Genomic DNA, 54745 nt, shown 5'->3' with positions numbered 1-54745 from the left:
TCACCGCTTGTCGGCCACCTGGATCTTGCCCTCGATGATCTGGGCCTTGAAGGCTTCCAGGATGCCCTGCAGCTTCGCGTCCACCTTGCGGCCCGCCAGCTCGTCGGCCCGGGCGAGGTCACCGCGCGCCCGGTGCACGGAAGCCAGGTCCCGCTCGGTCCGCGCCCGCCACAACGGCACCCGCAGCTCGTCCCACAGCGCGACGGCGGCCAGCAAAGCGGTCTCCGCCTCCGCCAACCGACCCCGGGCCAGGTGGACCTCGCCGATCGTCCGCAACGTGGCCGCCTCACCCCACCGGTCGCCCATCGACCGGCACACCGACAGGCACCACTGCAACCGCGGGTCCTCCACCTCCCGCCCCAGCCGCGCCTCGGCCTTGACCAGCGACCGCACGGCGTAGGACTCCATCAACCGGTCGCCGAGCCCCCGGAACACCCCGGCGGCCTCGGCGCACACCGCCACCGAGTCCAGGTAGGCCCCGACCGCCCGGTGGTAGAGCCCGATGGTGCGCAGCACCAACGCCTCACCGCGCAGGCTGCCCACCTCCCGGTAGGCCGCCAGCGCCTCGACCAGGTCGTCCCACGCCCGGTCCGGCTCGCCGCGCTCCAGCCGCACCGACCCGGACAACCGGGCCACGTACGCCATCCCGGACCGGTCGCCGAGCCGCCGCACCAGCGCCCGGGCCGCGTCGAGGTGCTCCAGCGCCTCGGCCAGCCGGCCCGCCTCCCGGCACGTGGTGCCCAGCCCGGCCAGCACCACCGCCTCGCACGCCGGGTCGTCCAACTCCCGGAACACGGCCAACGCCTCGGTGTGCAGCCGCAGCGACTCGGGGAACTCGTCCTGCAGGTAGCGCAGCTGCCCGAGTTCGGTCAGCATCATCGCCTCGCCCCGGCGGTCGCCCGCGCGGCGGGTCGCCTCCAGCGCGGCGGCGTTGATCCGCTCCCGCGCCTCGAACCGGTCGACCCCGAACAGCGACGGCCCCAGCCGGGTGGCGGCGAACCGGCGGACCAGGTCGTACAGCGCCAACGCCGCCCCGCGCTCCACCCCGACCACGATGGCGGGCTGCTCGGTGTCGAACCACGTCTGCGGGTCGGTGACCACCAGCGGCGACACCGGGGCCGGCACGGCGGTGCGCGGCCACTGCATCTCCTCCGGCGGCGACACGCCCGCCACCTGGTCCACCACCGACAGCCAGCCGCCCAGCACCCGGGCGACGGCCGCGACCAGGTCCGCCTCGGGTTCGGCGGACTCCGCCTCCTCGCGCCCGTGGATGCGCACCAGGTCGTGCAGCCGGTAGCGCATGAACCCCTGGTCGTCCACCCGCGAGAAGTCCACCAGGTGCGCGTCGACCAGCCGCTCGATCACGTTCTCCGCGGCGCGGGTGTCCACGTCGAGCAGCCACGCGACCACCCACGGCGCGAACTCCGGCACACCCAGGAACCCCAGGCGCCCCAACGTCCTGCGCTCGTCGGGGGCCAGCGAGCGGTAGCTGAGCCGGAAGCTCGCGCGCACCTCCAGGTCGGCCACGGACAGCTCGTCCAGCCGACGGCGCTCGTCGGCCAGCCGGTCGGCGAGCAGTTGCAGCGGCCACCGCTGGCGGGTGGTCAGCCGGGCGCCGGCGACCCGGATGGCCAGCGGCATCCGGCCGCACCGCTCCACGATGTCGGCCACGGCCTGCGGTTCGGCGTCGGCGCGCGCCGGCCCGACGATCCGGGTCAGCAGCTCGACCGCCTCGTCGTCGCCGAGCACCTCCAGCTCCACCCGCGACGCTCCCGGCAACCCGGCGAGCCGGTCGCGCGAGGTGACCAGCACCGCGCACCGGCCGCCGCCGGGCACCAGCGGCAGCACCTGGCGGGAGGACGCGGCGTCGTCGAGCACCACGAGCACCGTGCGGTCGGCCACCAGCCGCCGGTAGGTCTCGACCCGCTCGTCCAGCGTCTCGGGGATCGCGTCCGGCGCGCAGCCCAGCGCCTTGAGGAACCGGCTGAGCACCTCGGCGGGGTCGGCGGGCGCGTCGGTCATGCCGCGCAGCTCGGCGTGCAGCTGCCCGTCGGGGAAGGCCGCCGCCAGCTCGGTCGCCACCCGCGCGGCGAGTGCGGACTTGCCGCTGCCGCCCTTGCCGGACAGCACGCGGATGGGCGGCGACCACGACCCGTCGCGGGGCGCGAGCTCCCGCACCAGGGCCGCGATCTCCCGCGAGCGGCCGGTGAAGTCGGCGGGCACCAGCGGCAACTGGGTCGGCACCGGCGGTCGCGGCGCCGGCACGGGCGTCCGCTCGGACCCGGCGCGGGGCGACGGGTCGGGGTCGCCGCGCAGGACCGCCTCGTGCGCCGCCGTCAGCTCCGGTCCCGGGTCCAGGCCCAGCTCCTCGGCCAACGCCGCGCGCGCCTCCCGGAACGACGCCAGCGCCTCGGACCGCCGGCCGAGCCGGTGCAGGGCGGTCATGTGCCGCGCCCGCAGGCCCTCGTGGGTGGGGAACCGGCGCAGCAGCGCGGTCACCTCGGGCAGCGCGACCTCGTAGCGGCCCGCCGCCAGGTCGGCGCTGACCAGCTCCTCGGTGGCCGCCAGCCGCAGCTCCTCCAGCCGCGCCGCCTCGCCGGCGAGCAGGGAGGCGCCCACCCCGGCCAACGCCGGCCCGCGCCACAGCGCCAGCGCCGACCGCAGGACCGCCGCCGTGTCGTCGGCGGACCCGGCGGCCCGGCCGCGCGCGAGCAGCCGTTCGAACTCCACCAGGTCCAGCGCGCCCGCCGGGACCCGCGCGAGGTAACCGGGCGGGCTGGTGACGATCAGGTCGGTCACGCCGTGCCGGGCCAGGGACTGCCGCAGCGTCTTGACGTAGGTCTGGATGACCGCCCGCGCGGTGTCCGGCGGGTCCTCCGGCCAGATGACGTCGATGAGCCGGTCGGTGGGCACGACCCGGCCGTGCTCCAGCAGCAGCGCCGCCAGCAGCACCCTGGGCTTCGCGCCGCCCAACGGCGCCGCGACCCCGTCCACCACCACCTCGACCGGCCCCAACAGCCGGCACTCGACCCGTCCCGCCACGCACGCCACCCCCGCCAGGGCCCGAAGCGGAGGAGAGCGTACTCGATCACCGGACCGCGCACGGCCGTTCCGGCGCAAGCCATCCTGATGGACGCACGCCGTCCTGTGGTTCGTTCGGCGTGACGCCGAGTTCGGCGCGGGCATGAGCCCGGTGGGCGGCGTCGTGGTCGGACAGGACTCGCTCGTCGGTGATGTCGGTGGACCGGGCGGCGGCTGGCTGCGGGACTGCGATCGGGGTGGCGGCTTTCTCGTCGGCGTGGATCGCGGCGCGGGCCGGCGGCCGACGCGAGCCGCGCACGGCCGTTCCGGCGCAAGCCATCCTGATGGACGTATGCCGTCCTACGCCTTTCCGATCCGCTCGTACACGGCGGCGAGCGCGCGGGTGACGTCGGTCGTCACGCGGCTGGTCAGGTCGGCCGGGTCGGTGGTGGCGGAGGCGATGTCGAGTGACAGCGACACGACCACGCGGCCGACCCGGTAGGTGTGGCGGGCGAAGTTGGCGTTGGAGTCCTGCGCCCCGCCGCCGGTGTCGGCCTTGAGCTGGTAGAGCACGTAGGCCTCGAAGCCGTTGGTGCCCAGGCCCGGACCAGTGATCTCGGCGACCGCGACGGAGAACCTCGGGTCGGCGGTGCGCTGCCCCCGCTCGATCTCGGCGCGCCGGCACTCGACGTAGGCGGCGGACTTGCGGACCTCGACCCACTTCACCGCCGTGGCCTCGTCGGGGAACACCGCGGCGGCCGAGTACACGAACCACCGGGCCTCGCGGGTCTTGAACTGGCCGCCGGACCAGCGGGCGCCGGTCGGGAGGTCGGCCAGCACGGTGCCGGCGGCGCAGTCGTCGTCGGCCACCGGTTCGCCCTCGCGGCCCTCGGCGTGCAGCATCCAGGATTCGCCCAGGTCGGTCAGGGTGATGGTGGCCCGGGACGCCAGGTCGGTGGTCGCCGCGTCGGCCCGAGGCCGGGTGGTGGTGGTCGTCGTGGTCGGCTCGGAGGTGGTGGTGGACGCCGGCGGCACGGGACTCGCGCCGCAGCCCGCCACGCCGAACACCGCCGCCACGACGAGGAACCGCTGTCTGAACCCTGCGGGCATCACGCACCTCCGCGCATCCGGTACCGGAGTATCGGCCGAATGGGCTAGCGCGTAACCGGCGAAGGGGCCCGGCCCGTGAAGGCCGAGCCCCGTCCGCAGCCCGGGTCAGCTGGTCGGGAAGTTGTCCGCCGTGCTGACGCGGCTCTTGATGAACGCGCCGGACTCGGTGAGCACGCCGCTGCCGGTGTACGTGCCGCCGTCGCACGTGCCCGGCCGCAGGGCGGCGCTGCTCTCGTTCGCGTCGGAGTACGTCCAGTTCGCGTACCCGATCTTGAGCTGGTCCAGCAGGTCCAGCCACGCCGTGCTGCTCGCGCGGTCGAACGCCCCGCCGCCGGTGGCGCTGACCGTGCCGAACTCGCTGACGAACAGCGGCAGGCGCGACGCCGCCCGGCTCACCGTGGACCGGTAGTTGTCCTTGTGCGAGGCGGCGTAGAAGTGGAACGTGTACATGATGTTGGTCGCGTTGACCGGGTTGTTGACGATCTCGCTCTCGTTCGAGCCCTCCGAGACGCCCAACGACGACCACGCGCGCGTGCCGACGAGCACGACCGCGTCCGGGTCGGCGGCGCGGATCACCGGGATGACCTGCTCCGCGTAGCTCTTGATCGCCGCCCAGCCGACGCCGTTGGGCTCGTTGGCGATCTCGTAGATGACGTTCTTCTTGGCGGCGTTGCGCGACGCGACCTGGGCGAAGAACGTCTTGGCGCGGTCGATGTTGTAGTTCGGGTCGCCGGGCGTGAGGGTGTGGAAGTCGATGATCGCGTACATCCCGCGCGCCTCGGCCATGTCCACCAGGGTGTTGACCCGGTTGGTGAACCAGCTCGGGTTGGTCTCGTAGCCCTGCTCCTGCACGTACATCGCGATGCGGAACAGGTCGGACTTCCACTCGTTGGCCAGCGCGTCCAGCGAGGCGTTGTTGTAGCACTTGTCGAACCACTGGATGCCGTGCGTGCTCATGCCGCGCAGTTGGACCGGCCGGTTGTACTGGTTGCACAGGTTCACGCCGCAGACCCGCAACTGGCCGTTGATCTCCACCGGCGTGCGGCCGACGGGCGGGTTGCCCGTGGTCGTCGTGGTGGTGGTCGTGGTCGTGACGACGGGGGAGCCGGTGCACGCGACCCCGTTGAGCGTGAACGCCGTGGGCGCGGGGTTGGCCCCGGTGAACGTCCCGGTGAAGCCGATGTCGGCCGTCCCGCCGGTGCCCAGCGACCGGTTCCAGTCGACGTTCGTGGCGGTGACCGCGGTCCCGGACTGGCTCCAGCCGGCGTTCCAGCCCTGGGTGACCTTCTGCCCGCCGTCGGGGAAGGTGAACCCGAGCGACCACCCGCTCACCGGGTCGCCCACGTTGGTGATCTTCACACTCGCCTGGAAACCGCCCTGCCACTGGCCGGCGACGGTGTAGTCGACGCGACAGCCCGCCGCCGCGGCGACCGCGTGCGGGAACAGGGCCGCCGCGGAGCCGGCGGCCAGCAGGAAGGCCGCGGCGACGACCGTGGAGCGCTTCATCGAACTCCTCCTCGACGCAGTTCGGCGCACAGGACCACCAGTGCCGCCGTGAACAAGACCAGGTTCTTGACGACGAATTCGCCGGTGAGGGTGAGCAGCAGCGGGTTACCGGCCCGGAAGGCCACCGCCGGCTGCACCACCAGGGTCAGGAACGTGCCGCCCAGGTGCGCCATCACCAGGACGGCGGCCACCCGCAGGAACCGCCCGGCGACCAGCGCGAGGCCGAGCAGCACCTCCAGCACGCCGAGCCCCGCGACCAGCAGCCCCGGCGCCAGCCACGGCACCGTGCTCGCCACCAGGTCGGCGACCGGCGTCGCGCCCGACACCTTCAACGCCCCGAACCACACGAACACCACGCCGAGCGACCCGCGCAGCAGCGGCACGCTCAGCGCGTCGAGCACGCGCATGCCCTCGACCAGGGCACCGGGGCGGGGGAATCCCTCCACCATCCACACCACATCCTCCATTGGACGCAACGGACTGGGAGCGCTCCCAGAACTGTAACGTGAAAGACACCGACTGTGAATGCCCGAGCAACCTCCGGTCATCAGAAGGCCTCTGACCTGCGCGTCTTCCGCCCGGTTTTGTGGGTCGAACGACCGGCAGCGGCCCGGCCGAGCCGTCTTAAGGTCGTCCGGTGGCGATCCAGCACCCGGCCCGCGCGGCCGGTCCCGTCCGAACGGCCGTCAGCCCGCTGCCGCGCCGCGTTGACCCGATCGCGCCCCTGCCCGGGGCGGTGCACCTCGACTTCACGGGCGGGGCGGGCGCGCAGGTGATCCGGGTCCGGGGCCCGGTGGACCGCACGTCCGCCGCGTTCCTGGTCGCCCAGATCGGGTGCGTGCTGGCGGAGCGCCCGCGCCCGGTGCTGGTCGACCTGAGCGGCACGACGGTGGCGGACCCGGCCACGGCCGCGGTCCTGTGGCGGCTGCGCCAGTCGCTCCGGGCGCGCGGCTCGCGGTGCGCCGTCGTCGGCCCCGCGATGCCCGCCCCGCGCGCCGACGACCGCGCCGGGTAGCCGGTTCGGCTGGCCGCCGGCGTCCGCACGCGCGATGCTGGGTCGCGATGGCTACCCAGCGGGATCCGAGTCGTTCCGCACTGGCCGACCTGGTCGCCCGTCAGCGTGACGAGATCGACCGGTTGCGGGCCGCCGCGCGCCGCCAGGCCGTGGTCGAGCAGGCCAAGGGGGTGCTCGCCGAGCGGTTGTCGTGCCGGCCCGACGAGGCGTTCGACGACCTGGTCCGGCTGGCCCAGGCCACCGGCACGGACCTGGTGAGCGTCGCCGCCGGCGTGCTCGGCGTCCCGCCGCCGCCCGGACCGGCCGCGCCGCCGGTCGAGGAGCGCTTCGACCCGACCCGGTACGTGCGGCCGGTGTCCGGGCTGCCGCCCGCGCCGCGCCCGGTGGCCCTGGCCGCGGTGGGGTCCGCGACCGACTCCGAGGAGCTGGCCGAACTGGTCCGCGAGCACGCCGGGTGCGACGCGGTGCTGGTCTACCTGGTCGAACCCGACGGCGGGGTGCGCCTGGAGGCCGCGGCGAACGTGCCGGCGCGGGTGCGGCTGGAGTGGGAGCGGGTGCCGCTGCGCCTGGAGACCGGGGTCCTGGCCTCGGTGCGCAGCGGCCTGCCGCAGTGGTTGCCCGACCTGGCGGCGGCGCGGCGGCGGTTCACCCTGATCGGCGACCCGGAGACGGTGTGGCGGTCCCGGGCCTGGGTGCCGTTCCGGGATCGGACGCGGACGGCCGGCGTCGTCGGTCTGCTGTGGACCGAGCACCACGACTTCACCACCGGGGAGCAGTGGGACCTGGAGCTGGTGGTGCGCTCCGCCGGGTCCACGCTGCTCTCGCTGCTCGGCCCGGGCGGTGGCGCGCACGGCCGCAACTGGACGCTGTGGGCCCAGCACTTCCTGGACGTGCTGCCCGGCTCGGTGGCCCTGCTCGGCGCGGTGCACGCGTCCGACGGCGAGGTCGTGGACTTCCGGTTCGAGGCCGCGAGCCCCGACGCGGTCGACTTCTCCGGCCGCCGCTACCGGCAGCTGGTCGGGCGCAGCATCCTGGAGAGCTACCCGACCGTGGAGGGCACCGAGCTGTGGGCGGCCTACCACCGGGTGCTGCGCACCGGCGTGCGCGAGGTGGTCGGCACGTTCGACTACGAGGAGAACAGCCCCGGCCTGCCCCAGCACGGCCGGTACACGCTGACCATCGGCAAGTTCGGCGACGGGCTCGTGCTGGCCTGGCGCGAGCACGAGGACCCGTTGCAGCTGGAACGGCTGCGCAGCGTGCAGCGCCTGGGGAACATCGGCTGGGGCGAGTGGAACCTGGTGACCAACGAGATCGACTGGTCCGACCAGCTCTACGTCATCTTCGCCCGCGACCCCGCGCTGGGTCCGATGTCGCTGGACGAGATCCGCGCGTCCGTGGTCCCCGAGGACCTGCCGATCCTGCAGAACGCCGTGCGGCGGATGCTGGAACGCGGTGAGCGCACCGACACCGAGCTGCGGCTCAAGGCCGGCGACGAGGTCCGGTCCGGGCGGTTCATCGGCGAGCCGGTGCTGGACGTGCAGGGGCGGCCGGTGCGGTTGGACGTGGTGCTGCAGGACATCACCGCGACCCGGCACGCGGAGAAGCGGATGTTCGACCTGAGCGAGCGGTTCGCCCGCGAGCACCAGGTGGCCGAGCACCTCCGCTCCGCCGTGCTGCCGCTGCCCAGCGGGCCGCTGGAACTGCCGGGGCTGCGGGTGGCCGTGCGCTACCTCGCGGCCGAGCGGTGGGCGGAGGTGGGCGGCGACTGGTACCACGCCTTCACCATCCACGACGGCAGCACGCTGCTGGCCATCGGCGACGTCGCGGGGCACGGCCTGGCCACCGCGGCGGCCATGGCCAAGCTGCGCTACGCGTTCACCGGCGCGGCGCTGACCGCGCCCGACCCCGCCGGGGTGCTGGACGTGCTCAACCGGATGCTGACCGCGGGCGAGGACGTCACGCTGGCCACGGCGGCGGTAGCCCGGTTCGACCCGGCGGCCCGCCGGCTGACCTGGGCCCAGGCCGGGCACCCGCCGTTGCTGCTGGTCCGGGCGCACGACGTGCACGTGCTCGACCGGCCGGCGGGCCCGGTCCTCGGCGGTCTGCCGGGCGCGGCCTACGGCACGGCGGCGGTGGTGCTCCAGCCCGGGGACACGGTGCTGATGTTCACCGACGGCCTGGTGGAGCGCCGGCCGTCCGACTCCGGCGACCGGGACGACCTGGAGTACCTGATGGAGGACATCCGCACGTTCACGGCCGACATCGACCCGGCGGACATGCCGGAGGCGTTGACCTCGCGGCTGGTCCCGGCGTCGCCGCTGGACGACACGTGCATCGTGGCCGCCGCCGTCACGTCCTGACCCGCTCGCGGGCGGCGAGCGGGACGAAGGCGAGCACCACGAACCCGCAGGCGACCACCAACGCCGCAGCCGGCACCTCGACCCCCGCCAGCAGCACGCCCCCGGCGGCGCTGCCGACCGGGAAACCCAAGGCGCACAAAGCCGTCCGCGCACCTGTCACCCGCCCACGCACGTCCTTGGGCACCGCGCGCTGGAACCTCGACCGTTCCACCGCGTAGTACGGGGCCCACAGGAACGACGCCACGCCCGCCACCACCACGGCGGCCACCACGGTGTCGATGACCGCGAACAACGCGAAGACCGGTGCGGCACAGGCGATCGCCGCCGACACCCGCCACCGCTCGGGCACCCGCCGGTACAGCGCCACCCCGAACACCGCCCCGCACAACCCGCCCACGCCGGCCGCGCCCAGCACGAGCCCGAACGCCACCGGCCCGGCGTGCAGCACCTCCCGCACGAACACCGGGTGGAACACCTCCACCACACCGCCGAGGAACAGGAACCCGGTGGCGGACAAGGACAATACCAACGCCACCGGCAGCTGCAGCAACACCGCGAACCGCGTCGGCGTGCGCTCCCCGTGCACCGCCAGCGGCGGCAGCCCGAAGCAAAACGCGCTGGTCACCAGGAAACTGGCCGCGTCGAGCAGCAACACCGCCTCCGCGCCCACCGCCCCGACCGCGAGCCCGGCCACCGGCGGCGCGACGACGTAGGCCACCTCCCAGTTCACCGAGAGCAGCGAGTTCGCCGACTCCAACTCCGCGTCCGCCACCAGTCTCGGCACCAACGCGCCCTCGGCCACCTCCGTCACGGCGGACAACGCCGCGCACGCGAGAACCACGGCGTAGACGTGTCCGATCCGCAATTCCCCGACGTAGGCCAACACCGGGACAACGGCCACCAGCGCCGCTCGCAGCGCGTTGTCCCAGCCGAGCAGCAATCGCGCCGGAAACCGGTCGAGCAACCGTCCCGCCACCGGCCCGGTGACCACCCGGGGCAGTCCGAAGCACAGCAGGACGACACCCAATTCGGCAGGTCCGGCCAGGTCGAGGACCAGCCACGCCAACGCGACCGTCGTCAGCGCGTCCCCGGTCCGCGACACCGCCATACCCAGCCAGAACCGCAGGAAAGCCGGTTTCCGGCACACGTCTCGATAGCCCCGAATGGTGTTCCGCATTCACCACACGCTAACACCATGATTAATCGGGCGTTATATCGAATTCCGTGCGATCAAATACTCGGCCAGGAGCGCTTGGACAGCAGGCGCAGGCCGTTGAGCGCCACGAGCACCGTCGATCCTTCGTGCCCGGCGACGCCCAGGGGCAGCGGGAGGGTGCCGACCAGGTCCCACGTCACCAGCGCCACGATGATCGAGCCGGCGATGACGAGGTTGGCCACGACGACCCGCCGGGCGCGGCGCGCCAACGCGACCACCGCGGGCACCGCCGCCAGGTCGTCACGCAGCACGACGGCGTCCGCCGTTTCGACGGTGAGGTCGGAACCCTTGCGCCCCAACGCGATCCCGGCGTCGGCGGTGGCCATCGCGGGGGCGTCGTTCACGCCGTCGCCCACGAACAGCACCCGGTGACCCGCGCCTCGCAGGTCGGCCACCGCGTCCGCCTTGTCCTGCGGCAGCAGGCCACCCCGGGCGTCCTCGATGCCCACCTCGGCCGCGACCTCCCGCGCGGCGGGGGAGTTGTCGCCGCTGAGCAGCACCGGCCGCGACCCGGTCACCGCCGCCAACCCGGCCACCGCGTCCCTGCTCGACGGCCGAACCCGGTCCGCCAGCACCACCACCCCGACCGGTTGCCCATCGACCTCGACGCGAACCGCCGTCCGGCCACCGCCCGCCGCCCGCGGATCGGCCACGACAGCCACCCGTCGCCCGTCGACCACCCCGGCCACGCCCACGCCCGGCGTGGCGCGGAAGTCCCGCGCCTCGGCCACCGCCAGTCCACGCTCCCGGGCGCGGGCCACGATCGCCGCCGCCACCGGGTGCTCGCTCCACCGCTCCACGGCCGCCGCCCACGCCAAGACCTCATCGGCCCGATCACCCGGGCTCACCTCGACCACGCGGGGCCGGCCCTCGGTCAGCGTGCCCGTCTTGTCCACCGCGACCGCCGTCACCGCGCCCAGCCGCTCCATCGCCACCGCCGACTTCACCAGCACCCCGTGCCGCCCGGCGTTGGCGATCGCGGCCAGCAGCGGCGGCATCGTCGCCAGCACCAGCGCGCACGGTGACGCCACGATCATGAACGTCATCGCCCGCAGCAACGTCGGCCGCAACTCCGCCCCGAACGCCAACGGCACCGCGAACAGCGCCAGCGTCGCCACCACGACACCCACCGAGTACCGCTGCTCCACCTTCTCGATCAGCAGCTGCGTCCCGGCCTTGGTCGCCGACGCCCGCTCCACCAGCGAAACGATGCGCGCCAGCACGCTGTCGGCCGGGTCGCGCGTCACCCGCACCCGCAGCGCCCCGGACCCGTTGAGCGTCCCCGCGAACACCTCCGCCCCGACCGCCTTGGCCACCGGCAGCGGCTCGCCGGTGATCGACGCCTCGTCCACCTCGCCCGCCCCGCCGACCACGACACCGTCCGCGCCGACCCGTTCACCGGGTCGCACCACGACCTCGTCGTCCACCCGCAGCGCGGACGCGTCCACCACTTCCTCGTGACCGTCCCCGACGACCCGCGTCGCCCGTTGGGGCGCGAGGTCCAGCAGCGCCCGCACGGAGTCGGCCGTGCGCCGGGTCAGCACCGCCTCCAGCGCGCCGGAGGTGGCGAAGATGACGATCAGCAGCGCCCCGTCCACCACCTGCCCGATCGCGGCGGCCCCGGCGGCGGCCACCACCATCAGCAGGTCCACGTCCAGCGACCGCTCGCGCAGGGCCCGCAACCCGGCCAGCGCCGGCTCCCAGCCGCCGGCCGCGCAGCAGGCCAGCAACAGCGACCACCACAGCCACGCGGGCGCGTCGGCCCACCACGCGCCCAAGCCCAGCGCGAACAGGGCCGTCGCCGCGCACGCCCACCGGACCTCCGCCAGCGCCCACACCCCGACCCGCGCGGGGCCGACCCGAACCATCTCCGCCGTTGTCACACGCGGCACCATACAGGAACACATGAAGACCTCTTCATTTGTTCCTCGCGTAAGATCGCCGCATGGGACACGGGACGGGCAAGGCGGCGCCGCCCGCCGTGCTGGACGCGGATTCGGCCGCGACCGTCGCCGCGACCCTCCAGGCCCTGGCGACCCCGAGCCGGCTGCGCATCCTGGCCCGGCTGCGGCACGGCCCGTGCGCGGTGGGGGAGCTGGCCGAGGCGATCGAGATGGAGCAGTCCGCCGTCTCCCACCAATTGCGCCTGCTGCGCGCGCTGGGCCTGGTCGTGGGCACCCGGCACGGCCGCAGCATCGTCTACAGCCTCTACGACGACCACGTCGCGCAACTCCTGGACGAGGCCGTCTACCACATCGAGCACCTGGGCATGGGCACCACCGACGCCTGATCGGGTGATCTTCTCGGGCACGGTCGGCAGCGGTCCGTGTGCCGGTGGAACGGTCGGGGTCCACGAACGGGTAGACCTGCCGCCCGGACCCTGGTCGCCACGCCCGCCGACTGGTTGCGTGCACCCCGGTGGTCCCGTGACAGAGAGGTGCCGAGTCGATGCAGCCGTTCCAGTTGCCGGAGTTCTACATGCCCTACCCGGCGCGGCTGAACCCCAACCTCGACCGCGCCCGCACGCACAGCAAGGCGTGGGCGCACGCGATGGACTTCATCGACGTCCCCCAGCACGGCACGGTCATCTGGACCGACGACGACCTCGCCTCGCACGACTACGCGCTGCTGTGCGCCTACACCCACCCCGACGCGTCCGCCGGGGACCTGGACCTGGTCACCGACTGGTACGTGTGGGTCTTCTACTTCGACGACCACTTCGTGGAGCTCTACAAGCGCAACCCGAACGACATCCGGGGCGCACAGGTCTACCTGGACCGGCTGCCGCTGTTCATGCCGGTGGACGGCGTGATCACCGAGGAACCGACCAACCCGGTCGAGAAGGGCCTCAAGGACCTGTGGGAGCGCACGGTCCCCGCGCACTCGATGGACTGGCGCCGCAGGTTCGCCGACAACACCAAGCACCTGCTGGACGAGTCCATGTGGGAGCTGCACAACATCAGCGAGGGCCGGCTGGCCAACCCGATCGAGTACGTCGAGATGCGCCGCAAGGTCGGCGGCGCGCCGTGGAGCGCCAACCTGGTCGAGCACGTCACCGGCATGGAGGTGCCCGCGCGCATCGCCCTGACCCGTCCGCTGGCGGTGCTGCGCGACACCTTCGCCGACGCCGTCCACCTGCGCAACGACCTGTTCTCCTACGAGCGCGAGGTCCTGGACGAGGGCGAGCTGAGCAACGGCGTCCTGGTGCTGGAGAAGTTCCTGGACCTGCCGACGCAGGAGGCCGCGGAGCGGGTGAACGACCTGCTCACGTCGCGGCTGCACCAGTTCGAGCACACGGCGTTGACCGAGGTCCCGAAGCTGCTCGACGAGCACCGCATCGACCCGGCGGGCCGCCTGGCGGTGCTGGCCTACGTCAAGGGCCTGCAGGACTGGCAGTCCGGTGGCCACGAGTGGCACATGCGCTCCAGCCGCTACATGAACAAGGGCGCGCTGGACGGCACCGGCCTGGGCGGCCCGACCGGCCTGGGCACGCAAGCGCTGCGCTCCCTGCTCAACACCGCGCCGCAACGGCTGCGCAGCTTCACCCACGTCCCGTTCTCGCCGGTGCCGTCGATCCCGTGGCCGGAGATGCGCCTGCCGTTCCCGAAGAAGACCAGCCCGCACGGCCGGGCGGCGACGGCGACGGCGGTCGAGTGGTCCCGCGAGATGGGTTTCCTCGACGACGTGCCGGGCCTGTGGACCGAGGACATGGTCCGCGGCCACAACTACGGCCTGTGCTCCGCCCTCATCGACCCGGACGGCACCCCGGACGCGATCACCCTCTCGGCCCTGTGGCTGACCTGGGGCACCTATGCGGACGACTACTACCCGGCGGTGTTCGGCCGCGCCCAGGACATGGCCGGCGCCAAGGCCCTCACCGCCAGGCTCAAGGATCTGATGGCGGTCGAGGGCGCGTCGGGCACCACGCCGGCGGTCCCGCTGGAACGCGGGCTGGCGGACCTCTGGCGCCGCACCGCCGCGACCATGCCCCCGGACCGCCGCCGCGAGGTCAAGTCCGCCGTGTCGTCCATGCTGGACGCCTGGCTGTGGGAGCTGGAGAACCAACACCTCAACCGGGTCCCGGACCCGGTGGACTACGTCGAGATGCGCCGCCTGACCTTCGGCACCGAGTTGATCCGGAGCATGGCGAACCTGTCCACAGCGGACGACCTGCCGCCGGAGCTGCGGCGGACGCGAACCCTCCGCGACCTGGAGAACACCGCCGCCGACTACGGCTGGATGGTCAACGACCTGGTGTCGCACCGCAAGGAGGTGCAGTACGAGGGCGAGGTCCACAACCTGGTCCACGTGACCCGCAACTTCCTGGACTGCGACGTGCGCCGGGCGTACGAGGTGGTCGAGAAGCTGCAAAGCGCCCGGTTGGCCCAGTTCGAGCGCATCCTCGACGTGGAGCTGCCGGGCTTGGTCAAGGACCTGGACCTGGATGCCGACAGCGGGCACGCCCTGGCGACCCACGTCCAGAAGCTGAAGAACTGGATGCACGCCATCCGCGAATGGCACCTGAAGACGCACCGCTACAGCGACGCGGCCCTGGAGGAGCACTTCGGCGGACGCAAGGCGGTGGCGGTCCACGCCCTGCGCGGCCCCACGGGCCTGGGCACCACCGCCCTGCGCAACCTGACCGCCGCCCACCCGTGACCCGCGGCCACTACCCGCGGGTCAGGGCCGCGCAGTCGGTCTCGTCGGGCAGCAGGGGTCGCAGCCGCACGCGGTAGGTGGTGCCGCCGCTGGTCCACGTGGTGTCCGATCGGATGTCGCGGACCTCCGCCGCGGCGTACACCGCGCACCGCCCGGCGTTGAGGGGCGTCCCCTCGGCCAGCGGGCGCAGTGGCCACCGCGGGCCGGTCGGGGCGCCCGACGAAACGCCCGCGACGACGGCGACGCGCTCGGGTCGGTAGGGCTCGTGCGGCGACTCCAGGTCCGTGTCGGGTTTGAGCGCCACCGCGCGGACGATCGCGCCCGCGTCACCCGAGGCCTCCGGGTCGGGCGCGGTGATCCGGGTGACCGACCGGCCGGTGTCGTGGCCGAACACGACTTCCAGCACGGGCGCGTCCGGGCTCTGCTCGTCGAACGTCCGACCGGTCGCCAGGCCGGCCGAGCGGGCGCGGCCGTAGACGCGGTCGAACTCCGCCTCGGTCAGGTGGTACTCGCGGGGCGCGTCGCCGTCGGCGGTGATCAGCGTGCGGTCGCCGTAGAGCGCGAACTCCGGGAAGGTCACCCAGCCCGGCGGCAGCGGGCCGCCCCCCAAGAGCTCGACGCGCAGCGCCACGGCCTTCCCGGACGGCGGCGCGGGCGGGGACTGGCAGGCGACGGCGAGGACCGCCACGGCGACGAGGACGAATCTCACGGTCAACGGACGGGTGGGACGCACGATGTGGTTGCACCTCCGGACGTGCCGGCCGGGGGAGGAGCCCCGGCCGGCACGGTGTGATCAGGCGCGGCTGAGCGTGTAGACGCCCGCCCCGCCCCGGTTGACCAGCACGACGCCGTAGCAGCCCGAGGACGTGGCGGTGTGCGTCAGCGTCTCCGGACTCCCCGGCCCCGCACCGGTGGCCTGCGCCACGGCCGCCGCGCGGCCCTGCACGAAGCTCGCCGGCTGGTCGGGGTTGGAGGCCAGCAGGAACAGCTCCGCGTCCTGCCCGCCGTCCGACGGGGTGGCGGTCAGCGTGATCACCTGCTCCGGCGTGACGCCGCAGACGTCGCGCACCGCGACCACGTCACCCGCGCCCATCGCGATCTGCGCGCTGGACGCCGGTGGCAGCTGGCTCGCGCCCTGGGCCAGTTGGACCTGGTAGTCGCCGTGCCCGGACGCCACCCGCACCTGCGGGTAGTAGTCGCCCAGCGGCCTGCGGTTGGAGTCGACCGCGACGAAGTTCACCACGTCCGGCCCCAGCGTGCTCGACGCGAGCTGTTGGGTCAGCTCGCGGTTGCCGAACACCGCCAGGTCGTACCGCGCGCCCGCCGGCGGCCGGACCGCCACCGCCGACCAGAACACCGTCGTGGTCCGGAAGTGGTAGTTGTGCGGCGTCCGGGGCTCCGGCCTGGTCAGCGCCTGGTTGTCGGCCAGCGGGTCGCGGTAGCCGTAGTCGATCGTGTTCTGGTACAGGCTGCCCTGCGGGCGGTCGGACACGTCGAACTGGTCCTGGCCCCGCTGCCGCCAGTACTCGTTGAACGAGGTCGAGCGGTGGTTGAGGAACGTCTCCCACAGCCGGTTCGGCGCGCCTTCGCCGTAGGAGTCCCAGTACTGCTCCGCGCCGGCGTCGGCGAGGTCGATCAGCGCGCCCGCGACCCGGCCCTCGACCCCGTCGCCGTCGTTCCAGTCCGCCGTGCCCCACGTGGGCGTCTCCAGCGGCACCTCGAAGTTCGGTCCGCCGACGTAGCGCGGGTCGTTGTAGACGGCGGCCTGGTACCAGTCGGCGAAGCCCTCCGTCCACGCGCAGCTCGGCGAGGACGTGCGGTGGATGAAGTGCGGGCTGCAGTTCTCGGTGCGCGGGAAGTCGTCCTCGTACACCTCGTCCATCACCGCGTGACCCAGTTCGTGCACCACGACGGATCGGAAGTTCGGGTCGTCGGCGCGCAGGTAGACCCGGTTCTCGCCGGTCCGGTAGAACGCGCCCTCGGTCGAGGTCGGCGTCCAGCGGAACCGCACGACCCGGCAGTTGGTGTGCCGGGCGTCCCAGCAGTCGCCGGGGGTCCAGTTCTTGGCGTCGTTGACCTCGTCGAACGCGTGCAGCGCGCGCATCAGGTTGTTGTCGGCCGGGTTGAGCGCGCCGAGGTCCACCGTCGCGCCGTCGCCGATGCGCTGGATGTCGCGGCTGACGAACGCGTACGGGTCGTTGTCGCCGTCCGTGACCGACCACTTGCCGTTCTCGGCGACGAACCGGACGTAGACGTCGCTGCCGGCCGCCGCGGTCGAGCACACCCGGTACGCGCCGTTCTCGTCGGTGATGTCCGAGGTGAGCAGCTGCGGCCCGAGGAAGGTGCGCCGCCACAGCTGCACCTGGAAGTTCGCCGACGGGTGCCACCGGGAGTCCTGGTCCTGGTACCGCCACGAGCCGCGCACGCAGGTCAACGCCTGCGCCCGCGGGTCCGCCGGCAGGTCGGGCTTCGCGAGCCCGTCGGTGCCGACCGACCGGTGCGGCAGGTGCGGCGTCGCCCGCGTGACCACCGCCGGCGCCGGCGTGGCGGCGACACCGTTGACCTCCGCCTCCCGGTAGCCGCGGAACGACTCGGGCCGCGTCGCGCCGACCGTCACGACCAGGCTCCCGGACGCCGTGTCGACCTGGCTGCGCGCCGCCCCCACCACGGCCGCCCGGATCGGCGCCGCACCCGCGGCCACCGCCGTCACCGCGGCGTCCAGCCGAATGGTCTGTCCACTGTGGAGTTTCATGGTCCCGGAAGCGCGCTCCACCACACCACCGGCTTCGGGCGACGCACCGGTGACCCGGTCCGTGGTGAACCCTTCCGGCGCGCGCTCCCAACGCAACGTGGCGGGCAGGTCAACCGTCACCGCCACCTCGCCGACCTCGGCCTGCGCGGCGACCTCGACACCCATCGCGGCCGTGCCACCGACCTCGGGCACGGTCGGCAGGTCGATGCCGACCCGGACGCAACGCGCGAGATCGCCTTCTGTGAACGTGCAGTTCTCCGTGGCGCGGCCGGGCTGCCCGACCCCCTGTGCGGCACCCTGCCCCGCGCCTGCGGTCGTCGTGGACGCCAACACCGTGGCGAACGCGACGAAAATGGGCACTAATGATCTACGTGGTAACACGGATCCCCCTGAACAAAGACGAAGCCGGGGTACCGGCGTCGCTTCGGTGAGCACGCGCCCGTCACACGGATCAGGTAACCGCTGCACGGCAACGCGGCTGTGTCGCTCCACCCCCCGGCTTGAGCAATCGCTGCGGAAGAACCATCGCAACGATCACAGCGTAGCAGCGCAAGTCAAACCCCATGCCGAACAACAAAAATTCCGCTCGGCAGGGAAACTTGCGGTCCACTGTGGATTGATTGTCGGCACCGGTGTGCCCGACAGTCCGCTCCGGACCGAGTGCGCGGTCCAGGGCGCGCCGCGGCGGTGATCACCACGCGGCCGTCCGCCGGCCCCGCCGCACCGTGCCCGAGGACACTGTCCGGGTCGGGACGCGCGTCGGGGTGCCGGCACGGTGGCCGCGCCCTCCCGCCGGACTCGGCGGGTGGGTCGTCACCCGAGCTCCCCGCCGGGTCGCGGGAGCGGGCAGTGGGCCGAAGGCCCGGGGCTTGGGCCCCTCCCCGTCGCGTCCTCGGGGCGCGCCGGGGCCGTCCCGCCCGGCCCCGGACCCGCCACCCAGGGGACCTGGGCTTTGCGCTCGTCGGTCGCCGTGTCAGGCTGGTCGCCATGACCGGACCGGAGGAGTCGCCCCACAAGCTGTTGGGTGGTCTGCGCCTGGACGAGCTGCTGGACGAGGTCCGGGAGCGGCTGGCGGAGATCGCCTCGACGCGGGACAAGATGCAGGGCCTGCTGGACGCCGTGCTCGCGGTCGGGGCCGGTCTGGAGTTGGACTCGACGTTGCAGCGGATCGTGCAGGCGGCGACCGAGCTGGTCGGCGCGCGGTACGGGGCGCTGGGCGTGCTCGGGCCGCGCGAGGGGCTCTCGGAGTTCGTCTACGTCGGGATCGACGCGGAGACGCGGTCGCGGATGGGGCACCTGCCGCAGGGCAAGGGCCTGCTCGGGCTGCTGATCAAGGACCCGCGGGCGATCCGGCTGCACGACCTGGCGAAGCACAAGGCGTCGGTGGGTTTCCCGGCCAACCACCCGCCGATGCACAGCTTCCTGGGTGTGCCGGTGCGGGTGCGCGACGAGGTGTTCGGCAACCTCTACATGACCGAGAAGGTCGATGGGGCGGACTTCACCGCCGACGACGAGGTGGTGCTCTCGGCGCTCGCGGCGGCGGCGGGTGTGGCGATCGAGAACGCGCGGTTGTTCGAGCGGTCCCGGATGCGGGAGCGGTGGCTGGAGGCCACGGCCGAGGTCAACAGCGTGCTGCTGGGTGGCGCGTCGCCGGAGGACGCCCTGCGGTTGATCACCCAGCGCACCCGGGAGCTGTCGGCGGCGGCGGTGTCGCTGCTGGTGCTGGTCGAGGACGGCGTGCTGCGGGTCGCGGCGGGCGGCGGCTCGGACGTGGAGGAGCTGGTCGGGGCGGAGCTGCCGGTGGCGGGCTCGTTCGTCGGCGAGGTGGTGTCCTCGGCGACCCCGCTGATGATGGACGACCTGGAGGGTCGGCTGTGGGGGCGGGCCGTGGACGTCGGCCCGGGGGTGGCGGTGCCGCTGCGGACCGGGGCGACGGTGACCGGTGTGCTGGTGGTGGCGCGCGAGAAGGGCAGCGCCCAGTTCGGCCTGGACCAGGTGCCGCTGCTGGCGTCGTTCGCCGACCAGGCCGCGGTGGCGCTGGAGTTCGCGGAGAACCAGCGGGCGCGGCGGCTGGTGGACCTGCTGGAGGACCGCGACCGCATCGCCCGCGACCTGCACGACCACGTGATCCAGCGGCTGTTCGCCACCGGCATGAGCCTGCAGGGCGCGCTGGGGTCCATCCAGCAACCGCGGGTGCGGGAGCGGGTGGAGAAGGCGGTCAAGCAGCTGGACGAGACTGTGCTGGAGATCCGGACGTCCATCTTCGACCTCCAGGCCGGCGACGACGTGCCGGGCCTGCGGCGGCGGCTGCTCGACCTGGTCTCGGAGCTGACCGAGCCGACCGCGCTGACCCCGGCGGTGCGGATGACCGGCACCGTGGACAACTCCGTGCCCGACGACATGGCCGAGGACGTCGAGGCGGTGGTCCGCGAGGCGGTGAGCAACGTCGTCCGCCACGCCCGCGCCGGGACGTTGACCGTGACGGTCGAGGCGGCGGACCGGTTGACCGTCACCGTGGTGGACGACGGCGTCGGCATCCCGGACCAGGTGGCCCGCAGCGGCCTGCGCAACCTGGAGGACCGCGCCAAGCGCTGGGGCGGCACGTCCACGGTGGTGCCGGAGCCGGGCGGCGGCACCCGCTTGACGTGGCACGTGGACCTGCCCTGACGTCCTGGACCGTCCTTTCCGGACCGTCGTTCACAGAACCCGACCGCCGGAACCACGCGAACAGGCCAGTCTCCGACGGCGCGCCAAGCGCAACCCTGGAACGCCCGCACCAGGGCGGTCATGCTGGAACGGACCCGCCCCGCGGGCGCGGGCACGGTGTGACAGGGAGCGCCGTGCCGACGGAAGGGGACACCACCGCACGTGGACGGGCACAGCCGTCACATCCCTCCGCGGTGCACCCGGGTGTCCCCTTCCCAGCACCCCGGGCACGGGCGCGTGACGAACCGGGAGGACTGGGGACGTGGCGCCGCTCGGCCCACCGGACCGTTCCCGTCGGGAGCGGTCGGAGCCCTGCCCCCGGTTGACCGCCGAACAGGCCTGGGCGCTGTGCGTGCGCCGCCACCGCCGGCTGGTGCTGCTGGCCGCCCGGATGGGCCTGGCCGAACAGGCCGAGGACCTGGTGCACGACGCGTTCGTGCAGGTCATGGACATCCCGGCGCTGCACCAGTCCGGCTTCGACGCGCTGCTGGACACGATCATGTGGCGGCGCTGCTCGGCGACCCTGCGCCGCCGCGAGGTGGAGGACCGGGTGCACCGCAACGCGCGCCTGCTGCCCGGTGAGCAGGCCGACCACGCCGACGAGGTGGTCGACCGCCTGCACGCCGCGTGGCTGCTGTCGCGCTGCCGCACCCTGGACCGGCTCGACCTGGGCGTCCTGCACCTCGCGGGCCACGGCTGGGGGCACCGGGACATCGCCGCCCGCGCCGGGATCGACGTGGCCGACGTGCGCGACGCCCTGCGCTCGGCGCGCGCCAAGGCCCGGCGGCGGATCGGACACGTGGACCCGACGCGCGGCACGCCCCGGTACCCGTGAGCACGATTCCGGTTCGAGAGAAGGCTCCGGTCCGGTGTGGACCGGAGCCTGCGGAGGGTCGCCGGAAAACCCGTGTGCAGGGTGGTCAGAAGATGACCTCGCAGTCGGACAGCGACTCGAAGCGGGAGTCGCAGCGGTCCGCGGGGCCCGCGCCGCCGTCGCCGACGTCGAGGCCGGCGGGGTCGGTGAGCGTGTCGTTGCCCGCGTCACCGTCCACGATGTCGTTGCCGTTGCCGCCGTCGAGGTCGTCCGGGCCGTTGCCGCCGGAGATGACGTCGTTGCCGTTCTCGCCGTCGGCCCGGTCCGCGCCGGCCTGCCCGGAGAGGCGGTCGTCGCCGGGGCCGCCGCTGAGGGTGTCCGCGCCCGCGCCGCCGGTGAGCGTGTCGGCGTCCGCGCCGCCGTCGAGGCGGTCCGCGCCCGCGCCACCGGTGAGGGTGTCCGCCCCGGCTTCGCCGTTGAGCGTGTCGGCGCCGTCCTCGCCGTCGGCGCGGTCGTCGCCCGCGCCGCCGAAGAACTCGTCGGCCCCCGCGCCCAGGCACGCCGTGTCGTCGCCGCCCGCGCCGAACACGACGTCGTTCCCGCCGAACGTCACGAACACGTCGGCGCCGGCGGTGCCGAAGAACACGTCGTCCCCCGCGGTCCCGACCTGCGTGGCGGCGAGCCCGGCGCACGTGGGCGGCGGTTGCGCCACCGCCGTGGCCGTGGGCCAGCACAGCAACCCGGCCGCGAGCAGCGCCGCCGCCGATGTCTTCCGCATGGTGTCCATGGTTGCAGTGTGTTGAGGTCGCGGTGATTGGCCAAGGGGTCATTCCGCTTGTGCTTCAACGGTTTCACGGTCCGTCCGGGGAACGTCCACAGAGGAACCGGTCGAAGGCCTCGCCGGCGGCGGCGGCGATGGCCTCCAGCGTGCCGACCTCGTGGTCGGTGGCGTGGTGGCGGGTCGCCCAGTACGCGCCCAGGGCGCCCACGGTGTTCGGGCGCAGGATCGGGGCGATCAGGAGGCTGCGCACGAACGTCGGCCGGTAGGCGGCCTGGGGGATGCGCGGGTCGTTGCGGATGTTGTGGATCGCCACCGCCTGCCGGTGCTCCATCGCCCACCCGCTGATGCAGCTCGCGGCGGGGAAGCGCTGGCCCTTCCACAGTGGACTCATCGAGTCCTCGTCGGCGTAGTAGCACTGGTCGCCGTCGAGCAGCACGACCGTCGCGCCGTGGGCGGCCAGGGCGGCCCGCACGGTCGTGCGCAGGACGCGTTGCACGTCCTCCACCGTGACCGCCCCGGCCAGCGCGGTCCTCAGCTCCGCCATCGCTCGACCGTACGGCCCGGGTCGCGGCGCGGTCGAGCCGTGAACGCGGGTATCTCCCGGTCGGACCAGCAGGGGCGGACTACCCGACGCCGAGCCCCAGGTCGGCCAGGGCGCGGGCGCCGGCGGTGGCGTGGGCACCGCCGAGCAGGACCAGCGTCCGGGCCTCCTGGTACGGGCAGCCGGCGCGCTGGAAGGCCTTCACCGCCGCGAGCAGCCGGGACTCGTCGCCGTCGAGCACGGCCTCCGCGCGGTCCAGGAAGGCGACGGCCAACGCGTTCCCGGCCACCGCCGACCGCGCGGCGGCCACGCGGTCGCGGGCCTCGGGGGAGCCGGTCAGGGCCGCTGCCTCGGCGCGCAGGACCACGTACCAGTCGCGCCACACCCACAGGACCTGCTCGTCGAACGTGCCCGGGTCCGCCGCCGTCCGCTCGGCCGCCTCCGCCGTCCGGCCGTGGTGCAGCAGGACGATGGTGTCGAACACCGCGCGGTACCCGGCGCTGTCCCGCGGGGTGACGCCCAGGTCGGTGACGACGGTCCGCCACCGCTCCCGGGAGTCGTCGCCGCGCAGCCCGTGGACCATCGCCACCGCGGCCGCCGCCGTGGCCAGGTCCGGCGCGTGCGGCCGGCCCGCCCGTTCCCACGCGTCGAGGAACCGCGTGCTGCCGTCCAGCACCGCCGCGGCGTCGCCGACCAGGGCGTCGGCCACCAGCAGGCGGGAGGTGGCGAAGTCGCCGCGTTCGGCCAGCAGCGGCAGGTCGCGCAGTTGCCGGCCCCAGCGGCGCGCCCCGGCCAGGTCGCCGACGCCCACGGCCACCTCGGCGGCCTCGGCCAGGGCGGTGACCCGTTCCAGCGCGCCGGCCGGGGTGTCCGGGAGGGACAGCCCGACGCGCCGCCGGGTGGTGGCCGCCGTGGTGACCGTGTCACCGGCCCAGCACAGGGTCGCGGTGAGCGCGTCCAGCGCCGCGCTCTCGGCCAGCGGGTCACCGGTGCGCCGCGCCAGCTCGACGGCCCGCTCCGCGCGGGTCAACGCCTCCGGCAGCGCCGACCCGGCGCCCAGCACGCCGCACTCGGCCAACGCGATCGCCGCCGTGGCGGCCGGGTCGGCGCCGGCCAACTCGCGGGACTCGGCGAGCAGGTCGGCGGCTTCGTCCTGCGGCGGGTGGGTGAACGCGCGGGCGAACCGGTACGCGCCGGCGGCGGCGGTGGCCAGGTCACGGGCCGCTCCGGCGGTGTCCCCGGCGGCCAGCGCGGCGGCCGCGGCGGCGCGGTGCAGCCGGTGCATGTCCTCGCCGCGCATCCGGCACCCGGCGACCGCCGCCGCCTCCCGCAGCGCCGGGGCCGGGTCGTCGGCCAGCGCCGCCGCCTGCTCGTAGCGCTGCTGCGCCTCGCCGAGCAGGGTCCGGCGGAACGCCGCCGCGGCCAGGTCCAGCGCCAGGGCGTGCGCCCCGGCCCGGTGCGCGGGTTCGGCGGCGGCCCAACCGAGGGCGGCGCGCACGTCGTCGGCGGCGGTGTCGAACCGCGACCGCCACGCCCCGGTGTCCGGCGCGGCGTCGGCCACCAGGTCGGCGGCGGTCGCCGCGCACCAGGCCAGGTGGCGCGACCGGACCTCGTCCGCCTCGCCCGCCTCCGCCAGCCGCTCGGCGCCGAACTGGCGGATGCTCTCCAGCGTGCGGTAGCGGGTGCCGCCGGGGGAGGGGACGACGGTGAGCAGGCTGTGCTCGGTGAGCCGGGCCAGCCCGTCGGTCACGGCCGCCGGGTCCAGCGGCGCGAACCCGGCGACCCGCGCGGCGGCGCTCGCCGTGAACGGGGCCACGAACGCCGAGACGCGGCGCAGCACCGTGCGGTCGGCCGGGTCGAGCAGGGCGTGGCTCCACTCCAGCGTGGCCCGCACCGACTGGTGCCGGTCGTCGGCCCGCGCACCGCCGCTGAGCAGGCGCAACTGGTCGGACAGCGTGTCGGTGAGACCGTCCAGGCCCAGCGTGGGCAGCCGGGCGGCGGCCAGCTCGATCGCCAGCGCCACCCCGTCCAGGCCCCGGCACACCTCGGCGGCCTGCCCGCGCTGCTCCGGCGGCACCGGCCAGCCGACCGCCGCCGCGCGGTCCAGGAACAGGGCGACCGCGTCGGACTCGGCGTCGCCGGACAGCGACAGCGGCGGGATCGGCTGGACCCGTTCGAACGGCACCATCAGCCGCGCGCGGCTGGTCGCCAGCACGGTCACCCGCGGGCAGGACCCGAGCATCCGCTCCAGGAACGGCGCGACGCCGTCGCGCACGTGCTCGCAGTTGTCCAGCACCAGCAGCGCCCGCCGGTCGGCCAGCGTGGCGATCACCGAGTCGTCCAGGCTGCGGCCGGGCTGTTCGCCGACGCCGATGGCCGCCGCGACCGCCGCCCCGACCATCGCCGGGTCGGTCACCGGCACCAGGTCGGCGAACCACACCCCGTCGCCGAACTCGCCCGCCGTGTCCGCCGCGACCGCGAGCGCGAGCCGCGTCTTGCCCACCCCGCCCCGCCCCACCGCGCTGACCTGCCGCTGCGTGGTGACCGCCTCGGCCCGCAACGCCCGCTCTCGCGCGCGCCCGACGAACGACGTGACCGGCGACGGCAACGCGGGCGCGACCCGGCCGCCGCGGGCCACCCGCCCCCACTCGACGGCGAGCCCGGCCAGCGCCCGCCGGTCCGGCGCGCCGAGCTTGCGCAGCAGGGACGACACGTGGGTCTCGACCGTGCGCACCGAGATGAACAGGCGCGCGCCGATCTCGGCGTTGCTCAGGTGCTCCCCGAGCAGGGACAGCACCTCCGCCTCCCTGGATGAAATCCCTGCTTGAGCGTCCACGGAGGACATCCTGCCCGATTGCGTAGCGCGGTTACGTGGTCGACTCCGTGGTCACCACGGATGTCCGTGGCCGCGATCCGGGAGAGAGTTCTCCCGTGGCCGACACCGGCCGCGGCGAACCCCCCCACCAGGAGTGATCGTGAGCGTCAAGACCGTCCTGCACCCCGTGTCCGACCTGACCGCCGCCAAGGCCGTCTACACCGCCCTGATCGGCGCGTCGCCGCAGGTGGACGAGCCCTACTACGTCGGCTTCGACGTGGACGGCCAGCACATCGGCCTGGTCCCGGGCGGCGGCCCGCAGGGCATGACCTCGCCCGTGGCTTATTGGCACGTGGCCGACATCGAGGCCACCCTCGCCGAGGTCACCGCCGCCGGCGCGACCGTGAAGGACCCGGTGAGCGACGTCGGCGGCGGCCGCCTGGTCGCCACCTTCACCGACCCCGACGGCAACGTGCTCGGCATCCTCCAGGACCGCTGACCCCACCCGCGCCGAACATCCACGCCCCCACCCACCGACCCACCCGACAGGAGACCTGATCATGGCCACCAAGACCGCCCCCACCTTCACCGCCGAAGAGCGCGCCGCGATGAAGGAGCACGCCCGCGACCTGAAGAAGACCGCCCGCCGGGGCGCCAAGGCCACCGCCGCCGACCTGGAGGCCGACGTGCTGGCGAAGATCGCCGAGATGCCCGAGGCCGACCGCGCCCTGGCCGAACGGGTCCACGCCCTGGTCAAGGCCCACGCGCCGGTCCTCACCCCGAAGCTGTACTACGGCATGCCCGCCTACGCCCGGGACGGCAAGGTCGTCTGCTTCTTCCAGAACGCCGGCAAGTTCAAGTCCCGCTACGCGACCCTGGGCTTCACCGACAACGCCACGCTGGACGACGGCAGCATGTGGGCCGCCTCCTTCGCCCTGACCACGCTGACCGAGGCGGACGAGACCCGCATCGGCGAGCTGCTCCGGCGGGCCGTGGCATGACCGTCGCCGCACCGCCCCGGCCGAGGGCGCGGCGTCGAGCCGACACGCTGCGCCGGCTGGAGAACGACGTCGACGCGTGGGTGGCGACCGCCGGCCCGGCCGGTTCGCCCCACCTGGTCCCGCTGTCCTACCTGTGGGACGGCGAGACGCTGCTGGTCTCGACGGCCGCGACGACCCCGACGGCCCGCAACCTCCGGGCCGTCGGGCGGGTCCGGCTCACCCTCGGCCCCACCCGGGACGTGGTGCTCGTCGAGGGCATCGCCGAGGAGGTCGAGGTCGATGACCGGGTCGCCGACGAGTTCGCCGCGAAGACCGGGTTCGACCCGCGCGCACAACGCGACTACCCGTACTTCCGCATCCGCCCGCACCTGGTCCAGGCGTGGCGGGAGGCCAACGAGATCGCCGGCCGCGACCTGATGGTCGACGGCGTGTGGCTCACCGCTTGAGCAGGGCGAAGGCCCTGGTCACGGCCACGGCCACACCGCCGAGCGCGGCGATGGCCAGCAACACCGTGAAGGTCGGGTAGAGGTACGGGACCTGGAGCCGGGCCACGTCCCGGCCCCGGTAGAGGAAGCCGACCACGCGGTGGACGGTGAGCAGGAGCAGGAGGGGCAGGAGCAGGGGGAGCAGGCTCGCCGCTGCCAGGGGGAGCGACGAGCGCTTCCCCGCCCACCGCCTCGCCCGCACCACACCGCGAACCGCGAGCGCCCCGACCGCGAGGGCCGGCGCCAGGAGCACGGCGTCCACTGTGAACAGACCGGTGACCGGGTCCGGTCGGCGGCCTTCGAGCAGGGCGATGATCCGTGCGCCGAGCGCCTGGGCGTCGCCGTGGAGCATCCCGGTGTTGGCCATGACCGCGACGCCGTGGCCCGACGCGGGGAGCAGCGCCTGGTAGGCGGTCGAGGTGAACAGGTCGCCGCCGTGGTCGATCAGGGGCGCGCCGGCGGGTGTGGTGCCGACGAACCAGCCCAGCGCGTAGCGCCCCGACCGGGCGGTGTGGCTCTCGGCGATGCTCTCCGGGGTGGCGATCGTCCCGTGTGGACCGCGACCCCGGTTGTTCTGGGCGATCAGCCAGGCCGCCATGTCGTGGGCGGTGCTCAGGACGCCGCCGGAGCCGTTGCCGAACGCCGGTGGTTCGGGCAGGGCGACCGGGACGCCGAGGACCTTGAGGTGTCCCCGGCCGGACGCGGGCAGGTCGCGTTCGGTGTTGGCGGTGCTGCTGCGGCTCATGCCCAGCGGGCGGAAGACGTCGGCGCGCAGGTGGTCCTCGAACGGCACGCCCGCCACGACCTCGACCAGCCGTGCGGCGACCTGGAAGTTCGGGTTGTGGTACTCGTACTTCGCGCCGGGGTCCGAGGCGAGGGTGGCGTCCCGCATGGACTCGACGGCCTCGCGCAGGGTGTGCACCCTCGGGCCGCTGAACGAGCGGAACGTGGTGTCCGACATGCCCGAGGTCTGGTCGAGCAGGTGGCGGACGGTGATCCTCGCGGCGCGCGGGTCGGCCATCGTGAACTCCGGCAGGTGGGTCCGCACCGGGTCGTCCAGGCGGATCTTCCCGCGTTCCACGAGTCGCAGGACGGCCAGCGCGGTGAAGGACTTGCTCACCGAGGCCACCGGCATGACGGTGTGCTCGGTGACGGCCTCGCCGTCGGGGGTGCGGCCGTAACCGGCGGCGTGCAGGACCTTGTCGCCGCGGGTCACGGTCACCGCGACGCCGGGCAGTCCGGCTTCCTCCTGGTACTGCCGGACCGCCGCCGCGATGTCGGTGCCGGTGGGGACGGTGAGGGTCGCTGCCGAGAGGGTCAGCGCGGTCAGGATCGACGTGAACACGGCCGGAAGTGTCGGTCGGGTGGCGCGGCTCGGGCATCGGACCGTGGTCCGAGGTGGGGAGCCGCCGGCGGCGCTTACGGTGGTGGGCGTGAAGAAGGGCTTGGTGGCGGCCGACGCCGTGGCGGCGGTGGCGGTCGTGGCGTTGGCGGTCGTCCAGGCGCAGCGGTCGGACCCGCTGGTGTGGGGGATGGCGGTGGCGCTCGGGCTGCCGGTGGCGGTGCGTCGGGTGCGGCCGGTCGCCGTGCTGGCGGTCGTGGTCGTCGTCGGCGCCGGGGCGATCGTCGTCGGCGGTGGCGCGGCGGTGTTGCCGGCCATCGCCCTCGCGCTGTACCCGGTGGGGTTGCGGTCGGCGCGTGCCGGCGTGGTGGGTGCGGTGGCCGCGGTGGCGGGGGTGGTGGTCGCGGCGGTGGTCGTGCTGACCGTGCCGGGGTTGCCGCTGGTGCCGGTGCCGCCGGGGGCGGAGTCGTTCCGGACGACCCCGGTGGCCGCGTTGTCCACCAGCGTCGTGGTCGTCGCCGGGGCGTGGGGGGTGGCCGCGTTCGTCCGGACCAGGCGGCGGCACTACGCCGAGTTGGCGGACCTGCGGGCGTCGCGGGCGGTGAGCGACGAGCGGTTGCGCATCGCGCGGGACGTGCACGACGTCGTCGGGCACAACCTGAGCCTGATCGCCATGCGCGCGGCCGTCGCCAACCACCTCGGGGAAGACCGCGAGGCGGCGTTGCGCACCATCGAGGAGGTCAGCCGGGCGGCGCTGCACGACGTGCGCACCGTCCTGGGCGGGTTGCGGGACCCGGTGCCGGCGGGCCTGGACGGGCTCGTGGCCGACGCGCGCTCGGCGGGGGTCGCGGTCGACGCTTCCCTCGCCGACCTGGGCGGGACGCCGGCGGCGGTGCGCGTGTCGGCGTACCGGATCGTGCAGGAGGCGCTGACCAACGTGCGCCGGCACTGCGATCCGCCGCGCTGCCGGCTGGAGACCGTCGTCGGGCCCGACCGGCTGGTCGTGTCGGTGGTCGACGAGGGCGTGTCGGCGGTCGCCGGTCCACCCGGGCACGGGCTGGTGGGGATGCGGGAACGGGCCGCGTTGCACGGCGGCACCCTGCACGCCGGCGTCGAACCCGGCGGTGGGTTCGCCGTCCGCGCGACCCTGCCGTTCGAGCGGAGCGCGCCGTGACGATCCGGGTGCTGCTCGCCGACGACGAACCCCGGTACCGCGCCACCGTGCGCGCGCTGCTCGCGTCCGATCCGGACATCGACGTGGTCGCGGAGGCCGGCACCGGGCGCGAGGCGTGCGCGGCGGCGCGGGCGCACCGCGTGGACGTGGCGGTGGTGGACGTGCGGATGCCCGACCTGGACGGGATCGCCACCACCCGGCACCTGACCGCGTCGCCCGACGCCCCGAAGGTGTTGATCCTGACCACGTTCGACCTGGACGAGGCGGTCTACGCGACGCTGCGGGCGGGCGCGAGCGGGTTCCTGCTCAAGGACGTCCCGCCGGCCCGGCTGCTCGACGCCGTGCGCACGGTCGCGGCCGGTGAGGCGCTGCTCGCGCCGACCGTGACCCGGCGGCTGATCGGCGAGTTCCTGCGCAAGCCCGCGCCGCGGCCCCTGGACGGGGTGACGCCCCGCGAGCGGGAGGTGCTGGCGCTGATCACGCGCGGCCTGTCGAACGGGGAGATCGAGCAGGCCCTGCACCTGAGCCGGCACACGGTGAAGACGCACATCGGCCACCTGATGGCCAAGTTGTGCGCGCGCGACCGGGCGCAGCTGGTGATCGCGGGCTACGAAGCCGGGCTGGCGGAGCGCTGACGCGTCCGGAGGGCGTTCAGTCGGAATCGTCCCGCGAGCGGTCGAGCAGCCCGTCGGGGCGGATCCGCAGCCCGGGTCCCGGCGTCCTGGCCCAGCCTTCGCCGGTGGCCCGGTCGAGGTCGTGGTCGAAGGTCGGGGGTTCCCGCAGCACCCTGCCCGCCGAGGGCGTGACGAGGCCGTGGGAGGAGGTGTGCGTGCTCTTGCTCGGCATGGCGAACCCGCTGTCGGAAACGCCGGCGTGGTGCCGTGAGAACCGGAATTCCACCGTGGCCGGATAAGTCGAGTCTACACCCGCGACGCTTTTCCGGGCCTTTTCCGGAAATCGGTCGGGTGAATTTCTCCGGTCGATTCGTCGCACAGCGTGCGGGGCGGGCCGGCCGGGGGCCCGGGTCGCGGGCGAGGGAGTCCCCGCCCGCGACCGGTGTGCTCAGAGCACGCGCACCGCGGTGGCCTGCGGGCCCTTGCGGCCCTCGCCGACCTCGAACTCGACCGCCTGGTTGTCCGGCAGGCCGTGGAAGTCGTAGCCCTGGATCTCCGAGTGGTGCAGGAACAGGTCCGCTCCGCCGCCGGCCGGGGTGATGAAGCCGAAACCCTTGGCGCCGCTGAACCACTTCACGGTTCCTTGTGTCATGGACGTGCTCCTTGCGCGATGGAGGACGTGTCGGGCACGTCCAGGGGTGAGCGGTTCGTGTGCCGGTCCCGGGTGGCGGCGCGGAAGCGCGTCTCGGGATCGGGCAGGCCCAGCATGGACAGCAGCTCGACGCAGTCGCCCGGGTCGAGCGAGTGCCCGGCCACGGTCAGCGCGGCCCGCGTGCGCTGCACGGCCTCGGCCTCGTCGGCGGCGGTCCGCGCGGCGGCGAAGCTCCCGCCGGCGACGCGGGACCGCTGCGGCCGTCCGGGCGCGGACAAGGAGGAAGGGGGTGGGGCGGGGGCGTACAGGTGGTCCGGCGGCAAGCCGGTGCTCCCGTCTCCGGTCGACGTCGTGCGGACCGGATTGGGTTGGGGACCGCAACGGCGGGGTGCCGGCATCTCGTGCCCAACCCGGCAGACTGTACCCCACGTGGTCCACGCACGGGCGCGGTCGGCGCAGTACAGTCGGGCGCATGCCGGACGACGCCAGTGGCCCCGCCCTCGACCCCACGCTGTCCGAGTGGTTCAGGGCCCGCGCGGAGACCGAGCACCACCTGACCGAACGGCCCGCGCCGATCGACGCCGCCTGGGCGCAGCGCCTGGCCGACCTGCTCACCACCGAGCGCTCGTGGCAGGACCAGTACACCGAGCTGATCGCGCTGGGCAGCAGCGGCGGCAGGTTCCCCTCGTCCAACCGCTGAACCGCCGGTCAGGCGCCGGCGGCGAGCCGCGCCGCGCGGTCGCCCGCGTCCGCCCGCACCGCCGCGGCGGAGGCGAGGGTCGCGGCGGCGAGCGTGCCCCACAGGGCGGCGGGGCCGTGCGGCGCGAGACCGGTGATGACGGCGGGGGAGACGGCCAGGCCGAAGCCGGTGGACAGCTCGAACCGGGCGAGGGTGCGGCCCAGCGCGTGTGGCGGGGCCAGGTGCGTGACCAGGGCGGTGGCGCTGCCCGCGTAGCCGATCTCGCCGAGCGTGCACACCACCGACACCGCCGCGACGGCCGCCGCCGCCCAGCCGCCCTCCAGCGAGGTCGCGGCGAGGAACCCCAGGTAGGACGCGGTGAGCACCACGCCGGCCAGCGCCAGGGCGGTGCGGCGGGAGAAGCGGGCCATCGCCACCGTGATCGGCACCTGGAGGGTGACCACCAGGACCGTGTTGGCCACGAAGATCGCCGCCGACCACACCGGGGACGCGCCCAACTGCGTCACCAGGACCAGGGGCAGGGCGATCTCCGGGACGTTGAGGCAGAACACGTACACGACGTTGGCGGCCAGCAGCGCGGGCATCTTCGGCGCGGGGCCGGCGTCCCGCGTCGGGGCGGTCACCTCGGCGCGCACGTGGACCGACCACGCCAGGGCGGCGGCGGCGAGGTAGGCGACCCCGGTGGCCACGGCCAGGGCCTGCAACGCCCCGGGCCCGCCGGCCAGGCACACCGTCGCCACCAGCGCGCCCACGCCCAGGCCCGCGTTGCGCAGGGACCGGCCGGCGGCCAGGGCGGCGTCGCGTTCGCGGCCGTGGGCGATGGTGGCGACGAGCGCGGCGTGGGCGGCAGGCCAAGCCTGGTTGCCGACGCCGAGGACGAGCGCCGCGGTGGCGAACAGCCACACGTTCCCGGTCGGGGTGGCCACCAGCAGCGCCACGCCCAGCACCCGGACCAGCATGGACGCGGCCACGACCGTGCTGCGCGCGCCCCGGTCCAGCCACCGGCCCACACCGGGCATGCACACCAGGCCGACCACGACGCCGACGGTCATGGCGACGCCGGTGGCCGGTGCGGACAGGCCGAGCACCACCACCCCGTAGAGCAGCAGGAACGGGCGCAGCAGGCCGGTGCCGAGGGCGTCCACGGCGAGGGCGACGGCGTAGCGGGGGCCGCCGGAGGCGCGGACGAGCGCGGCGGGCTGGATCTTGGTCACGGCGACCACGGTGGCGGCGGGCGGTGGCCGCGGGCACGTCGGTTGACGCATCCCGTCAACCGACGCGGGTGGCGGTGCGGGGTGCGGTGATGATGGGCGGGTGACGTTGAGGATCGACCTGTGCGGGCCGCCGGGTGAGCGGGTGCGGTTCGCCGCCTCGCCGTTGGCCGAGCTGACCGCGATGCTGCACGTGCTGGCCGAGCCGGGGCACCACCCGGCGCTCGCGGGCTGGGCGGGGGACGTGTGGGCCGGGTTGCCGCCGGAGCGGGCGGAGCGGTTGCGGGAGGCGGAGGTGCTCTGGCGGTCGTCGCAGGCGGACTTCCTGTTGCCGGCCCGGCCCCGGCCGACCCTCGCCGAGGAGTTGGACGACGTGGACCGGATCCCCGACGAGGCGTACGTGACCGCCGCGTTGGTGACGACGTGCGGCGGCACCCGGTTCCGCTCGCCGGTCCCGTCGCCGCTCACCGACCCGGTCGCGCGTGACCGCGCTCTGGAGGTGGCCGCGGCGCGGGGTCCGCGGCACGAGGCTTTCGCCGAACGGCTGCTCACCGACCCGGCGGCCGTGCGGACCCGGGTCCGGCGGACCCTGGAGCGGTGCGCCGAGGCCTTCTTCGACGCGGCGTGGACGGGTGTCGCGGCGCGGTTGGAGGCCGACTTGCGGGTGAAGAACGACCTGTTGCGGCGGCAGGGGATCGGGGCTGCGCTGACGGCGGTGTCCGGTGCGGTGACCGTGGCCCCCGACGGCGATCGCATCGTCGTGGACAAGCTGCAGGACAAGGCGACTTCGGGCAGCACGGTGACGTTCATCCCGAGCGTCTTCAACCGCCCGCACCTGGTGGTGGTCCACGCGCCCGGGTGGCAGCCGGTCGTGCAGTACCCGGTGGCGGACCCGTCGGCCCCGGTGTCCCTGTCCGCGGTCACCCGCCGCCTGGAGGCGCTGTCCCACCCGGTCCGCCTGCGCCTGCTCAGAACCCTGGCCCGAGCCCCGCACACGACCGGCGAACTGGCCCACACCTGGGAGTTGACCCCGCCCGAGGTGTCCCGTCACCTGGCGGTCCTGCGCGAGGCGGGCTTGCTGACCACCCAGCGCGAGGGCCGCTACGTCCGGTACACCCTGAACCAGGGCGCAGTGTCCACTTTGGGCACGGACCTGCTTTCCGCCGTCCTGCGCTGAGTCACGCGCCCTCGACGACCTTGTAGTAGCGCAAGGCCGTGTAACGGGCGGCCGTGTCGGCGGTCCACTTGCGCTCCACCGGCGGCTGGCCGTCGGGTCCCGTCTGCTCCCGCACCACGGGCTCGGTCCGGGCTTCGTCGGCCCACCGCACGAACAGGGCCGCGTGGTTGTCGTTGGCCAGCGCGTCGCCGGGTTGCAGGTCGCCGTGGGGGATCCCGGTCGCGACCTCCCGGAGGGTGACCGTGGTGCGCGAGTGGGTCAGGCCCCACGCCATCGAGACGTAGCCGGAGCAGTCGGTGCGGTAGTCACCGTGGGCGTTGCGGTGGCAGGCGTTCTGGCTGTACGGCACGCGCTCGTCCAACCAGGACTGCGATCTGACCTGTGTCTCCCCGCGCGACGTCACGCGGTCCTCCGGCGTCGTCCCGCAACTGATGGCCCCGCCGGGACCGTCGGCCAGCGCGACGGGCCCCTGGAACACCGCGGCACACGCGAGGACGGCGACCAAAGCACGGCTGTGCATGAGAACTCCCTCGAACGACAAGTCCACACCGTCCAAGGAGTGCCCACCTCGAACCACGACCGCCCTTAAACCACCCGCACGGGCGGATCGCGGGCGACCGGGCCGGTGCGCCACCGGCCCGGTCCCGTGCGAGGTCAGGAGCCGTACGTGGTGACCTTCCACAGGTAGCCGTCGGGGTCGCTGAAGTACGCGAAGTAGCCGCCCCAGTCGGCGGGCGCGGCCTCGCGGACCACGCTGCCGCCCGCCGCCACCGCCTTGCCGACCAACTCGTCCACGGCCGCCCGGGTGTCGGGGTTGACGTGGAACGAGACGCCGCGGAAGCCCGAGCCCTCGGCGGGCACGCCCGCGTCCCGCGCCGCCGCGTCCCACTCGTAGAGGGCGAGCTGCGGGGCGCCGTCGCCCATGCTCAGCGCGACGAACCCCCGCGTGTCCTTCTCGACCTCGCAGCCCAGGCCCTCGACGTAGAACTCCCGGGCGCGGTCCAGGTCCTCGACGCCGAGCATGATGGCACTCATCCGCATTGACACGATCTTCTCCCGTTGTTGTCACATCGGCGTGGTTCCGCCGGTCAGTCGGTATGACAGGTCGGGTCGGAGGGATGTGACAGATGGTCGAGCAGGACTGGCTGAGCGAGCGGTTCGCCGAGCACCGGGTCCGGTTGCGCGCGGTGGCCCACCGGATGCTCGGGTCGCCCACCGAGGCCGAGGACGCGGTGCAGGAGGCGTGGGTGCGGGTCAGCCGCGCGGACACCGCGCGGGTGGAGAACCCGGGCGGGTGGCTGACCACGGTCGTCGCCAGGGTGTGCCTGAACATGCTGGAGGCTCGCAGGTCCCGGCGCGAGGACCCGACCGGCGCGCTGCCGCCCGAACCGACCGCGGGTCCCGGGCCTGCCGACCCGGAGGACGAGGCGCTGCTGGCCGACTCGGTGGGCGTGGCGCTGACCGTCGTGCTGGACACCCTGGCCCCGGCCGAGCGGCTGGCGTTCGTGCTGCACGACGTGTTCGCCGTGCCGTTCGACGAGATCGCCGCGGTCCTGGACCGCTCGCCGGCGGCGACCCGGCAGCTGGCCAGCCGGGCGCGGCGACGGGTGCGCGGCGCGGCCGAGACCACCGCCGCCGCGCGGTCGCGCGAGCGGGAGGTGGTGGCGGCGTTCCTGGCCGCCGCGCGCGGCGGTGACTTCGCGGGGCTGCTGGCCGTGCTGGACCCGGACGCCGAGGTCGGCGAGATCCGCGGGGCCGAGGCGGTGGCGGCCTTCTTCTCCGGCCGGGCGCAGGCCGCGCGGGTCGCGCTGGTGGACGGCGTGCCGGCGGCGGTGTGGTCGCACCGGGGGCGGGTGGCGGCGGTGTTCGAGTTCACCGTGGTGGGCGACCGGATCACCCGGATCGCCATCGACACCGAACCCGACCCGGACCTGGAGGTCGTGTACCTGCGCACCGGCGACGAGGACCGCGCGTGACGCCCGGGTCCGTCACGTGCACCCTGACCGTCCACGACCTGGACGACGTGTTCGCCGCCTACCGGGACGTGCCGGGCGTGACGGGCACGTGCGGCGTGGTCTTCGTGACCGACGACTGCGACGCCACGTTCGGGCACCTGGAGGCGGCGGGCGTGGAGGTGATGCAGGAACCGATCACCCGCACCGACGGCACCCGCGACTGCGCCTTCCTGGACCCGTCCGGCACGCTGCTCCGCTTCACCGGTCCGGTCCGCTGAACGAGCGCCGCGCGTGCCCCGGTGCGGGGGGCGGGGAGTGCGTTTGAGGGGGTCGGTGCGGCGGTCGCCTCTCGGCGAGTGGCACGACGCGGCTCCAGCCGGACGGTATTCCGCGAAGGCTTTGAGATGAGGCCCGGGGGACACGGACCGCACCGACCCGGTCCCTACAACGACCCGCCGCCCGGCCCTGTTCCCGCTCGGCGGTGGCCTCGGTCACACGTCCGGGGAAGGCGCGGGCGGTCCGAACGGTCGAGTTTCGCCGGGGTGGCGCAGGCTACCCCGACGGTATGTCGATCAGGACGCCCGCGGTGGTGCTCGGGCTGGGGATCGGGGGGTTCGTCGACGGGATCGTCGCCCACCAGATCCTGGGCTGGCACCACATGCTCTCCGGCTGGCACCCGCCGACCACCCCGGAGAACCTGCACGTCAACATGGTCGGAGACGGGTTGTTCCACCTGCTGTGCCTGCTGCTCGTGCTGGCCGGCGTGGGCCTGCTCAACCGCGCCCCGCGGCTGTCCGGCGGGCAGCTGTGGGGCGGGGTGCTCGTCGGGTGGGGCGTGTTCAACCTGGTGGAGGGCGTGGTGGACCACCTGGTGCTCGGCGTCCACCACGTGCGGCACGGGCCCGACCAGCTCGCCTACGACATCGGGTTCCTCGTCCTGGGCGCGGTGCTGGTGGTGGTCGGGTGGCTGGCGGCCCGTGCCGGCTCACGGGTTGGTCGTTGACTTGGACAGGTAGTACAGGAACAGCAACGTCGAGATCGTGCCGATCGAGATGGCGATCCGGGCGATGACCCGGTCGGCGGTGCCCTTCGGGTTGCGCAGGCTGGCGAAGCCGAGGATCACGCCGAGCGGCGCGCACGAGCACACCGTGGCGAGGACCAGGGCCACGATCGGCAGCGCGGAGACCGCCCGGCGGCGCGGCTGCCACTGCGGCGGTTGCCACTGCGGCGGCGGCTGCCACCGGGGAGGAGGTGGTGGCTGGGGCGTCCAGTACGGCGGGTCGTGGCGCGGCGGGGTGGTGTCCCACGCCGGGTCGTGGCGGGGCGGGGTGTTGTCCCACGTCGCGTCGTCCCACGCCGACTCGGCCCGGTCGTCCCAGTGCTCGTCGTCCCAGTGCCCGTCGTCCCGGTGCCGGTCGTCCCGGTTCGGCGGCTCGACGCCGACGACGACCTCCTCGCTCTCCCAGAGCGAGTCCGCCCGAGCCGGTTCGTCGTGGCGGTCCTCGGGGTCGTCGCGGTCCTCCGCGCTCGTGCCGGTCCCCGATGCGCTCGTGCCGGCCTTGAGCGTCGCGTCGAACTCCGCGCGGCGGCGCGGGTCGAGCAGGACGTCCTTCGCGATGTGGAGCAGCTTCGTCTCGTACTCGCTGCCGCCCGGCCGGTCCGGGTGCACGAGCTGGACCTGCTGGCGGTGGGCCGCGACGATCTGCGCCCGCGTCGCCTTCGGCTCGACCCCGAGCAGCGCGTACGGGTTGTGCCCGTCGAGGTCGCGCAGGGAGGGACCGGTCACCGGCCCACGACCTCGGCCCGCCAGCACGTCACTTCCCAGGACCGCGGGCCGGTGTCGTACCGGTAGCCGTGGCCGGTGCCGGCGGCGAAGGTCACGTACCGGCGGTTGGCCAGGTAGCACCAGACCCGCAGGGTGCTGCCGTTCATCGCGTGCGGCGACCCGGTGCGGAAGTAGTAGAAGTCGTGCCACAGCTCGCCGTCGTCGGTCAGGAACGGCTCCTGGAGCAGTTGCTGCGCACGCGCCGGCAGGTTGCCCAGGAACCCGGTCATGCCGCCGTCGAGCCGCCTGGTCAGCGGGGTGGTCGGCGCGCCGGGGCCGCTGCCGGGTCCCGAACCGGGCCCGGAGCCGGGACCCGACGACGCGCGGCCCGCCGGCGCGGGCGGGGTCGCGGCGGCGTTGACCGTGGCCCGGCGGAACGTCGACTCGTCCAGCTTGAGCGTCCGGATCTCGTGCGCGGGGTTGCCGGCGGCGTTGACCGTCGGCTCGACGGTGACGAACGCCTGCGTGCCGAGCACGGCGGCGGCGTTGCGGCCGTTGACGTCGGTGGCCCACCACTCGACCACGCGGCCGATCCGCGCGTTGACCCGCTCCTGGATCTTGGGTCCGAGCCGGTCCCACACCTCTTCCCGGGTGCCGACGGACTCGGTGAAGTTCAGGCTGCTCGCGGTGTGCACCGGGCCGGACCCGTCGGCCGTCCGGTGGGCCGGCGACCGCGGACCGGGCCGCGCCGGTGTCCCGCCCTCGGGCTTGGCCGGCGTCCCGCGCTCGGGTCGCATCGGTAAGCGGTCGTTCACCCGTGTCCTCCAACGTGCTGAGCGTGATCGGCGGCCCATCGTAGTGGGAGCGCCACCGGGCCACACCGTTGTTTGACGGACCACGGGCCGAGCAGGGCGTCCAGGTCGGCACAGGGTTTCCACACGGTCGGCCCGGCACCGTTCGGGGCGTTGTTCCGCAACCGAACAGGGGGATTGTGGTGAAGACGTTCTTCCGGAAGCTGGCCGTGACCACCGCGGCGGTCGTGGGGGCGGGGGTCATGCTCGCCGCGCCGGCGTGGGCCGGGGAGCCGGTGGCCGCCGGCGACGACTTCGGGCTGGGCGAGACCGTGCTGGAGGAGACCACCCTGACCGACGCCGAACTGGCGGCGGCGCCGAAGTTCCAGGCGCCGTTCAAGTGCGGCCAGAAGTGGAAGGGCACGACGTACAACGGCCACTGGCCCAACACGCACAGCCGGGACTTCTGGCGCGTCGGCGGCAAGACCAAGGGCCAGCCGGTCCTCGCCGCCGCCTCCGGCAAGGTGATCGAGGCCAAGTACGGCAGCCGGCAGGGCTGGGGCGTGTCCATGGACATGGGCGGCGGCTACAAGACCTACTACTTCCACATGACGAGCAAGCCCAAGGTCAAGAACGGGCAGAAGGTCAAGCAGGGCCAGCTGCTGGGCTACGTCGGCGACACCGGCCAGGCCAAGGGCAACGCGCACCTGCACTACACCGTCACCAAGGGCGGCAAGGGCGTCAAGCCGTACTTCAACGGCAAGGCGCACAACCCCGGTGACACCGTCGTGAGCAAGAACGCCTGCTGACGGGGCTCGAAGGGGGAACCGGGGTGTGGCCGCGCGGCCACACCCCGGTTTTTCGTACCCGCCGGCACGGCGGGACCGCAGACGACGTCCGGTCGATCCGCCGACCAACCGCGCCCGATCCGCCGCCGTGAGCGCCCGGGGTGCGGCCGGTCGCCGGTCACCCGGTCGGCCCCGCACCGGGCCACTGCCGGACCGCGGCCGGTCGCGCCAGCACCGCGGCCAGCACCAGGTCCGCGTGCCGGCGCGGGGTGCCGTCGCGGTGGTCGGCGAGGGTCGCCGGGTCCGCCCACTCCTCCACCACGACCATCTGCGCCGGGTCGTTGGGGTTGGCGTAGGGCTGGAAGGACAGGCAGCCCGGGTCGTCCAGCGCCGGTTCGATCAGCGCCTCCAGCGCCGTGCGCAGGCGGTCTTCGCGGCCCGGTACCGCCAGGTACTCCGTGACCACGACGACGGTCACGGCCGGGCGGGGCCGGTGCCCGCGCGTTCCGCCGCCGCGGCGAGCGCGACCAGGTCCTCGGCGGTGAGCACGACCGAGGGCGCGCCGACCCAACCGTCCACCTGGGACGGTTTGCGCGCGCCGACGATCGCGCCGGTGACGCCGGGCCAGGCCAGCACCCACGCGATGGCGGCCTCCGCGACCGTGACGCCGTGGCGGGCGGCGACCGGGCGCAGGGCGTCGGCGAGGGAGAGGTTGGCGGCCAGGTCGGTGGTGAAGTCGGTGTGCGCGGACCGCCAGTCGTCGGCGGGCAGGGCCGCGGCGCGCTCGGCGGTGAACGCGCCGGTGAGCAGGCCCGACTGCAGCGGCGAGTAGGCGATCACGCCGGCGCCGTGCTCGCGCGCCCAGGCGACCTCGGCCGCCGCCGAGCGGTTGATCAGCGAGAACGGCGGCTGGATGACGTCGACGTGCGCGACCGCCTCGGCGCGGTCGAGCAGGTCGGGGGTGTGGTTGGACAGGCCGATCGCCCGGACCTTCCCCTCCGCCTTCAGCTCCGCCATGACCTGCCAGTACTCCTCCAGCGGCGTGGCGTCGGGCGACACCGCCCCGGTCCCGCCGCCCGCGTACTCCAGCGACTCGCCGGTGTCGGGCCAGTGCACCTGGTAGAGGTCGATGTGCTCGACGCGCAGCCGGCGCAGCGAGTCCTCCAGCTCGCGCCGGACGCTCGCGGGCCTCATGACCCGGCGCGGCGCGGCGGTCGGGTCGGCCGGGTCCCAGACCAGCCCCGCCTTGGTGAACAGGTACGGGCGGTCGGCGTCGGGCAGGTCGGCGACGGCCTCGCCGACCAGCTCCTCGGAGTGGCCGAGGCCGTAGACGGCGGCGGTGTCGATCCAGTTGACGCCGGCGTCGAGGGCGCGGCGGATCGCGGCGACCGACTCGGCGTCGTCGGTGGCGCCCCAGCCGAACGTCCAGCCGGAGCCGGACACCGCCCAGGACCCGAAGCCGACGCGGGTGATGTCCATGCCCGTGCTGCCGAGGGCGGACCGTTGCATCGTGGAACTCCTTCGTGGAAGTGGTGGTACGCCACCACTTTCGGCGCGCCGGGAAGCGGCAACCAGTGCCGCTCGTGCCTGGGCACGGCGTGACCAGGTTGCGGCCGCGCCGGTCGCGGATACTCGACCGCATGGACAGGCGTGCCGAGTTGGGGGAGTTCCTGCGGTCCCGGCGGGCCCGGCTGCGACCGGAGGAGCTGGGGCTGGTCGACCACGGCGGGCGGCGGCGCGTGCCGGGGTTGCGGCGCGAGGAGCTGGCGCGGCTGGCCGGGGTGAGCGTGGACCACTACGTCCGCCTGGAGCAGGGCCGCACGCTGCACTTCTCGGAGGCCGTGCTGGAGGCGGTCGCCCGCGCCCTGCGCCTGGACGACGTCGAGACCGCCCACCTGCACCGGCTGGCCCGCCCGTGGCCGGCCGACGGCGGACCCGTCGCGCCGCAACGGGTGCGGCCCGGCCTGCAACGGCTGCTGGACCTGGCGGCGGACGTGCCCGCGTACGTGGTCGGGCGCGGCACGGACGTCCTGGCGTGGAACCGGCCGGCCGCCGCGCTGATCACCGACTTCGGCGCGCTGCCGCCCGAGCAGCGCAACCTGGCCCGCCTGGTGTTCCTGGACGAGGGCGTGCGGGCGCTGTACGCGGACTGGCGCGGCAAGGCCGCCGACGTGGCGGCGTACCTGCGCCTGGACCAGGCCCGCCACCCCGACGACCCGCGCACGGCGGCGCTGGTGGCGGAGCTGTCGGCGCGCAGCCCGGAGTTCCGCGGGGTGTGGGCCGAACACGGGCTCAAGGACAAGACGCACGGCCGCTACCGCTACCGGCACCCGGTGGTCGGCGAGCTGGACCTGGGCTTCGAGAGCCTGCGCCTGCCCGACGAACCCGACCAGGCCCTGATCGCGCACACCGTAGAAGAGGGCACGCCCTCGGAGACCGGGCTGCGGCTGCTCACGGCGTGGGCGCGGGAGGCGTTGCCGGTGACCTAGGGTCGGGCGCATGGACATGGTCGTCCCCCGGTACGGGGTGGGCACGCTCGCGGAGGTCGTCCCGTCGCTGCTGGCGGGGTTCGGGGTCCCGGGCATGACGGACGTGCTGGGGGTGGCCGGCCCGACCCGGGTGTGCCTGCTGTTGATCGACGGCCTGGGCTGGCGACTCCTGCGCGACCACGCCGACGCCGCGCCGTTCCTGGCCGGTCTCGGGGGCGGGCCGATCGCCGCCGGTTTCCCCGCGACGACCGCGACCAGCATCGCGTCCCTGGCCACCGGGACGCCCAGCGGCGGGCACGGGATCGTCGGCTACTCGTTCGCCGCGCGGGGCCCGGAGGGCGAGGAGCTGCTCAACGCCCTGCGGTGGCACCGCCACGGTGCCGGGGAGTCGGTGGACCTGCGGTCGGTGCTGGTGCCCGAGGAGGTGCAGCCCGGTGCGACGGCGCTGGAGCGCGCGGCGGCGGCCGGGGTGGACGTGCGGTTCGTGGTGCCGAGGGAGCAGACGGGCAGCGGGTTGTCGAGGGCGGTGCTGCGCGGCGGCGACTTCCGGCCGGTGCTGGGCTTGGGCGACCTGGTCTCCCACACCCTCGGCGCCGTGCGCGAGGGCGACCGGACGTTCTGCTACGCCTACCACGCGGACCTGGACACCCTGGGGCACGTGTACGGGCCGGGCAGCGACCCGTGGCGCGCGCAACTGACGTTCGTGGACCGGTTGTGCGCCGCCATCGCCGAGGGCCTGCCGTCGGGGTCGGCCCTGGTCGTGACCGCCGACCACGGGATGGTCGAGCCGGCTGATCGCGTCGATTTCGACACCGACCCCGTGCTGCGGGAGGGCGTGCGGCTGCTGGGCGGCGAGGCCCGGGCGCGGCACGTCTACACCGATGCGCCCGACGAGGTGCGGGCGCGGTGGAGTGCGGTGCTGGGGGAGCGGGCGGTGGTGCTGAGCCGGGAGGAAGCCGTCGCGGCGGGGTGGTTCGGGCCCGGGGTCGCCGGGCACGTGCTGCCCCGGATCGGGGACCTGGTGGTGGCGATGCGCGACCGTGCGGCGGTGGTCCGTTCGGCGGCGGAACCCTTGCTGAGCGCACTGCCCGGCCACCACGGTTCCCTGACCGAAGCCGAACAACTCGTCCCGTTGCTGGTGCACCCGGCTTCGTAGTCAGGAGTCGATCCGCCACTGGAAGGCGTCGAGCAAAGCCGCGGCGGCCACGCTGTTCGGGGTGTCGCCCGCCTCTCGTACCACTTGATCGAGCAGGTGCCGAAATCGCACGTGGGCCAGGTTGAGCGCCACGGCGGTGCCCTCCATCATCAGCGCCGCGCCCTGCATGCCCGCGTAGCGATCGGCATCCATGAGTTCCGGGAACTCCGTCAGCAGGCCCGGGTGGGCGCCTGCGGCGGCGACGAAGGCGTAGACGTCCTTGCTCTCGCAGTCGAAGAAGTGGGCGACGAGCCCTCGTACGATCTCGTAGGGGAGGTGCGTGGCGCGCTGTTTGAGGATCATGGCGACGATCGGCAGCACGTCTCCGTCGTCGCGGATGATGCCGAACAGTTCCGCCAGGCGCTCCTCGTGCATCCGTTCGCCCGGCTCACGGCCGAACACCAGCACCGCGATCGCCCAGCGCAGGAACTCCTCCTGCGCCGCGATCCGCTCCTCGTGCGGCGTGAGCGACCGCCCCCACTCCATCTCTTGCGCCGTCGTGCGGATGGTCCGGCCCATCTCCAGCGTGAGCGCGAGCTCCCGTTCGCCGGCCAGTTCCGCGTGCCGCAGTTCCGCGTCCAGACCGGTCGACCGGGTGCGCTCGGCGGAGGGGCGCAGGGTGTCGGCCGTGCGGTCGAGCGCGGCCAGCAGGGCGTACCGGCTGTCGGTGCTCAGGCCCGCCCGCCACAGGTCGAGGGTGGACCGCCAGGTTTCCGCACCGCCGAACAGGTCCTCGATCCCGACCGTGCGCCCCGGCTCGACGAGGATGCCGAGCAGCGCCAGGTTCGCCGTGTAGGCCGCGATCTCCCGTACGTGGTCGGTGGCGGTGGGGCGGTAGTCGCGGTACCGCGCCGAGCCCCGCCGCCGGCGCGCCCCGGCCAGCGCGGCCGTCACGGCGTGCTGGATCCGGGTGCGGTCCTCGGGCGGTTGTTCCGCGAAGAGGTCGCCGAGGAAGTCCGGGATCGGGCCGCGGACGGCCAGGCAGTCGTGGGACAGCAGCGCGTACAGCCGGTCGTCGTCCGGCTCGCGGGCGCCGCGCCGCCCGACCGTGCTGTCCGCGGTGTCCACGAGGGTGTCCACGATCTCGCGGGCGACCAGGTACTCGCCGAAGGTGGCGTGCAGGAACTCGTAGCTGCGGCGCGCCCGGTCGGTGCCCAGGTCCGTCGCCGAGGTGTGCACGAAGAAGAACTGGGCCACCAGCCGCTGGTCGGTGTCGAGCTCGGCCGTCGTCAGCACCGCCAGGTCGGCGGCCAGCTCGCGGTCGGTGATGTGCTGGCGGCCCCGGTTGAACATCCCCAGGGCGGCGACCGACAGGCGCTGGAGCTGGTCGCGCGGCGGCGTGCCGTCCGGCAGCTTCGTCGCCTCCCGCACGGTGAAGTTGTCCAGCAGCGTCCGGTAGAGCGCGGTGCGCGACAGGCCGGACTCGACGGCCGGGAGCGACGGGTCGGCCGAGTACAGCGCCAGCAGCAACAACAGCAGCGGCTGCCCGGCGAGTTCGGGCTGCCCGGCGACGGCGTCGCGGCTCAGTTCGCGGACGGTCCCGGCGTCCACGCCGTCGCGGTTGACCGCGTTCCACACCTGGCGCCACTGCTCGGCCTGGTCGCGGTCGAACCCCTCCAGCTTGACCACCGTCGCGCCCAACGGCACGTCCACCCGGTCCGCCACCAGGGTCCGCGAGGTCACGACCACGACGACCGGCCGCTCCTGCGCCGCCTCCCGCCGCTGGAACTCGGCCACGTCGTGCAGGTAGTCCGCGCGGTCGCGCCCGGCGGCCTGCAGCATCTCGTCCAGCCCGTCCAGCAGGACGACCCTCGTGGTGGTCGGGCTCTGGTCGGCCAGCGCCGCCCAGTCCACCCGCCCGTTGGTCTCCCGGGCCAGCGCCTCCTCGATCTGCCGGTAGACCGCCGCCGCGCTGGAGACGTGCCGCAGCGGCACGTAGACGGTCGTGTACCGGTCCGCGGGAAGGCGGCCGGCCAGCACCTTCATCAGCAGGCTCTTGCCCGCGCCCGGGTGACCCAGCACGAGCAGCGGCAGGCGGGTCGCCTCGGCCGAGACCAGGTGGGCGGTCAGGCGGACGTCGAGGTCGCGGTGCCGGGGCAGCGGCTGCCACCACTGCTCGTCGGCCGGCCGTGATCGTGTGTTCACGCGTTCGCACCGGTAGTGGGGCTGGATGAACACCTCGCGGACCAGCGGGAAGCGGACGTGCGGGAACTGGTGCGCGGTGGACGCGTCCAGCGGGAGCACCGGCTCCTCCAGTCCGGCCCGCGTCGCGCGGTGCAGTGCCGACAGGTGGTCCCGCTGCCCGTCGCCCAGTGCGGTCAGCAGCGACTCCAGCCTGGACATGGCGTGGACCTGGTCATCCAGGGCCGCCTTCAGCTCGTCGTGCGCCGCCGCGAGGTGGGCGCGGGTGGCCGAGTGCTCGTTGAGCATGCTCCACACGACGAACTCGGGGACCTGCGCGGCGAGCCGCTGGTAGTGGTACCCGTAGCGCTGCAACGCCTTCGCGGCCACCGCGTCGGCGTCGACGTGCCGGACCAGGTGCCCGGCCGCGAGTCCGGCGCAGAACCCCAGCAACCCCTCGCTGAACCGTTGCTGCCAGGCCAGCACGTCGGCGAGGTTCTCCGCGTACCCGCGCCCGGACGACGGCATCGGCACGGGCAGGTCGTAGAACGAGTCGGGGGTGCGGCGGCCGGGCTCGGCGGTGTCGGCGAGGACGGCGGACAGCTCCCGGTCGGTGATCTCCAGCGCCTTCAGGGCTTTCGGCCCGGCCGCGTCGCGGAACGCCTCGACCGCGGAACTGGCGACGAGCACGGTGTGGGCGGCGGTGAGGAGCCGGGTGCGGTCGTAGCCGCGTGCGGCGGCCCGGCGCTCGCCGACCCCGTCGACCAGCTTGCGGACCAGCGCCAACGCCTCGTTCTTCTGGTCCACCCATCCCCACAGGGCGGCGAGTCCCACCAGCGGCACGGTCCCGGGACCGGTCAGGGCCACCACGCCGCCGGCCATGATCGCGCCGCCCAGCGCGGTGTTCAGCCGTTCCAGCACGGGCCGGTCGTGCCGGCCGAGCAGGTGCAACGCGCCGCGCAGGCTCAACTCGGGGATGTCGCGCATTCCGCCCCTCTTCCCTGGCCCGGTTCGCCCAACCGTAGTGGAGCGCGGGTGTACGCTGATTTTGAACACGTTCAAAAGGGGGTCGCGTGAAGATCGTCATACCGGGTGGGTCGGGGCACGTCGGGCGCTTCCTGACGCGGGCGTTGTCACGGGCCGGGCACGACGTCGTCGTGCTCGGGCGGGGCGGTGGTGTGCGGTGGGACGGGCGGACGTTGGGGGAGTGGGTTCGGGAGGTCGACGGGGCGGACGCCGTGATCAACCTCGCCGGGCGCAGCGTCAGTTGTCGGTACACGCCGGAGAACCTGCGGGAGATGATGGCCTCCCGGGTCGACTCGGCGACCGTCGTCGGTGAGGCGATCGCGGCCGTGGGTCGGCCGCCCCGGGTCTGGCTCCAGATGAGCACCGCGACCATCTACGCCCACCGGTTCGACGCGCCGAACGACGAGATCACCGGTCGGATCGGAGGCGACGAACCGGACCTGCCCGACTACTGGGCCTACAGCGTCCGCATCGCCCGCGAGTGGGAGACCGCGCAAGAACGCGCCGAGACGCCGCGAACCCGCAAAGTGGCGCTGCGCACGGCCATCGTGATGAGCACCGAACCGGGCGGCGCGTTCACCGTGCTGCGGAACATGGCGCGGCTGGGGCTGGGCGGGCCGGTGGCCGGCGGCGCGCAGTACGTGTCCTGGCTGCACGAAGAGGACTTCGTGCGGGCCGTCGAGTTCCTGCTCGACGGGGAACTGACCGGGCCGGTCAACCTGGCCGCCCCGAACCCGTTGCCGCAGAAGGACTTCATGCGCGAACTGCGGGCCGCGTGCGGGATGCCGTTCGGGCTGCCGGCGACGAGGTGGATGGCCGAACTCGGCGCGTGGGCGATCCGCTCGGACACCGAACTCCTGCTCAAGAGCCGCCGCGTGGTGCCGACCCGCCTGCTCGACGCCGGTTTCACGTTCCACCACCCGACCTGGGCGCCTGCCGCCAGCGACCTGGTCCGCCGGGGCACTACGGCAACGGACCGCTGACGAACGCCCGCCCGACCGCGGCGTCGGCTCAGGACAGGTGCGGGGCGCCGAGGTCGCGGACCACCGCCGCGAGGCCACGGACCATGTCGGTCTCGGCGTCCGTGCGCCACGCCAGCGCCCAGCGCAGGCCGGGCCAGTCGTGGATCGGCAGGTACACGATGTCCGGCCGGGCGCTGTAGCGGGCGACGTGCGCGCCGAGGTTGTGGACGCCCTCGCCGTTGCTGACGTGGGTGAAGATGTCGTCGAGGTTCGCGATGTCGGGCGCGTGGCGGCGGATCGGCCGCCCGCTGGGGGCCTGGAACGGGGTGAAGGCGTCGCCCCAGTAGTCGGGGCCGGGCGGTCCTTGCAGGATGCCGTGGTCGGCGAGGACTTCCAGCGACACCGAGTCCCGTTCGGCCAGGGAGTGGTCGAGGGGGACGAGCAGGACGCTGTGCTCGGTGTAGATCGTGGGACCCACGGTCAGGTCGGGTTCCTCCAGCGGCAGCCACGCCACCAGCACGTCGATGTCGCCGTTGCGGATCGGGCCGAACGCGTTGGCGAACGGGTTGTGCCGGATGTGCAGGCCCCACTTCGGGTGCCGGGCGCGGAACGCCGCCCAGAACGGCCGCAGGTCGTGCGCGTTGCCCGGCAGCATCCCCACCCGCAGCACCCCGGTCTTGCCCTCGGCCGCCAGCCGCGCCCGCGCCATGCCCTCGCGCAGCGTGCGGAACGCGGGCAGCAGGTCGGCCCGCAACTGCTCGCCCACCGCCGTCAGCCGCACCGAGCGGCTCGTGCGCTCGAACAGCGGCGCGCCGACGCCGCGCTCCTGCTTCTTGATCGCCTGGCTCACCCGGGCCTGCGACAGGTGCAGGCGCGCGGCGGTGCGGCCGAAGTGCAGCTCCTCCGCGAGCGTCAGGAAGATCTCGATGTCCCGCAGCTCCAACCGTTCCCCCGCGATCGATAAGCGTCGGTTATCGCGATCGAGCGGGAATCGCCGTTGTTCCCCCGCCGGCCGGTGCCGATGCTTGATCGCGTCGATGATCAAATCACAGGACGGGTGGCGGGAGACATGGATCAGACCGTGAGCTGGGACCGGGCCGGGAACCGGAGCATGACCGGCGGCGCGGGCCTGTCCGGGCTGGGGCGGCTGCGGGACGTGCTCAGCCGGCACGTCGAGGTCGGCACGGTGCCCGGGTTGGTCGCGCTGGTCGGCCGCGGCGACGACGTGCACGTGGAAGCGCTCGGCTCGCCGCACGAGGGCGGCGGCGCGCCCATGCGCCGCGACACGCTGTTCCGCATGGCGTCGCTGACGAAACCGGTCACGGCCGCCGCGGCGATGGTGCTGGTGGAGGAGTGCCGCCTGCGCCTGGACGACCCGGTCGAGACGTGGCTGCCGGAACTGGCGGACCGGCGGGTGGTGACCCGCGTCGACGCGCCCCTCGACGACACCGTGCCCGCCGTCCGCCCGATCACCGTGCGGGACCTGTTGACGCTCACCCCCGGCTTCGGCCTGGTGTTCACGCCCGGCCCGCTCCAGGCGGCGATGGCGGAGCTGGGCGTCGTCGGCGACGGAACCGCGGCCTGGCCCACCGTCGGACCGGACGAGTGGCTGCGCCGGTTGGGCACGCTGCCGCTGGCGCACCAGCCGGGGGAGCGGTGGCAGTACCACGTCGGGTCGGACGTGCTGGGCGTGCTGGTGGCGCGGGCGGCGGGCCGGCCGTTCGGGGCGTTCCTGCGGGAACGGCTGTTCGAACCGCTCGGCATGGCCGACACGGGCTTCCACGTGCCGGCCGACCGGATCCACCGCCTGGCCACGAGCTACGCCCACGACCCGACCACCGGCGCGCTGACCGTGTGGGACCGCGCCGAGGGCGGCAAGCACAGCCGCCCGCCGGCCTTCGAAGCCGGCGGCGACGGCCTGGTGTCCACCGCCGACGACTACCACGCGTTCTTCAGGATGCTGCTGAACAAGGGCGTCCACAACGGGACCCGGGTCCTGTCCCGCGCCTCGGTGGCGCTGATGACCATGGACCACCTGACCCCGGCCCAGAAGGCGGAGAAGGACCGGTTCGGCGACCACTTCGGCCACCACGGCGGCTACGGCTTCGGCCTGGCGGTGCGCACCCACCGCCGCGACCTGGCCTCCCCGGGCCAGTTCGGCTGGGACGGCGGCCTGGGCACCACCGGCTACGCCGACCCGGCGGAGGACCTGGTCGGCCTCCTGCTCACCCAGACGGCCCTGGACTCCGCCGACACCCCCCGCCTGCACCGCGACTTCTGGACCGCGGCCTACCAGACGGTCTGACCCGCCTCGCGGGGTGACCGGAGCGGGTCACCCCGTCTTGGGCAGGCTCGCGGTGACCAGGTAGCCGCCGTCGGCGGTGGGGCCGGCGTGGAAGTCCCCGCCGAGCAGGTGCACGCGTTCCTGCAGGCCGACCAGGCCGTGCCCGCCGCCCGGCAGGTTCAGCGGCGCCACCTGGTGATCGGGCGGTCCGTTGCGGACCTCCACCCGGAGGCGGTCGCCGACGACCCGCACCCGCACGCGTGGCCGCGCGCCCGGCGCGTGCTTGCGGGCGTTGGTGAGCGACTCCTGGACGACCCGGAACGCCGCCCGTTCCACGGGTTCGGAGCACTCCGCCCCGTCCAGGTCGAGGTCCGCGTCGCACCCGTCGACCAGTCGGGGCACGTCGGCCAGCGTCGGCTGCGGGGTCAGCTCCGCCGCGTGCCCGCCCGCCGCGCGCAGCACGCCCACCATGTGCCGCAGCTCCACGAGGGTGCGCACCGCCAGGTCGCGGATCGCGCCGCCGGCCTCCCTCGGGTCCACGTCCGCGACCTGCAGCGCGCCGGCCTGCAGGCTGATCAGGCTGACCTGGTGTGCCACGACGTCGTGCATCTCCCGGGCCAGCCGCGCCCGCTCGGTCGCGAGCACCCGCTCGGCCAGCAGCGCGTCCTCGCGGGCGCGGCTGCGGGTCAGCTCGGCCAACCGGTCGCGCAACTCGTCGCCGACCGTCACCAGCCGACCGATCGCCACGGCGGCGACGCCGAACGCGAACGCGCGCAACACCATGTAGTGGTCGGCGAGGTCGATCGCCATCTGGGCGCGCGTGATGGGGTACGGCAACCAGTAGGTGATCGCGAACGCCACCACGCACCCGCCCAGCAGCCACGGGCCGCGGTGCCGGGTGGCCACCGAGTACAGGGCGATCACGCCCGCCACCCACGCCGGGCCGGTGGCCAGGCCGACGAGGTTCACCAGCAGGACCGCGATCGGGAACCGCCGCCGGGCGGGCAGCGCCGCCACCCCGGCCAGGGACGCGGGCAGTTGCACGGCGTCGGGCCAGTCGTCCAGGAAGAGCGCGGCGGCGGCGACCACGACCGGGCCGACGACGCCCACCGGGTGGTCCGCGCGCAGCCACCGGGGGCGGTTCACGTGCGGTCCGGTGCGGTGAGCCGGGCGCGTTCGGCCACCACGGCCGCCTGCACCCGGTTGACCCCGCCCAGCTTCGCCAGCAGCGCGCTGACGTGGTCCTTGACCGTGCCGGGGGCCAGGTGCAGGCGTGCGGCGATGGCCGTGTTCGACAGGCCGCCGCCCAGCAGCGCCAACACCTCCCGTTCCCGCGCGGTCAACGTCGCCACCGCGCGCCGCGCCGCGAGGGCGGCGTCCGCGCTCGCGACGAAGCCGTCGATGACGGTGCGCGCCACACCGGGGTCCAGCGTGCTGCCGCCCGCCGCCAGCGTCCGGACCGCCTGCGCCAACTGCTCGGGGTGGGTGTCCTTGAGCAGGTAGCCGGCGGCGCCCGCGCACAGGGCGGCGGTGAGGTGTTCCTCGGTGTCGAACGTCGTCAGCATGGTGACCACGGGCATCGGCGCGTCCCCCAGGGCGGCGCGCAGCCGGTTCAGCACGGTGAGGCCGTCCACGTCGGGCATCCGGAGGTCCAGCATGACGACGTCGGGCCGGTGCGCCAGGACGGTCTCCACGGCCTGCCCGCCGCCGCAGTCCGCCACCACGTCGATGTCCGGGGCCGCACCGAGGATCATCCGCAGCCCCGACCGCACCAACCGCTCGTCGTCGACGATGACGACCCTGATCACGGCCTGTCCCCACCGGACGTCATGACCGCACTGTAGGACCGGGCGGGCACCCGGTCCCCGGCGCGGCGGGAGGACCACCCCGTCGAGTGGCGGGGGTGGTCGCCGCCGGCGGGCAGATCCGCCGGACCACGGTGGTTCCGCACAGTGGTCGCATGCCGGACATGGGACTCCAGGCCACACCCGCTCTCACCCGGACAGGCGGGATCCGCCTCCGACACGGTCACGTCGGGTGAACCCCGACTGCGTCCCGCCGACCGGTTCACCGGGTGGTGCGCCCGGTCACGCGGACTGGAGCAGGACTCGGGCGTCGGCGGTCAGGACGGTCACCTGCTCGCGCGTCTCCATCGTGAGGCGGAGCACCACCTCGGTGAACCCGCGGGGCCGGGTCGTGGCCGACACGAGGTCCGCCGCCACGCGCACGTCGGCGCCGGCGCGCACGGGGCGGTGGAAGCGCAGGCGGTCGAGGCCCTTGTTGACCACCATCCGCACACCGTCCACCGGGAGCACTTCCGCCAGGCACGGCGCGAGCAGGGCGACCAGGAGGTAGCCGTGCGCGATGGGCCCGCCGAACGGTCCGGCGTCCGCCCGCTCGCCGGCCCGGTGGATCCACTGGTGGTCCCCGGTGGTGCGGGCGAACAGGTCGATGCGGTCCTGGCCGACCTCGTGCCAGGAGCTGGCGCCGAGCCGGCTGCCGGTCAACGCCGCCAGGTCCCCGGGTGCCACCCGTGCGCCGCTCATGCCGCCGTGAACACCAGGATCGCGTTGAGCCCGCCGAAGCCGAACGAGTTGGACACCGCGCTGCGCAGCCGGACCTCGCGCCGCCGCCGGGACACCACGTCCAGCTCCACCGCGTCGTCGAGCCGGTCGAGGTTCGCGGTCGGCGGCACCACGCCGTCCTGGAGGGACAGCACGGTGCACACCGCCTCGATCCCGCCGGACGCGCCGAGCGCGTGCCCGGTGACGCCTTTCACCGACGTCACCACCGGTCGGTCGCCCAGGACTCGGCGCACCACGCGGGCCTCCAAAGCGTCGTTCAACGGCGTCGAGGTGCCGTGGGCGTTGACGTGGTCGATCTCGTCGGGCAGCAGGCCCGCGTCGGCCAGCGCCTCGCACAGGGCCTGGTCGACCGAACCTCCGTCCGGTCGCGGCGCGGTGATGTGGTGGGCATCCGCGGAGGACGCGAAGCCGCTCAACCGCGCGCGGACGCGGGCCCCGCGGGCGCGGGCGTCCTCGACGCGTTCCAGGACCAGCACGCCGGCGCCCTCGCCCGCGACGAACCCGTCCCGACCGGCGTCGAACGGCCGGGACGCCGCGGCCGGGTCGTGGTTGCGGCCCGACAGCGCGCCCATGCGGCTGAACCCGGCCATGATCGTGCGCGAGAGGGCCGACTCCGCGCCGCCGACGATCGCCACGTCGCACGCCCCGGCGCGCAGCAGCTCCCGGCCCAGGCCGATGGCCGTCGTGCCGGACGCGCACGCCGTGGTGGCGGTCAGGGCCGGTCCGGTCGAGCCGCGGTCGAGGGCGACGTTGCCCGCGATCATCCCCAGGCCCATCATCGGCACGAGCAGCGGCGACACCGCGCGGGCGTCCGCGTCGAGGAGCTTGCGGTGCTCCTGCTCGAAGACGTCCACCCCGCCCAGCGCGGTCCCCATCACCACCGCCACCCGGGCGGCGTCCCAGTCGTCGGACCGGAGCCCGGCGTCGGCGACCGCCTCGCGGGTCGCGGCGACCGCGAGGTGGGCGCTGCGGTCCATCCGCCAGGCGACGCGCCCGCCCAGGGCCGCGGCCCCGTCGAACCCCGTGGCGCGGCAGGTGATCTCCACCGGCATCCCGGCCAGGGCGGGGTCGCGGGCGGCGGTCGGCTCGCCGCCGAGGATGCGCCGCCAGCCGGCTTCGACGCCCACCCCGGCCGCGCTGATCATCCCGATCCCGGTGACGGCGGCGTCGAACCGCAGCGTCACGCGTCCGCGCCCTTGTCGACGATGAGCCGCACCACCTCGTCGAGGGTGTGGTCGGGCACGATCTCGTCGTCGGCGAACCGCACGCCGAACTCCTTCTCGGCCACCACCCCGAGTTCGACCAGGGCCAGCGAGTCGAGGTCGAGTTCGACCAGGGTGGCCGCGGGGTGGATCTCGGCCCGCGGGACGCCGAACTTCTCCACGAGCACGGTCGACAGGCGGTCGAGCAACGGCTGCATGACAGGTCCTCCTCGTTCGAGGGGTGTGGTTCCGTCGCGCCTTCTCGGTCGGCACGCGGTCACCGACAGGAATACGCCGGCCCGGGCGTCCGATGGAGGAGGACGGGCTGGATTTCGGAGAAGTCCACAATTTCACCGCGAGGAACCGAAGGGGCCGGTCGGGCGCTTGAGGCGCATTGAGCCGCAAGGTGGACGCTGAGAGGCGCGTTGTCCAACCCCGTTCGGACACGGTCCGCCACCGCGGGCACCGGTTGTGCGCTTGCACGAAATTCGCCGCTCGACCCTGGTGTGGCCGGCTCCTGCGTTATTCGATGGAATTGCCCACAGGGTCGGGGCGGGAACGCCGACTTTTCCGCAGAAAGTGTTTTGACTGGCCTGATGGCTGTCCAGGCATGAGTGCGACATGGTTCGGGTCTTCGTTCGAATTCACCGTATCCGTTGTCGCAGGCCCCTGCTCGCCCGGTTACCACGCGCAGGCGTGGCACGACTTCGCCGCCGACCTGGAGACGCCGGGCGCGGCGCTCACCCCGCCCGGCCCGCCGGGCCCGTCGAGTGACAAGGCGCGAAGGGTAGGACGAGGCGATGTTGACGATCGACCGCGGCGATCCGCGGGACGTGGTGGCCAGGCTGACCGCACCGGACCCGCCGCCGTTCGCGCTGCTGCGCAGGGCGTGCTCGGCCGGGGTGGTCGAGGTGCTGTCCGGGCCGGTCTCCCGGCCCGCGACCCTCGACGACCTGGCGTTGCCGGGCGACCCGGGCGACCCGCCCGCCGAGGTGCTGGCGCTCATCCCGTTCCGCCAGATCGCCGAACGCGGGTACGCCTGCCACGACGACGGCGCGCCGCTGCTCGCGCTCGCCGTGACCGACCGCGCCGCGCTCACCGTCGCGCAGGCGCTGGAGCTGCTGCCCGACCGCGGGGTGACCGTCGCCGACGGCCGGTTCGACGTCGGCGACGGCGAGTACGAGCGGGTGGTGCGCCGGGTGGTCGAGGACGACATCCGGACCGGAGCGGGCTCGAACTTCGTGATCCGGCGGACGTTCACCGGCACGGTGGCCCCCGACCCGCCCGCGGTGGCGCTGACCGTGTTCCGCCGGCTGCTGGCCGCGGAGAGCAACGCCCACTGGACCTTCGCCGTGTGGACCGGCGAACAGGCCTTCGTGGGCGCGTCCCCGGAACAGCACGTCGAGGTGGCCGGGGACGTCGTCCGCATGAACCCGATCAGCGGCACCCACCGCTACCCGGACTCCGGGCCCGAACTGTCCGGCGTGCTGCGGTTCCTGGCCGACGACAAGGAGATCGACGAGCTGCACATGGTGGTGGACGAGGAGTTGAAGATGCTGGCCGGCGTCTGCGCCGACGGCGTGCGGGTGCGCGGTCCCCGCCTGCGCGAGATGTCCCGGCTCGCGCACACCGAGTACGACCTCGAAGGCCGCGGCGCCGCGGACGTGCGCGACGTCCTGCGCGGCACCATGTTCGCGCCCACGGTGGTCGGCAGCCCGCTGGAGAACGCGTGCCGGGTGGTCGCGCGGCACGAGGCCGACGGCCGCGGCTACTACGGCGGCGCGCTCGCCCTGGTCGGGCGTGACCGCGCCGGGGCGCCCGCGCTCGACTCCGCCATCATGATCCGCTCCGCCGAGATCGGGCCGGGCGGCGCCCTGCGCATCGACGTCGGGGCCACGCTGGTGCGCGACTCCGAGCCGGCCGCCGAGGC

51 protein-coding genes are annotated in these 54745 nt (G+C 74.1%); 22 read left to right on the top strand and 29 right to left on the bottom strand.

The window, feature by feature from the left end; all coding sequences use genetic code 11:
• From AB0A74_RS27355 to AB0A74_RS27340, 4 genes are all read right to left on the bottom strand, one after another.
• Positions 1-3042: a BTAD domain-containing putative transcriptional regulator gene (locus AB0A74_RS27355; protein WP_358253781.1), complete on the bottom strand. Its 3042-nt coding sequence runs from the start codon at positions 3040-3042 to the stop codon at positions 1-3.
• A 339-nt stretch (positions 3043-3381) separates the two neighbouring features.
• Positions 3382-4131 (bottom strand): hypothetical protein, encoded by a 750-nt coding sequence (locus AB0A74_RS27350; protein WP_358253779.1) that lies wholly within the window; start codon positions 4129-4131, stop codon positions 3382-3384.
• 105 nt (positions 4132-4236) lie between these two features.
• The gene (locus AB0A74_RS27345) at positions 4237-5637 is read right to left on the bottom strand and encodes a cellulase family glycosylhydrolase (protein WP_358253778.1); all 1401 of its coding nucleotides are present in this window, start codon (positions 5635-5637) and stop codon (positions 4237-4239) included.
• Complete coding sequence (locus AB0A74_RS27340) at positions 5634-6104, bottom strand: DoxX family membrane protein (protein ID WP_358253776.1); 471 nt, start codon at positions 6102-6104, stop codon at positions 5634-5636. The genes AB0A74_RS27345 and AB0A74_RS27340 overlap by 4 nt, the downstream gene beginning before the upstream one ends.
• Positions 6105-6274: 170 nt before the next feature.
• Here AB0A74_RS27340 and AB0A74_RS27335 point away from each other — a divergent pair, with 170 nt between their 5' ends.
• Together AB0A74_RS27335 and AB0A74_RS27330 are read left to right on the top strand one after the other, a co-directional pair.
• On the top strand, positions 6275-6652 hold the full coding sequence (locus AB0A74_RS27335) for an STAS domain-containing protein (protein WP_358253774.1): 378 nt from the start codon (positions 6275-6277) through the stop codon (positions 6650-6652).
• A gap of 47 nt (positions 6653-6699) precedes the next feature.
• Positions 6700-9012, top strand: coding sequence for a SpoIIE family protein phosphatase (locus tag AB0A74_RS27330; protein ID WP_358253773.1), 2313 nt, complete (start codon positions 6700-6702; stop codon positions 9010-9012).
• On the opposite strand, the gene AB0A74_RS27325 is transcribed toward AB0A74_RS27330, so the two are convergent.
• Positions 9002-10189: an MFS transporter gene (locus AB0A74_RS27325; protein WP_358253771.1), complete on the bottom strand. Its 1188-nt coding sequence runs from the start codon at positions 10187-10189 to the stop codon at positions 9002-9004. The genes AB0A74_RS27330 and AB0A74_RS27325 overlap by 11 nt on opposite strands.
• Before the next feature lie 53 nt (positions 10190-10242).
• Positions 10243-12096: a heavy metal translocating P-type ATPase gene (locus AB0A74_RS27320; protein WP_358253782.1), complete on the bottom strand. Its 1854-nt coding sequence runs from the start codon at positions 12094-12096 to the stop codon at positions 10243-10245.
• Positions 12097-12173: 77 nt separating this feature from the next.
• Here AB0A74_RS27320 and AB0A74_RS27315 point away from each other — a divergent pair, with 77 nt between their 5' ends.
• Together AB0A74_RS27315 and AB0A74_RS27310 are read left to right on the top strand one after the other, a co-directional pair.
• Positions 12174-12518: a metalloregulator ArsR/SmtB family transcription factor gene (locus AB0A74_RS27315; RefSeq protein ID WP_358253769.1), complete on the top strand. Its 345-nt coding sequence runs from the start codon at positions 12174-12176 to the stop codon at positions 12516-12518.
• 158 nt (positions 12519-12676) lie between these two features.
• Positions 12677-14887: a germacradienol/geosmin synthase gene (locus AB0A74_RS27310; protein ID WP_358253768.1), complete on the top strand. Its 2211-nt coding sequence runs from the start codon at positions 12677-12679 to the stop codon at positions 14885-14887.
• A gap of 10 nt (positions 14888-14897) precedes the next feature.
• Here the strand turns inward: AB0A74_RS27310 and AB0A74_RS27305 are convergent, their stop codons facing one another.
• Positions 14898-15602, bottom strand: a complete 705-nt coding sequence (locus tag AB0A74_RS27305; RefSeq protein ID WP_358253766.1) for a hypothetical protein — start codon at positions 15600-15602, stop codon at positions 14898-14900.
• A gap of 78 nt (positions 15603-15680) precedes the next feature.
• Complete coding sequence (locus AB0A74_RS27300) at positions 15681-17999, bottom strand: hypothetical protein (RefSeq protein WP_358253764.1); 2319 nt, start codon at positions 17997-17999, stop codon at positions 15681-15683.
• Positions 18000-18626: 627 nt separating this feature from the next.
• Here AB0A74_RS27300 and AB0A74_RS27295 point away from each other — a divergent pair.
• Both AB0A74_RS27295 and AB0A74_RS27290 read left to right on the top strand, forming a co-directional pair.
• Positions 18627-20306 (top strand): GAF domain-containing protein, encoded by a 1680-nt coding sequence (locus AB0A74_RS27295; protein ID WP_358253763.1) that lies wholly within the window; start codon positions 18627-18629, stop codon positions 20304-20306.
• A gap of 361 nt (positions 20307-20667) precedes the next feature.
• The gene (locus AB0A74_RS27290; RefSeq protein ID WP_358253762.1) at positions 20668-21180 is read left to right on the top strand and encodes a hypothetical protein; all 513 of its coding nucleotides are present in this window, start codon (positions 20668-20670) and stop codon (positions 21178-21180) included.
• An 85-nt stretch (positions 21181-21265) separates the two neighbouring features.
• Here AB0A74_RS27290 and AB0A74_RS27285 read toward each other — a convergent pair whose 3' ends face one another.
• The 3 genes from AB0A74_RS27285 to AB0A74_RS27275 form a co-directional block, all read right to left on the bottom strand.
• Positions 21266-21946, bottom strand: a complete 681-nt coding sequence (locus tag AB0A74_RS27285) for a calcium-binding protein (RefSeq protein ID WP_358253760.1) — start codon at positions 21944-21946, stop codon at positions 21266-21268.
• 64 nt (positions 21947-22010) lie between these two features.
• Positions 22011-22484, bottom strand: coding sequence for a GAF domain-containing protein (locus AB0A74_RS27280; RefSeq protein WP_358253758.1), 474 nt, complete (start codon positions 22482-22484; stop codon positions 22011-22013).
• 79 nt (positions 22485-22563) lie between these two features.
• Entirely contained in the window at positions 22564-25317 is a 2754-nt protein-coding gene (locus AB0A74_RS27275; RefSeq protein WP_358253756.1) for a LuxR C-terminal-related transcriptional regulator, read from the bottom strand.
• A gap of 139 nt (positions 25318-25456) precedes the next feature.
• Between AB0A74_RS27275 and AB0A74_RS27270 the strand changes: the two genes are divergently transcribed.
• The 3 genes from AB0A74_RS27270 to AB0A74_RS27260 all read left to right on the top strand — a co-directional run bounded on the left by AB0A74_RS27270 (position 25457) and on the right by AB0A74_RS27260 (position 26743).
• The gene (locus AB0A74_RS27270) at positions 25457-25795 is read left to right on the top strand and encodes a VOC family protein (RefSeq protein ID WP_358253754.1); all 339 of its coding nucleotides are present in this window, start codon (positions 25457-25459) and stop codon (positions 25793-25795) included.
• A gap of 61 nt (positions 25796-25856) precedes the next feature.
• On the top strand, positions 25857-26297 hold the full coding sequence (locus AB0A74_RS27265; protein ID WP_358253752.1) for a DUF1801 domain-containing protein: 441 nt from the start codon (positions 25857-25859) through the stop codon (positions 26295-26297).
• Entirely contained in the window at positions 26294-26743 is a 450-nt protein-coding gene (locus AB0A74_RS27260; protein WP_358253750.1) for a pyridoxamine 5'-phosphate oxidase family protein, read from the top strand. The genes AB0A74_RS27265 and AB0A74_RS27260 overlap by 4 nt, the downstream gene beginning before the upstream one ends.
• On the opposite strand, the gene AB0A74_RS27255 is transcribed toward AB0A74_RS27260, so the two are convergent.
• Complete coding sequence (locus AB0A74_RS27255; protein ID WP_358253748.1) at positions 26733-28127, bottom strand: serine hydrolase domain-containing protein; 1395 nt, start codon at positions 28125-28127, stop codon at positions 26733-26735. The two genes, AB0A74_RS27260 and AB0A74_RS27255, sit on opposite strands and share 11 nt — an antisense overlap.
• A gap of 88 nt (positions 28128-28215) precedes the next feature.
• Here AB0A74_RS27255 and AB0A74_RS27250 point away from each other — a divergent pair, with 88 nt between their 5' ends.
• A complete protein-coding gene (locus AB0A74_RS27250) occupies positions 28216-29298 on the top strand; it encodes a histidine kinase (protein WP_358253746.1) in 1083 nt (360 codons plus the stop codon).
• The gene (locus AB0A74_RS27245) at positions 29295-29933 is read left to right on the top strand and encodes a response regulator transcription factor (RefSeq protein WP_358253744.1); all 639 of its coding nucleotides are present in this window, start codon (positions 29295-29297) and stop codon (positions 29931-29933) included. Before AB0A74_RS27250 ends, AB0A74_RS27245 begins: the two co-directional genes overlap by 4 nt.
• Positions 29934-29949: 16 nt before the next feature.
• Here AB0A74_RS27245 and AB0A74_RS27240 read toward each other — a convergent pair whose 3' ends face one another.
• The 3 genes from AB0A74_RS27240 to AB0A74_RS27230 form a co-directional block, all read right to left on the bottom strand.
• A complete protein-coding gene (locus AB0A74_RS27240; RefSeq protein ID WP_358253743.1) occupies positions 29950-30144 on the bottom strand; it encodes a hypothetical protein in 195 nt (64 codons plus the stop codon).
• Between the two features lie 216 nt (positions 30145-30360).
• Positions 30361-30564, bottom strand: coding sequence for a cold-shock protein (locus AB0A74_RS27235; protein ID WP_358253741.1), 204 nt, complete (start codon positions 30562-30564; stop codon positions 30361-30363).
• Positions 30561-30842 carry a hypothetical protein gene (locus tag AB0A74_RS27230; protein ID WP_358253739.1) on the bottom strand — a complete coding sequence of 94 codons (282 nt, stop codon included), beginning with the start codon at positions 30840-30842 and terminating at the stop codon, positions 30561-30563. The genes AB0A74_RS27235 and AB0A74_RS27230 overlap by 4 nt, the downstream gene beginning before the upstream one ends.
• A gap of 194 nt (positions 30843-31036) precedes the next feature.
• On the opposite strand from AB0A74_RS27230, the gene AB0A74_RS27225 reads away from it, so the two are divergent.
• A complete protein-coding gene (locus tag AB0A74_RS27225; RefSeq protein ID WP_358253737.1) occupies positions 31037-31264 on the top strand; it encodes a hypothetical protein in 228 nt (75 codons plus the stop codon).
• Between the two features lie 8 nt (positions 31265-31272).
• Here the strand turns inward: AB0A74_RS27225 and AB0A74_RS27220 are convergent, their stop codons facing one another.
• On the bottom strand, positions 31273-32478 hold the full coding sequence (locus tag AB0A74_RS27220) for an MFS transporter (protein ID WP_358253735.1): 1206 nt from the start codon (positions 32476-32478) through the stop codon (positions 31273-31275).
• A 100-nt stretch (positions 32479-32578) separates the two neighbouring features.
• Between AB0A74_RS27220 and AB0A74_RS27215 the strand changes: the two genes are divergently transcribed.
• Positions 32579-33652 (top strand): helix-turn-helix domain-containing protein, encoded by a 1074-nt coding sequence (locus tag AB0A74_RS27215; RefSeq protein WP_358253733.1) that lies wholly within the window; start codon positions 32579-32581, stop codon positions 33650-33652.
• 1 nt (position 33653) lies between these two features.
• On the opposite strand, the gene AB0A74_RS27210 is transcribed toward AB0A74_RS27215, so the two are convergent.
• Together AB0A74_RS27210 and AB0A74_RS27205 are read right to left on the bottom strand one after the other, a co-directional pair.
• A complete protein-coding gene (locus AB0A74_RS27210; RefSeq protein WP_358253731.1) occupies positions 33654-34208 on the bottom strand; it encodes a hypothetical protein in 555 nt (184 codons plus the stop codon).
• Positions 34209-34306: 98 nt separating this feature from the next.
• The gene (locus AB0A74_RS27205) at positions 34307-34693 is read right to left on the bottom strand and encodes a VOC family protein (protein ID WP_358253729.1); all 387 of its coding nucleotides are present in this window, start codon (positions 34691-34693) and stop codon (positions 34307-34309) included.
• 86 nt (positions 34694-34779) lie between these two features.
• Here AB0A74_RS27205 and AB0A74_RS27200 point away from each other — a divergent pair, with 86 nt between their 5' ends.
• From AB0A74_RS27200 to AB0A74_RS27190, 3 genes are all read left to right on the top strand, one after another.
• Positions 34780-35628: a sigma-70 family RNA polymerase sigma factor gene (locus AB0A74_RS27200; RefSeq protein ID WP_358253727.1), complete on the top strand. Its 849-nt coding sequence runs from the start codon at positions 34780-34782 to the stop codon at positions 35626-35628.
• The gene (locus AB0A74_RS27195) at positions 35625-35885 is read left to right on the top strand and encodes a VOC family protein (protein WP_358253726.1); all 261 of its coding nucleotides are present in this window, start codon (positions 35625-35627) and stop codon (positions 35883-35885) included. The genes AB0A74_RS27200 and AB0A74_RS27195 overlap by 4 nt, the downstream gene beginning before the upstream one ends.
• A gap of 287 nt (positions 35886-36172) precedes the next feature.
• On the top strand, positions 36173-36610 hold the full coding sequence (locus AB0A74_RS27190) for a DUF2243 domain-containing protein (protein ID WP_358253724.1): 438 nt from the start codon (positions 36173-36175) through the stop codon (positions 36608-36610).
• Here the strand turns inward: AB0A74_RS27190 and AB0A74_RS27185 are convergent.
• Both AB0A74_RS27185 and AB0A74_RS27180 read right to left on the bottom strand, forming a co-directional pair.
• Positions 36593-37393 (bottom strand): DnaJ domain-containing protein, encoded by an 801-nt coding sequence (locus AB0A74_RS27185; protein WP_358253723.1) that lies wholly within the window; start codon positions 37391-37393, stop codon positions 36593-36595. The genes AB0A74_RS27190 and AB0A74_RS27185 overlap by 18 nt on opposite strands.
• Entirely contained in the window at positions 37390-38187 is a 798-nt protein-coding gene (locus tag AB0A74_RS27180) for a hypothetical protein (RefSeq protein ID WP_358253721.1), read from the bottom strand. Before AB0A74_RS27180 ends, AB0A74_RS27185 begins: the two co-directional genes overlap by 4 nt.
• A 179-nt stretch (positions 38188-38366) precedes the next feature.
• Between AB0A74_RS27180 and AB0A74_RS27175 the strand changes: the two genes are divergently transcribed.
• Complete coding sequence (locus AB0A74_RS27175; protein ID WP_358253720.1) at positions 38367-38972, top strand: M23 family metallopeptidase; 606 nt, start codon at positions 38367-38369, stop codon at positions 38970-38972.
• 157 nt (positions 38973-39129) lie between these two features.
• On the opposite strand, the gene AB0A74_RS27170 is transcribed toward AB0A74_RS27175, so the two are convergent.
• Together AB0A74_RS27170 and AB0A74_RS27165 are read right to left on the bottom strand one after the other, a co-directional pair.
• Entirely contained in the window at positions 39130-39429 is a 300-nt protein-coding gene (locus tag AB0A74_RS27170) for an antibiotic biosynthesis monooxygenase family protein (protein WP_358253718.1), read from the bottom strand.
• Positions 39426-40460 (bottom strand): aldo/keto reductase, encoded by a 1035-nt coding sequence (locus AB0A74_RS27165; RefSeq protein ID WP_358253716.1) that lies wholly within the window; start codon positions 40458-40460, stop codon positions 39426-39428. The genes AB0A74_RS27170 and AB0A74_RS27165 overlap by 4 nt, the downstream gene beginning before the upstream one ends.
• A 131-nt stretch (positions 40461-40591) precedes the next feature.
• Between AB0A74_RS27165 and AB0A74_RS27160 the strand changes: the two genes are divergently transcribed.
• Both AB0A74_RS27160 and AB0A74_RS27155 read left to right on the top strand, forming a co-directional pair.
• Positions 40592-41440 carry a helix-turn-helix transcriptional regulator gene (locus tag AB0A74_RS27160; RefSeq protein WP_358253714.1) on the top strand — a complete coding sequence of 283 codons (849 nt, stop codon included), beginning with the start codon at positions 40592-40594 and terminating at the stop codon, positions 41438-41440.
• Positions 41441-41450: 10 nt separating this feature from the next.
• Complete coding sequence (locus tag AB0A74_RS27155) at positions 41451-42596, top strand: nucleotide pyrophosphatase/phosphodiesterase family protein (protein WP_358253712.1); 1146 nt, start codon at positions 41451-41453, stop codon at positions 42594-42596.
• Here the strand turns inward: AB0A74_RS27155 and AB0A74_RS27150 are convergent, their stop codons facing one another.
• Positions 42597-45743: an ATP-binding protein gene (locus tag AB0A74_RS27150; RefSeq protein WP_358253710.1), complete on the bottom strand. Its 3147-nt coding sequence runs from the start codon at positions 45741-45743 to the stop codon at positions 42597-42599.
• A gap of 86 nt (positions 45744-45829) precedes the next feature.
• Between AB0A74_RS27150 and AB0A74_RS27145 the strand changes: the two genes are divergently transcribed.
• Complete coding sequence (locus AB0A74_RS27145; RefSeq protein ID WP_358253708.1) at positions 45830-46765, top strand: DUF1731 domain-containing protein; 936 nt, start codon at positions 45830-45832, stop codon at positions 46763-46765.
• Between the two features lie 28 nt (positions 46766-46793).
• Here AB0A74_RS27145 and AB0A74_RS27140 read toward each other — a convergent pair whose 3' ends face one another.
• A complete protein-coding gene (locus tag AB0A74_RS27140) occupies positions 46794-47687 on the bottom strand; it encodes a LysR family transcriptional regulator (protein ID WP_358253706.1) in 894 nt (297 codons plus the stop codon).
• A 126-nt stretch (positions 47688-47813) separates the two neighbouring features.
• Between AB0A74_RS27140 and AB0A74_RS27135 the strand changes: the two genes are divergently transcribed.
• Positions 47814-49049: a serine hydrolase domain-containing protein gene (locus tag AB0A74_RS27135; protein ID WP_358253704.1), complete on the top strand. Its 1236-nt coding sequence runs from the start codon at positions 47814-47816 to the stop codon at positions 49047-49049.
• 27 nt (positions 49050-49076) lie between these two features.
• On the opposite strand, the gene AB0A74_RS27130 is transcribed toward AB0A74_RS27135, so the two are convergent.
• From AB0A74_RS27130 to AB0A74_RS27110, 5 genes are all read right to left on the bottom strand, one after another.
• Positions 49077-50174 carry a histidine kinase gene (locus AB0A74_RS27130; protein ID WP_358253702.1) on the bottom strand — a complete coding sequence of 366 codons (1098 nt, stop codon included), beginning with the start codon at positions 50172-50174 and terminating at the stop codon, positions 49077-49079.
• A complete protein-coding gene (locus AB0A74_RS27125; RefSeq protein ID WP_358253701.1) occupies positions 50171-50836 on the bottom strand; it encodes a response regulator transcription factor in 666 nt (221 codons plus the stop codon). The genes AB0A74_RS27130 and AB0A74_RS27125 overlap by 4 nt, the downstream gene beginning before the upstream one ends.
• Positions 50837-51115: 279 nt before the next feature.
• Complete coding sequence (locus AB0A74_RS27120) at positions 51116-51574, bottom strand: MaoC family dehydratase (protein ID WP_358253699.1); 459 nt, start codon at positions 51572-51574, stop codon at positions 51116-51118.
• Positions 51571-52797, bottom strand: a complete 1227-nt coding sequence (locus tag AB0A74_RS27115) for a beta-ketoacyl-[acyl-carrier-protein] synthase family protein (RefSeq protein ID WP_358253698.1) — start codon at positions 52795-52797, stop codon at positions 51571-51573. Before AB0A74_RS27115 ends, AB0A74_RS27120 begins: the two co-directional genes overlap by 4 nt.
• Complete coding sequence (locus AB0A74_RS27110; protein ID WP_358253696.1) at positions 52794-53033, bottom strand: phosphopantetheine-binding protein; 240 nt, start codon at positions 53031-53033, stop codon at positions 52794-52796. Before AB0A74_RS27110 ends, AB0A74_RS27115 begins: the two co-directional genes overlap by 4 nt.
• A gap of 582 nt (positions 53034-53615) precedes the next feature.
• On the opposite strand from AB0A74_RS27110, the gene AB0A74_RS27105 reads away from it, so the two are divergent.
• On the top strand, positions 53616-54745 hold a 1130-nt coding region (locus tag AB0A74_RS27105; protein ID WP_358253694.1), incomplete at its 3' end, for a chorismate-binding protein.

Origin of the sequence: Saccharothrix sp. NPDC042600, from assembly GCF_040647305.1 — a bacterium.
Classification (GTDB): domain Bacteria; phylum Actinomycetota; class Actinomycetes; order Mycobacteriales; family Pseudonocardiaceae; genus Actinosynnema; species Actinosynnema mutabilis.
The sequence above is the reverse complement of the archived record's forward strand: the minus strand, read 5'-3'. Positions and strand labels throughout refer to the sequence as shown.

What these genes read in the sequence shown, in the direction of transcription:
- AB0A74_RS27350 (WP_358253779.1), bottom strand. Translation starts at nt 4,131, where the DNA reads ATGCCCGCAGGGTTCAGACAGCGGTTCCTCGTCGTGGCGGCGGTGTTC.
- AB0A74_RS27345 (WP_358253778.1), bottom strand. Translation starts at nt 5,637, where the DNA reads ATGAAGCGCTCCACGGTCGTCGCCGCGGCCTTCCTGCTGGCCGCCGGC.
- AB0A74_RS27340 (WP_358253776.1), bottom strand. Translation starts at nt 6,104, where the DNA reads ATGGAGGATGTGGTGTGGATGGTGGAGGGATTCCCCCGCCCCGGTGCC.
- AB0A74_RS27330 (WP_358253773.1), top strand. Translation starts at nt 6,700, where the DNA reads ATGGCTACCCAGCGGGATCCGAGTCGTTCCGCACTGGCCGACCTGGTC.
- AB0A74_RS27325 (WP_358253771.1), bottom strand. Translation starts at nt 10,189, where the DNA reads ATGCGGAACACCATTCGGGGCTATCGAGACGTGTGCCGGAAACCGGCT.
- AB0A74_RS27320 (WP_358253782.1), bottom strand. Translation starts at nt 12,096, where the DNA reads ATGGTTCGGGTCGGCCCCGCGCGGGTCGGGGTGTGGGCGCTGGCGGAG.
- AB0A74_RS27315 (WP_358253769.1), top strand. Translation starts at nt 12,174, where the DNA reads ATGGGACACGGGACGGGCAAGGCGGCGCCGCCCGCCGTGCTGGACGCG.
- AB0A74_RS27310 (WP_358253768.1), top strand. Translation starts at nt 12,677, where the DNA reads ATGCAGCCGTTCCAGTTGCCGGAGTTCTACATGCCCTACCCGGCGCGG.
- AB0A74_RS27295 (WP_358253763.1), top strand. Translation starts at nt 18,627, where the DNA reads ATGACCGGACCGGAGGAGTCGCCCCACAAGCTGTTGGGTGGTCTGCGC.
- AB0A74_RS27285 (WP_358253760.1), bottom strand. Translation starts at nt 21,946, where the DNA reads ATGGACACCATGCGGAAGACATCGGCGGCGGCGCTGCTCGCGGCCGGG.
- AB0A74_RS27280 (WP_358253758.1), bottom strand. Translation starts at nt 22,484, where the DNA reads ATGGCGGAGCTGAGGACCGCGCTGGCCGGGGCGGTCACGGTGGAGGAC.
- AB0A74_RS27265 (WP_358253752.1), top strand. Translation starts at nt 25,857, where the DNA reads ATGGCCACCAAGACCGCCCCCACCTTCACCGCCGAAGAGCGCGCCGCG.
- AB0A74_RS27260 (WP_358253750.1), top strand. Translation starts at nt 26,294, where the DNA reads ATGACCGTCGCCGCACCGCCCCGGCCGAGGGCGCGGCGTCGAGCCGAC.
- AB0A74_RS27240 (WP_358253743.1), bottom strand. Translation starts at nt 30,144, where the DNA reads ATGCCGAGCAAGAGCACGCACACCTCCTCCCACGGCCTCGTCACGCCC.
- AB0A74_RS27235 (WP_358253741.1), bottom strand. Translation starts at nt 30,564, where the DNA reads ATGACACAAGGAACCGTGAAGTGGTTCAGCGGCGCCAAGGGTTTCGGC.
- AB0A74_RS27225 (WP_358253737.1), top strand. Translation starts at nt 31,037, where the DNA reads ATGCCGGACGACGCCAGTGGCCCCGCCCTCGACCCCACGCTGTCCGAG.
- AB0A74_RS27205 (WP_358253729.1), bottom strand. Translation starts at nt 34,693, where the DNA reads ATGCGGATGAGTGCCATCATGCTCGGCGTCGAGGACCTGGACCGCGCC.
- AB0A74_RS27200 (WP_358253727.1), top strand. Translation starts at nt 34,780, where the DNA reads ATGGTCGAGCAGGACTGGCTGAGCGAGCGGTTCGCCGAGCACCGGGTC.
- AB0A74_RS27190 (WP_358253724.1), top strand. Translation starts at nt 36,173, where the DNA reads ATGTCGATCAGGACGCCCGCGGTGGTGCTCGGGCTGGGGATCGGGGGG.
- AB0A74_RS27165 (WP_358253716.1), bottom strand. Translation starts at nt 40,460, where the DNA reads ATGCAACGGTCCGCCCTCGGCAGCACGGGCATGGACATCACCCGCGTC.
- AB0A74_RS27160 (WP_358253714.1), top strand. Translation starts at nt 40,592, where the DNA reads ATGGACAGGCGTGCCGAGTTGGGGGAGTTCCTGCGGTCCCGGCGGGCC.
- AB0A74_RS27155 (WP_358253712.1), top strand. Translation starts at nt 41,451, where the DNA reads ATGGACATGGTCGTCCCCCGGTACGGGGTGGGCACGCTCGCGGAGGTC.
- AB0A74_RS27150 (WP_358253710.1), bottom strand. Translation starts at nt 45,743, where the DNA reads ATGCGCGACATCCCCGAGTTGAGCCTGCGCGGCGCGTTGCACCTGCTC.
- AB0A74_RS27135 (WP_358253704.1), top strand. Translation starts at nt 47,814, where the DNA reads ATGGATCAGACCGTGAGCTGGGACCGGGCCGGGAACCGGAGCATGACC.
- AB0A74_RS27120 (WP_358253699.1), bottom strand. Translation starts at nt 51,574, where the DNA reads ATGAGCGGCGCACGGGTGGCACCCGGGGACCTGGCGGCGTTGACCGGC.
- AB0A74_RS27110 (WP_358253696.1), bottom strand. Translation starts at nt 53,033, where the DNA reads ATGCAGCCGTTGCTCGACCGCCTGTCGACCGTGCTCGTGGAGAAGTTC.